At 36.6% G+C, this 56907-nt stretch carries 71 protein-coding genes (2 of these 71 running past the window's edge); 21 read left to right on the plus strand and 50 right to left on the minus strand.

Annotation, left to right across the window (positions count from 1 at the left end):
• The 3 genes in view from ACGH80_RS05420 to ACGH80_RS05430 are tightly spaced (at most 1 nt apart) and all read left to right on the plus strand, a layout consistent with a single transcriptional unit that may run on beyond the window.
• Positions 1–112, plus strand: the 3' portion of a protein-coding gene (locus tag ACGH80_RS05420) for an alpha/beta hydrolase (protein WP_034914274.1). The gene continues 722 nt to the left of window position 1, outside the view; the window shows 112 of its 834 coding nt (coding positions 723–834); its start codon lies off the left edge, out of view; it ends in the stop codon at positions 110–112.
• Positions 112–468 carry an EamA family transporter gene (locus ACGH80_RS05425; protein ID WP_034914277.1) on the plus strand — a complete coding sequence of 119 codons (357 nt, stop codon included), beginning with the start codon at positions 112–114 and terminating at the stop codon, positions 466–468. The genes ACGH80_RS05420 and ACGH80_RS05425 overlap by 1 nt, the downstream gene beginning before the upstream one ends.
• 1 nt (position 469) lies before the next feature.
• Positions 470–871 (plus strand): DMT family transporter, encoded by a 402-nt coding sequence (locus tag ACGH80_RS05430; RefSeq protein ID WP_034914280.1) that lies wholly within the window; start codon positions 470–472, stop codon positions 869–871.
• Between the two features lie 77 nt (positions 872–948).
• Here the strand turns inward: ACGH80_RS05430 and ACGH80_RS05435 are convergent, their stop codons facing one another.
• The 3 genes from ACGH80_RS05435 to ACGH80_RS05445 form a co-directional block, all read right to left on the minus strand.
• Positions 949–1821, minus strand: coding sequence for an arginase family protein (locus ACGH80_RS05435; RefSeq protein WP_411630661.1), 873 nt, complete (start codon positions 1819–1821; stop codon positions 949–951).
• Positions 1818–2867: a GNAT family N-acetyltransferase gene (locus ACGH80_RS05440; RefSeq protein WP_174799346.1), complete on the minus strand. Its 1050-nt coding sequence runs from the start codon at positions 2865–2867 to the stop codon at positions 1818–1820. Before ACGH80_RS05440 ends, ACGH80_RS05435 begins: the two co-directional genes overlap by 4 nt.
• Before the next feature lie 73 nt (positions 2868–2940).
• Entirely contained in the window at positions 2941–4350 is a 1410-nt protein-coding gene (locus ACGH80_RS05445; protein WP_141671132.1) for an aspartate aminotransferase family protein, read from the minus strand.
• Positions 4351–4530: 180 nt separating this feature from the next.
• Here ACGH80_RS05445 and ACGH80_RS05450 point away from each other — a divergent pair, with 180 nt between their 5' ends.
• The 7 genes from ACGH80_RS05450 (at position 4531) to gyrB (ending at position 13801) form a co-directional block, all read left to right on the plus strand.
• The gene (locus ACGH80_RS05450; protein ID WP_085164497.1) at positions 4531–5280 is read left to right on the plus strand and encodes a MipA/OmpV family protein; all 750 of its coding nucleotides are present in this window, start codon (positions 4531–4533) and stop codon (positions 5278–5280) included.
• A gap of 114 nt (positions 5281–5394) precedes the next feature.
• A complete protein-coding gene (locus tag ACGH80_RS05455; protein ID WP_411630662.1) occupies positions 5395–6303 on the plus strand; it encodes a recombination-associated protein RdgC in 909 nt (302 codons plus the stop codon).
• Between the two features lie 194 nt (positions 6304–6497).
• Positions 6498–7583 carry a porin OmpA gene (gene ompA, locus ACGH80_RS05460; protein WP_174799344.1) on the plus strand — a complete coding sequence of 362 codons (1086 nt, stop codon included), beginning with the start codon at positions 6498–6500 and terminating at the stop codon, positions 7581–7583.
• Between the two features lie 165 nt (positions 7584–7748).
• A complete protein-coding gene (gene dnaA / locus ACGH80_RS05465; RefSeq protein ID WP_034914300.1) occupies positions 7749–9107 on the plus strand; it encodes a chromosomal replication initiator protein DnaA in 1359 nt (452 codons plus the stop codon).
• A 14-nt stretch (positions 9108–9121) separates the two neighbouring features.
• On the plus strand, positions 9122–10225 hold the full coding sequence (gene dnaN / locus ACGH80_RS05470) for a DNA polymerase III subunit beta (RefSeq protein ID WP_085164491.1): 1104 nt from the start codon (positions 9122–9124) through the stop codon (positions 10223–10225).
• Positions 10226–10273: 48 nt separating this feature from the next.
• Positions 10274–11347: a DNA replication/repair protein RecF gene (gene recF, locus ACGH80_RS05475; protein ID WP_297224024.1), complete on the plus strand. Its 1074-nt coding sequence runs from the start codon at positions 10274–10276 to the stop codon at positions 11345–11347.
• Positions 11348–11389: 42 nt separating this feature from the next.
• Positions 11390–13801, plus strand: coding sequence for a DNA topoisomerase (ATP-hydrolyzing) subunit B (gyrB, locus tag ACGH80_RS05480; RefSeq protein ID WP_411630663.1), 2412 nt, complete (start codon positions 11390–11392; stop codon positions 13799–13801).
• A 450-nt stretch (positions 13802–14251) separates the two neighbouring features.
• Here the strand turns inward: gyrB and ACGH80_RS05485 are convergent, their stop codons facing one another.
• The 7 genes from ACGH80_RS05485 to ACGH80_RS05515 all read right to left on the minus strand — a co-directional run bounded on the left by ACGH80_RS05485 (position 14252) and on the right by ACGH80_RS05515 (position 21723).
• Positions 14252–15757 carry a hypothetical protein gene (locus tag ACGH80_RS05485; RefSeq protein WP_174799341.1) on the minus strand — a complete coding sequence of 502 codons (1506 nt, stop codon included), beginning with the start codon at positions 15755–15757 and terminating at the stop codon, positions 14252–14254.
• Positions 15758–16315: 558 nt separating this feature from the next.
• Positions 16316–17230 (minus strand): UTP--glucose-1-phosphate uridylyltransferase GalU, encoded by a 915-nt coding sequence (gene galU, locus ACGH80_RS05490; RefSeq protein ID WP_174799340.1) that lies wholly within the window; start codon positions 17228–17230, stop codon positions 16316–16318.
• A gap of 19 nt (positions 17231–17249) precedes the next feature.
• Positions 17250–17768 (minus strand): DUF2569 domain-containing protein, encoded by a 519-nt coding sequence (locus ACGH80_RS05495; RefSeq protein ID WP_085165995.1) that lies wholly within the window; start codon positions 17766–17768, stop codon positions 17250–17252.
• A gap of 443 nt (positions 17769–18211) precedes the next feature.
• Positions 18212–19204: a hypothetical protein gene (locus tag ACGH80_RS05500; protein WP_174799339.1), complete on the minus strand. Its 993-nt coding sequence runs from the start codon at positions 19202–19204 to the stop codon at positions 18212–18214.
• Between the two features lie 496 nt (positions 19205–19700).
• Positions 19701–19832, minus strand: a complete 132-nt coding sequence (locus tag ACGH80_RS05505) for an entericidin A/B family lipoprotein (RefSeq protein WP_370738315.1) — start codon at positions 19830–19832, stop codon at positions 19701–19703.
• A gap of 35 nt (positions 19833–19867) precedes the next feature.
• Positions 19868–21070 carry an aromatic amino acid transaminase gene (locus tag ACGH80_RS05510; RefSeq protein ID WP_411630664.1) on the minus strand — a complete coding sequence of 401 codons (1203 nt, stop codon included), beginning with the start codon at positions 21068–21070 and terminating at the stop codon, positions 19868–19870.
• Positions 21071–21339: 269 nt separating this feature from the next.
• On the minus strand, positions 21340–21723 hold the full coding sequence (locus ACGH80_RS05515) for a RidA family protein (RefSeq protein ID WP_065575564.1): 384 nt from the start codon (positions 21721–21723) through the stop codon (positions 21340–21342).
• A 185-nt stretch (positions 21724–21908) separates the two neighbouring features.
• Here ACGH80_RS05515 and ffh point away from each other — a divergent pair, with 185 nt between their 5' ends.
• Positions 21909–23276 (plus strand): signal recognition particle protein, encoded by a 1368-nt coding sequence (ffh, locus tag ACGH80_RS05520; protein WP_034915314.1) that lies wholly within the window; start codon positions 21909–21911, stop codon positions 23274–23276.
• Positions 23277–23411: 135 nt separating this feature from the next.
• Here ffh and ACGH80_RS05525 read toward each other — a convergent pair whose 3' ends face one another.
• Together ACGH80_RS05525 and ispB are read right to left on the minus strand one after the other, a co-directional pair.
• Positions 23412–24284 (minus strand): EamA family transporter, encoded by an 873-nt coding sequence (locus ACGH80_RS05525; RefSeq protein WP_085165999.1) that lies wholly within the window; start codon positions 24282–24284, stop codon positions 23412–23414.
• 110 nt (positions 24285–24394) lie between these two features.
• A complete protein-coding gene (ispB, locus tag ACGH80_RS05530) occupies positions 24395–25381 on the minus strand; it encodes an octaprenyl diphosphate synthase (protein ID WP_174799337.1) in 987 nt (328 codons plus the stop codon).
• Between the two features lie 156 nt (positions 25382–25537).
• Here ispB and ACGH80_RS05535 point away from each other — a divergent pair, with 156 nt between their 5' ends.
• The gene (locus ACGH80_RS05535) at positions 25538–26365 is read left to right on the plus strand and encodes a TonB family protein (protein ID WP_411630665.1); all 828 of its coding nucleotides are present in this window, start codon (positions 25538–25540) and stop codon (positions 26363–26365) included.
• A 63-nt stretch (positions 26366–26428) separates the two neighbouring features.
• Here ACGH80_RS05535 and pepP read toward each other — a convergent pair whose 3' ends face one another.
• Both pepP and ACGH80_RS05545 read right to left on the minus strand, forming a co-directional pair.
• Entirely contained in the window at positions 26429–27748 is a 1320-nt protein-coding gene (gene pepP, locus ACGH80_RS05540; protein ID WP_411630667.1) for a Xaa-Pro aminopeptidase, read from the minus strand.
• 33 nt (positions 27749–27781) lie between these two features.
• Entirely contained in the window at positions 27782–28333 is a 552-nt protein-coding gene (locus ACGH80_RS05545; protein ID WP_174799334.1) for a UPF0149 family protein, read from the minus strand.
• Between the two features lie 144 nt (positions 28334–28477).
• Here ACGH80_RS05545 and ACGH80_RS05550 point away from each other — a divergent pair, with 144 nt between their 5' ends.
• The 4 genes from ACGH80_RS05550 to crr all read left to right on the plus strand — a co-directional run bounded on the left by ACGH80_RS05550 (position 28478) and on the right by crr (position 31495).
• On the plus strand, positions 28478–28810 hold the full coding sequence (locus tag ACGH80_RS05550; RefSeq protein ID WP_296300516.1) for a hypothetical protein: 333 nt from the start codon (positions 28478–28480) through the stop codon (positions 28808–28810).
• A 134-nt stretch (positions 28811–28944) separates the two neighbouring features.
• Positions 28945–29202 (plus strand): phosphocarrier protein Hpr, encoded by a 258-nt coding sequence (gene ptsH, locus ACGH80_RS05555; RefSeq protein WP_034911114.1) that lies wholly within the window; start codon positions 28945–28947, stop codon positions 29200–29202.
• Positions 29203–29254: 52 nt separating this feature from the next.
• Complete coding sequence (gene ptsI, locus ACGH80_RS05560; protein ID WP_296300515.1) at positions 29255–30982, plus strand: phosphoenolpyruvate-protein phosphotransferase PtsI; 1728 nt, start codon at positions 29255–29257, stop codon at positions 30980–30982.
• Positions 30983–30991: 9 nt separating this feature from the next.
• A complete protein-coding gene (gene crr / locus ACGH80_RS05565; protein WP_034911117.1) occupies positions 30992–31495 on the plus strand; it encodes a PTS glucose transporter subunit IIA in 504 nt (167 codons plus the stop codon).
• A gap of 78 nt (positions 31496–31573) precedes the next feature.
• On the opposite strand, the gene pgi is transcribed toward crr, so the two are convergent.
• Complete coding sequence (gene pgi / locus ACGH80_RS05570) at positions 31574–33223, minus strand: glucose-6-phosphate isomerase (protein WP_411630668.1); 1650 nt, start codon at positions 33221–33223, stop codon at positions 31574–31576.
• Between the two features lie 310 nt (positions 33224–33533).
• Between pgi and fmt the strand changes: the two genes are divergently transcribed.
• The gene (fmt, locus tag ACGH80_RS05575; RefSeq protein ID WP_174799331.1) at positions 33534–34496 is read left to right on the plus strand and encodes a methionyl-tRNA formyltransferase; all 963 of its coding nucleotides are present in this window, start codon (positions 33534–33536) and stop codon (positions 34494–34496) included.
• Positions 34497–34539: 43 nt separating this feature from the next.
• Here fmt and tehB read toward each other — a convergent pair whose 3' ends face one another.
• On the minus strand, positions 34540–35400 hold the full coding sequence (gene tehB, locus ACGH80_RS05580; RefSeq protein WP_174799330.1) for an SAM-dependent methyltransferase TehB: 861 nt from the start codon (positions 35398–35400) through the stop codon (positions 34540–34542).
• Positions 35401–35590: 190 nt separating this feature from the next.
• On the opposite strand from tehB, the gene fabI reads away from it, so the two are divergent.
• The 4 genes from fabI to ACGH80_RS05600 all read left to right on the plus strand — a co-directional run bounded on the left by fabI (position 35591) and on the right by ACGH80_RS05600 (position 38228).
• A complete protein-coding gene (gene fabI / locus ACGH80_RS05585) occupies positions 35591–36379 on the plus strand; it encodes an enoyl-ACP reductase FabI (RefSeq protein ID WP_034911124.1) in 789 nt (262 codons plus the stop codon).
• A 167-nt stretch (positions 36380–36546) separates the two neighbouring features.
• Positions 36547–37122 (plus strand): peptidylprolyl isomerase, encoded by a 576-nt coding sequence (gene slyD, locus ACGH80_RS05590; protein WP_411630669.1) that lies wholly within the window; start codon positions 36547–36549, stop codon positions 37120–37122.
• 176 nt (positions 37123–37298) lie between these two features.
• Positions 37299–37970, plus strand: coding sequence for a RadC family protein (radC, locus tag ACGH80_RS05595; RefSeq protein ID WP_065589719.1), 672 nt, complete (start codon positions 37299–37301; stop codon positions 37968–37970).
• A 54-nt stretch (positions 37971–38024) separates the two neighbouring features.
• The gene (locus tag ACGH80_RS05600; protein WP_034911129.1) at positions 38025–38228 is read left to right on the plus strand and encodes a SlyX family protein; all 204 of its coding nucleotides are present in this window, start codon (positions 38025–38027) and stop codon (positions 38226–38228) included.
• Positions 38229–38402: 174 nt separating this feature from the next.
• Here the strand turns inward: ACGH80_RS05600 and rplQ are convergent, their stop codons facing one another.
• The 34 genes from rplQ to ACGH80_RS05770 form a co-directional block, all read right to left on the minus strand.
• The gene (rplQ, locus tag ACGH80_RS05605; RefSeq protein WP_065589720.1) at positions 38403–38789 is read right to left on the minus strand and encodes a 50S ribosomal protein L17; all 387 of its coding nucleotides are present in this window, start codon (positions 38787–38789) and stop codon (positions 38403–38405) included.
• Positions 38790–38818: 29 nt separating this feature from the next.
• The gene (locus tag ACGH80_RS05610; RefSeq protein WP_034911133.1) at positions 38819–39808 is read right to left on the minus strand and encodes a DNA-directed RNA polymerase subunit alpha; all 990 of its coding nucleotides are present in this window, start codon (positions 39806–39808) and stop codon (positions 38819–38821) included.
• 25 nt (positions 39809–39833) lie between these two features.
• Positions 39834–40454, minus strand: a complete 621-nt coding sequence (gene rpsD, locus ACGH80_RS05615; protein ID WP_034911134.1) for a 30S ribosomal protein S4 — start codon at positions 40452–40454, stop codon at positions 39834–39836.
• 41 nt (positions 40455–40495) lie between these two features.
• Entirely contained in the window at positions 40496–40885 is a 390-nt protein-coding gene (gene rpsK / locus ACGH80_RS05620) for a 30S ribosomal protein S11 (protein WP_025314405.1), read from the minus strand.
• Positions 40886–40900: 15 nt separating this feature from the next.
• Positions 40901–41257, minus strand: coding sequence for a 30S ribosomal protein S13 (gene rpsM / locus ACGH80_RS05625; RefSeq protein WP_025314404.1), 357 nt, complete (start codon positions 41255–41257; stop codon positions 40901–40903).
• Positions 41258–41426: 169 nt separating this feature from the next.
• The gene (gene rpmJ, locus ACGH80_RS05630) at positions 41427–41540 is read right to left on the minus strand and encodes a 50S ribosomal protein L36 (RefSeq protein ID WP_025314403.1); all 114 of its coding nucleotides are present in this window, start codon (positions 41538–41540) and stop codon (positions 41427–41429) included.
• 26 nt (positions 41541–41566) lie between these two features.
• Positions 41567–42907 carry a preprotein translocase subunit SecY gene (secY, locus tag ACGH80_RS05635; protein ID WP_174799329.1) on the minus strand — a complete coding sequence of 447 codons (1341 nt, stop codon included), beginning with the start codon at positions 42905–42907 and terminating at the stop codon, positions 41567–41569.
• Positions 42908–42915: 8 nt separating this feature from the next.
• A complete protein-coding gene (rplO, locus tag ACGH80_RS05640) occupies positions 42916–43350 on the minus strand; it encodes a 50S ribosomal protein L15 (protein WP_174799328.1) in 435 nt (144 codons plus the stop codon).
• A gap of 5 nt (positions 43351–43355) precedes the next feature.
• Positions 43356–43535, minus strand: coding sequence for a 50S ribosomal protein L30 (gene rpmD, locus ACGH80_RS05645; RefSeq protein ID WP_025314400.1), 180 nt, complete (start codon positions 43533–43535; stop codon positions 43356–43358).
• A 6-nt stretch (positions 43536–43541) separates the two neighbouring features.
• Positions 43542–44042 carry a 30S ribosomal protein S5 gene (rpsE, locus tag ACGH80_RS05650; RefSeq protein WP_034911141.1) on the minus strand — a complete coding sequence of 167 codons (501 nt, stop codon included), beginning with the start codon at positions 44040–44042 and terminating at the stop codon, positions 43542–43544.
• A 14-nt stretch (positions 44043–44056) separates the two neighbouring features.
• Positions 44057–44410: a 50S ribosomal protein L18 gene (rplR, locus tag ACGH80_RS05655; RefSeq protein WP_025314398.1), complete on the minus strand. Its 354-nt coding sequence runs from the start codon at positions 44408–44410 to the stop codon at positions 44057–44059.
• Between the two features lie 9 nt (positions 44411–44419).
• Positions 44420–44953, minus strand: coding sequence for a 50S ribosomal protein L6 (gene rplF, locus ACGH80_RS05660; RefSeq protein ID WP_034911144.1), 534 nt, complete (start codon positions 44951–44953; stop codon positions 44420–44422).
• Positions 44954–44964: 11 nt separating this feature from the next.
• A complete protein-coding gene (gene rpsH, locus ACGH80_RS05665) occupies positions 44965–45357 on the minus strand; it encodes a 30S ribosomal protein S8 (protein WP_034911147.1) in 393 nt (130 codons plus the stop codon).
• 17 nt (positions 45358–45374) lie between these two features.
• Positions 45375–45680 carry a 30S ribosomal protein S14 gene (gene rpsN, locus ACGH80_RS05670; RefSeq protein ID WP_025314395.1) on the minus strand — a complete coding sequence of 102 codons (306 nt, stop codon included), beginning with the start codon at positions 45678–45680 and terminating at the stop codon, positions 45375–45377.
• A gap of 11 nt (positions 45681–45691) precedes the next feature.
• A complete protein-coding gene (gene rplE, locus ACGH80_RS05675) occupies positions 45692–46231 on the minus strand; it encodes a 50S ribosomal protein L5 (protein WP_025314394.1) in 540 nt (179 codons plus the stop codon).
• Positions 46232–46248: 17 nt separating this feature from the next.
• Positions 46249–46563 (minus strand): 50S ribosomal protein L24, encoded by a 315-nt coding sequence (gene rplX, locus ACGH80_RS05680; protein ID WP_065561017.1) that lies wholly within the window; start codon positions 46561–46563, stop codon positions 46249–46251.
• 10 nt (positions 46564–46573) lie between these two features.
• Positions 46574–46945: a 50S ribosomal protein L14 gene (gene rplN / locus ACGH80_RS05685; protein ID WP_025314392.1), complete on the minus strand. Its 372-nt coding sequence runs from the start codon at positions 46943–46945 to the stop codon at positions 46574–46576.
• A gap of 196 nt (positions 46946–47141) precedes the next feature.
• On the minus strand, positions 47142–47402 hold the full coding sequence (rpsQ, locus tag ACGH80_RS05690) for a 30S ribosomal protein S17 (protein ID WP_034911151.1): 261 nt from the start codon (positions 47400–47402) through the stop codon (positions 47142–47144).
• A gap of 1 nt (position 47403) precedes the next feature.
• On the minus strand, positions 47404–47595 hold the full coding sequence (rpmC, locus tag ACGH80_RS05695; protein WP_034902373.1) for a 50S ribosomal protein L29: 192 nt from the start codon (positions 47593–47595) through the stop codon (positions 47404–47406).
• Positions 47596–48006: a 50S ribosomal protein L16 gene (gene rplP / locus ACGH80_RS05700; RefSeq protein ID WP_034911153.1), complete on the minus strand. Its 411-nt coding sequence runs from the start codon at positions 48004–48006 to the stop codon at positions 47596–47598.
• 12 nt (positions 48007–48018) lie between these two features.
• Positions 48019–48756, minus strand: coding sequence for a 30S ribosomal protein S3 (gene rpsC / locus ACGH80_RS05705; protein ID WP_065561018.1), 738 nt, complete (start codon positions 48754–48756; stop codon positions 48019–48021).
• A gap of 14 nt (positions 48757–48770) precedes the next feature.
• Positions 48771–49103 carry a 50S ribosomal protein L22 gene (gene rplV / locus ACGH80_RS05710; RefSeq protein ID WP_034947997.1) on the minus strand — a complete coding sequence of 111 codons (333 nt, stop codon included), beginning with the start codon at positions 49101–49103 and terminating at the stop codon, positions 48771–48773.
• Between the two features lie 13 nt (positions 49104–49116).
• Complete coding sequence (gene rpsS / locus ACGH80_RS05715; protein ID WP_024496505.1) at positions 49117–49395, minus strand: 30S ribosomal protein S19; 279 nt, start codon at positions 49393–49395, stop codon at positions 49117–49119.
• A 19-nt stretch (positions 49396–49414) separates the two neighbouring features.
• Complete coding sequence (rplB, locus tag ACGH80_RS05720) at positions 49415–50239, minus strand: 50S ribosomal protein L2 (protein WP_034911158.1); 825 nt, start codon at positions 50237–50239, stop codon at positions 49415–49417.
• A gap of 18 nt (positions 50240–50257) precedes the next feature.
• Complete coding sequence (gene rplW, locus ACGH80_RS05725; RefSeq protein WP_034885052.1) at positions 50258–50560, minus strand: 50S ribosomal protein L23; 303 nt, start codon at positions 50558–50560, stop codon at positions 50258–50260.
• Positions 50557–51159, minus strand: a complete 603-nt coding sequence (gene rplD, locus ACGH80_RS05730; protein ID WP_034911160.1) for a 50S ribosomal protein L4 — start codon at positions 51157–51159, stop codon at positions 50557–50559. The genes rplW and rplD overlap by 4 nt, the downstream gene beginning before the upstream one ends.
• 16 nt (positions 51160–51175) lie before the next feature.
• A complete protein-coding gene (gene rplC / locus ACGH80_RS05735; protein ID WP_034911162.1) occupies positions 51176–51802 on the minus strand; it encodes a 50S ribosomal protein L3 in 627 nt (208 codons plus the stop codon).
• 31 nt (positions 51803–51833) lie between these two features.
• Positions 51834–52145 (minus strand): 30S ribosomal protein S10, encoded by a 312-nt coding sequence (gene rpsJ, locus ACGH80_RS05740; RefSeq protein WP_006120582.1) that lies wholly within the window; start codon positions 52143–52145, stop codon positions 51834–51836.
• A gap of 367 nt (positions 52146–52512) precedes the next feature.
• A complete protein-coding gene (gene fdx, locus ACGH80_RS05745) occupies positions 52513–52851 on the minus strand; it encodes an ISC system 2Fe-2S type ferredoxin (RefSeq protein WP_411630670.1) in 339 nt (112 codons plus the stop codon).
• A 14-nt stretch (positions 52852–52865) separates the two neighbouring features.
• Entirely contained in the window at positions 52866–54725 is a 1860-nt protein-coding gene (hscA, locus tag ACGH80_RS05750) for a Fe-S protein assembly chaperone HscA (protein ID WP_411630671.1), read from the minus strand.
• Between the two features lie 36 nt (positions 54726–54761).
• Positions 54762–55280: a Fe-S protein assembly co-chaperone HscB gene (gene hscB, locus ACGH80_RS05755; RefSeq protein ID WP_296300510.1), complete on the minus strand. Its 519-nt coding sequence runs from the start codon at positions 55278–55280 to the stop codon at positions 54762–54764.
• Positions 55281–55295: 15 nt separating this feature from the next.
• Positions 55296–55619 carry an iron-sulfur cluster assembly protein IscA gene (gene iscA / locus ACGH80_RS05760; RefSeq protein ID WP_065561024.1) on the minus strand — a complete coding sequence of 108 codons (324 nt, stop codon included), beginning with the start codon at positions 55617–55619 and terminating at the stop codon, positions 55296–55298.
• Positions 55619–56005 (minus strand): Fe-S cluster assembly scaffold IscU, encoded by a 387-nt coding sequence (iscU, locus tag ACGH80_RS05765; RefSeq protein WP_034911174.1) that lies wholly within the window; start codon positions 56003–56005, stop codon positions 55619–55621. The genes iscA and iscU overlap by 1 nt, the downstream gene beginning before the upstream one ends.
• Positions 56006–56020: 15 nt before the next feature.
• Positions 56021–56907, minus strand: partial view of an IscS subfamily cysteine desulfurase gene (locus tag ACGH80_RS05770; RefSeq protein ID WP_065626326.1) — the 3' portion only. Its footprint extends 328 nt past the window's final position; 887 of the gene's 1215 nt are visible here — the last part of the coding sequence; the start codon falls outside the window, past its right edge; the stop codon is at positions 56021–56023.

Genomic DNA, 56907 nt, shown 5'->3' on the forward strand with positions numbered 1-56907 from the left:
AGTGGTCTTAAATGATAGTTATCATTTAATTACTATTGACAGCCAACGCCGTGAAGTAATCAAAGAGTGTGCATCGTTCTTTGATAATATCGCAGAAGGAATAAAAGCATAATGTCACCATTAGTTATTATACTTTGGATTAGTAATATCTGTTTTGATACGCTAGGACAAGTCGCTTTTAAATTTGCAGCCATCGCGCCAAATAATCGCGATGGTTGGTACTACTGGCTAGATTTATCGAAAAATAAGTGGATTTGGGTTGGTGTTATATCTTATATTGCTGAATTTTTATTATGGTTAGCCTTTTTAACCTTAGTCCCTCTTTCTCAAGGCGTATTACTTGCTTCATTTAATATCATTACGATTATGTTAGTTGGTCGAATTATTTTTAAAGAATTACTAACTATTTATCGCTTAATTGGGATGCTATTAATTACAGCTGGTGTCATTTTTGTAGGAATGTCTTAATATGGCTAGATTTTATTTAATTGGATTTTCTGTATTGCTCTTTTTTGACACAATTGCGCAATGTAGTTTTAAATTAACGGCTATCGAAGCTCAACCATTAGAAATGAGTATTCAATGGTTAATCCGAGTATTTACCAATCCTTGGATTTATATTTCAATAGTAGGATATATTCTTACTTTCTTCACTTGGATGACATTATTAAAAAAAGCACCTGTAGGTCCTGCTTTTGCTGCATCACACTTTGAAATTGTGACAGTTATGATTGTTTCAATCTGGTTATTTCACGAACCGATTACATTATTCAAGTTAATAGGTGCAATATTAATTGTTTCAGGTATTCTCTTTTTAGCCCTAGCTGAAAATAAATTATCTAAACAAAATTTACACAATCATCAACATTAAATTCTGATCACAATAATGGGAAGGTAGGTAAGGCTTTATACCTAAAATACCTGCTTTCCTAAAACTTTTTTGCCAGTTTATACTGCTAATGCCTTTAATAAGGTTAAATTAAGTTGATGTTGTTCTCGTTGCCAATTGATAAGCTTATCTGGCGATATGGTAGGTTGTTTATCGAGCGAACTGAGTAAACGTTTGAACCAATTTGATGGCTGCCATATAGATAGCTCTCCCGTAATATCACTACCAATAATTCTAGGTTTTATTGATGATATAGTATCAAGAATATGATATGTTTGTAGCTTACCTTGATCCCAATTGGTATGAATTACATCTTCGCTCAATGCATCTTTATCAATCGATAAGTAAACGGGTTGTGCACTGTGATACTGTTCTGATAAAAAGCTCGCAATAAGATCATCTGGTGTTGCAAAATGTCGAAAAGCGTGTCCTAAACCAATTTTTTTTGCCCATGCAACATTGACCTCCAAGCTCCAATAAGTCAACTTTTTATGAAAAAGCGCTGACCATCTATTTTCCCAAAAATGAGAAAGCCCAATATCATGAGACGTAATACCAAGTACATGTACATGACTAACAAAAGGCAAACTTGCCACATAACTAACCCATGAGCCACAATGAATACCAAACAAATATCGCATATTGTCTGGATGATTATCAAAAATCACGACTTGAATTGGATTTTCGGCAGAATATTGTTTAGCTAGATTTTCAATCAGTAATAATGAAATATGGTGATAATCACCGCTACCCATTAATACCGTACCATGGTTTTCAGGTAAAGATTGCTGTAACACATTTTTAAATTGGTGAAATTTTTTCTTAGTACAACCAAAACGAATCGCATCTTGCCATTGGGTAAAATCAATCGTTTTAGCATGATAAATTTCACCAACACTTCTATCAAAATTGAGAATAATAGGACATGTCATGTTACTTTCTCCTTGTCACTTTCAAAATGACCAATGAATCTACGCAATACGGTTCTTAATAATGGGTTGCGAATATAGACAAGATGTTTAGTAAAGGTGAATTTTGCACCTAACGAAGCTTTTACTTCGGGATCAGTCCAACCTGCAATATAGTGACTAAAACCTTGCTGTAAAGCATATTCAAGATTAACAAACCAACTTACAAAATAGAGATTAAGTTCCCTTGCCTGCGGATAAACCATACCGATATATTTATCAACTAGCATATTATTAACAACAAAACAAATATTGAACCCCACCAACCTATCATTATAGTGATAAGTCACTATATGTGCATTTTGGGTTTTACATTGTAATAGTTGGGTGAAAAATGGTTTGGCCAATAAGTCAAAATGTATTTCACTTTGCTGATAAACATTAAGATACAATTGATAATACTCATCTAGAACAGTATCATTAAAAAAACAATCATCACCACTATGCAAAACATTAATATTTAATTTTTCACGTGATCTTAATTTTCTTCTAAAATTTTTACGTCGGCTATAAGAAAACTGTAAAAAAACCTCGTCCATATTTGCAAAATCAATCGGAACCCAAGCTAATGCCTGCCCTTCAACTTCGATAAAACCATTTTCTTTTAATGACGAAATAAAATCCATTGAATAATGGTTGTCTTTTTCGTTTAGTAAAGGAGACGCAACAGGAATATCTTTAACAATAAAAAAAGGATACTGCTTAGCATAAGCTGCTTTGAGGTGTTCAGCCAATTGATTCGCATCAACGTTATCAGTTAATAATGCATATTCCGAAACAGTAGCACCAACAAAACAAGTATGAGGTTGTAAATAACGCCGCCATTTATTATAAAAAGGAAGTTTCTGAACTTTATGCCTGAAATCATCATCTGCAGTAGTAAGAAGATCAAACTTAGCAGAAAAAATAGGCACACCATCTTCGCTCAGCCATGCTGAAAAATCTTGCGGAGGATGGGCTAAAAAATTGTCTATTAATTCATTAGGTTCTAACTGATTAAGGTATTTCATAAGGTAAATCTATGATTAGCTGTAACACATAATCCCGCCAATAGACATTGACGGGATTATGAAGATCAAACAATTAAAGTTCTTTTTTCGCTCGGGTAATTAACTGATCTAGAAGTTCAATACCTTGATCAATTTCCTGACGTGAAATGTGTAATGATGGTGCAAAAGTAATCACATTTTTATAGTAACCACCAATATCAAGCACTAATCCCATTTTGGTACCTTTCCAATCAAGATCACCTGACATACCAATATCAACCATTTTGTCAACTAAGGCTTTATTAGCCGTAAAGCCATCTTCTGTACAAATTTCTGCGCGAAGTGCCAAGCCTAAACCATCAACTTCACCAATTTCTTTATGTTTCTTCTCAAGTGTTTTTAAACCCTCAAGGAAATAAGCACCACTATCCATTACCATTTTTTCGTAATCTGTTTCAGAAGTCATTTTTAATACTTCAAGACCAACAGCTGTACCTAATGGATTTGATGCAAAAGTTGAGTGGGTTGAGCCAACTGGGAATACTTGAGGATTGATTAATTCTTCACGCGCCCATAAACCACCTAGTGGATTAAGACCATTAGTTAATGCTTTAGCAAAAACAACAACATCAGGTTTAACATCAAAGTGTTCAATTGACCAAAGTTTACCTGTACGATAAAAGCCCATTTGGATTTCATCAACCACCAATAAAATACCATACTGATCTAAAACTTTTTTAAGTCCTTTAAAGTAATTACGAGGAGGAACAATATAACCACCTGTTGCCTGTAAAGGTTCAGCATAGAACGCTGCATATTCAGCTTGCCCAACTTTTGGATCCCAAACACCGTGGTATTCAGTTTCAAATAAACGCGCAAATTCTGCGACTAGATGTTCACCATACTCCTCCGCTGTCATGCCTTTTGGACGACGGAAAGGATATGGGAATGGAACAAACATAGCACGATCACCAAAATGACCATAGCGACGACGATAACGATAACTTGATGTAATTGATGAAGCACCTAGAGTTCGGCCATGGTATCCACCTTGGAAAGCGAACATTAATGATTTACCACCAGTAGCATTACGAACAACTTTTAAAGAGTCTTCAATACACTGTGAACCACCTACATTGAAATGTACCCGCCCTTCATAACCAAATCGCTTTTCCATACCTTGAGCAATAGTTTTAGCTAATTCAATTTTAGTTGGGTGTAAATATTGGCTAGCACATTGTGGTAAGGTATCAATTTGCTTTTTAAGAACATTATTTAAACGCTCATTGGCATAACCGAAGTTACATGCAGAATACCACATTTGCAGATCAAGGAAAGCTTTGCCTTCTTTGTCATACATATAACTACCTTCACAACCATCAAAAATTTTTGGTGGTTCTACATAATGCACTGTATCACCGAAAGAACAATATTTTGCCTCATCTGCTAACAAAGTAGCATCATCAGGACGGCTATTAATCATTTCTAAAGTTGGTTTACTCATAAGTTGTCTCACTAATTGATATTCAAACATGATAAAATGTGGCATTATTATTCAGGAAATTTGTTTGTTACAATGTACAATTAATGTATAGATTGTGTGACGACAAAACTAACCATCAATAAGATATAAAATTAGTATAAATAACGACAGGTGATCACCTTTTATATATGGGTATGAAAAATGAAAAAAACATTTTGTACACTATCTATTTTATCAATAATAACTTTAGGAGTTACCCAAATTGCATTAGCTGACACTACCTCTATCGGGGTTGGTGTGGGTCGGACTAATTCACCGTATAAAAGTTATAGTGCTAATTATTACCCTATTCCTCATATTGATTATGATAATGGTCTGTTTTTTATCGATGACTTGTCAGCTGGTATTTATGCTTATAATCAGGACAATCAAAGCGTGTCTATTGGCGCACGTTATTTATCTAACGAATTTAAGCCACATGATTCAGATAACCACCAATTAAGACTACTTGATAGCCGCCATTCAACATTACTTGCAGAAATCGAGTATTCTATTGATACCAATTGGGGAAGTTTTTCCAGTAGTGTAGGAACTGATGTATTAAATGAAAGTAATAGTATTTTAGTAAATGCTGATTATACCATTCCTTACATGCAAGGCAATTTGATTGTTGCGCCCACCATCGGTATAAATTGGGCTAATAATAAGCACAATGATTATTATTATGGTGTTTCACATAAAGAAACCTCTCGTTCAGGATTACGATACTTTAATGCTGATGCGTCATTGACACCTTATGCTGAATTAGCTGCACAATATTCATTAACCCCAAATATTGCGACATTTGGTGGTGTTCATATTGACAAATTAACTGGTGATGTGGCAGATAGCCCAATGGTGGACAATAGCACGGTAACCTCGATTTATATGGGCGTATCTTATAGCTTCTGATAAATATACATTTATACTCAATAACCAAATAATGACAGCTTATTATTCTCTATAAGCTGTTACTTATTTAAACAATGATAACCCTTTATCACAAAATGCAGGAAATAGAAAAGTATGCTTTGGTTTAAAAATGCCATAATTTACCAACTTAATAGCGACACGTTACTTAATAAAGATCCAATAGAAAAAGCGCTAAAGTCTCACCCTTTTACTCCATGTGGTAATTTAGACACCACAAAAATGGGTTGGGTTTCGCCTTATCATGATAATAACCAAGATGATTTTATAGTTGATATGCAAGGGCATTTATTATTACGGTTCAAAAAAGAAACAAAAATATTACCAGCACCCGTAATAAAACAAGCTTTATTAGAAAAAATCGATAAACAAGAACAAGCACTAAGCAGAAAACTAACTAAAAACGAAAAGGCGACTTTAAAAGATGAAGTTATGATAGATCTAATGCCAAGGGCTTTTAGTAAATATAATCATTATTGGTTATGGTTAGATACGCATAATAAACGCATTATTGTTGACTGTAGTAGCTTTAAACAATCAGAAGATATCTTAGCGATTTTACGTAAAGAGCTTGGCTCACTCGCTTTAACCCCTTTATCGATTGATAAACCACTTGAACAGGTTATGACCTCATGGGCTAAGGAAAACCTAAAATTCCCACCATTTTTATTAGGCGATCAAGCCGAACTAAAAGATCCTCTTGAAGGAAATGGAATTATTAGCTGTAAAAATCAAGAAATCACCAGTGATGAAATGCGTGTCCATTTCGATTCAGGGAAATGGATCACTAAAATTAAAATTATTGATGAAAGAGGCGTTAGCTTTATTGTTAATAGTGACTTAACATTTAAACGAATTAAGTTTGATTCTGCTATTTTGGATGAAAACGAAGATATCGGTTCAGATGAATTTAATAAGCGATTAGAAGCTGACTTTTTTATTATGGCTAATGCATTAGCAAATACTATTAATGACTTTTACATAACAATTAACAAAATTATTTGATAAAATTATCTAAATTTTTTTTATTGTAACTGCAATAACTATAGATTTGCCTATTATCTATGCTATACTTGACAACAGATTATGGGTAACATAATTATATAAAAATAAGTATTGTTCTTTTTAATTTAAATGAATTTTAAACAATAAAAGAAACTAAACATCGTCTATAACAACATATAAGTTGAGGCAATAAAATGAAAAAAACTACTCTAGCTCTAGCAATCGCAGTTGCAAGTTTAACAGCTACTGCAGCTAACGCAGCATACGAAGACAACACTTTTTATACAGGTGCTAAATTAGGTTGGTCAGAGCTTTATCGATTAGATGCACATAAAGTTCGTGGCTTTGATAAAGATGAAGTTGGTATTAAAACTTCAAATCGTAGCAATGTTGCTGGTGGCGCTTTCCTTGGCTTCCAAGCAAACCCATATTTAGCATTTGAGTTAGGTTATGATTGGTTAGGTTCTGCTAAATATAAAAGAACTTGGACTGATGATAAGACTAAAGCGGGTAATAGTAAACTTTCTGCACAAGGCGTTTCATTAACCGGTAAATTAAGCTACCCTATCATTGGCGATCTAGATATTTATGGTCGTGCTGGAGGCATGGTTACTATTGCTAAATGGAAGAATGATATTAAAGAAAGATACGGACGTGGTGGCACAAAAACTGACCTATCTCCAGTTTATGCATTAGGTCTTGACTATCGTTTAGACGAAGACTTCTCTACTCGTTTAGAATACCAATATGTTCAACATATTCATACTAAAAGCAAAGCAACTCCAGACGCAGGTACTGTAAGCTTGGGTATTACTTATCGTTTAGGTTCACCAGCTACTCCAGCACCAGTTGAATTAAAAACTGAAGTAAACCGCTATGTATTAAATGAAGATGTGCTATTTGCTTATGCGAAAGCTGACTTAAAAGAAGAAGGTCGCCAAGCATTAGACAACTTACTAACAAATCTTGTTAAACTTAACCCAACTGAAAGCGCTATCGTAGTAATTGGTCATACTGACCGTATCGGTTCAGTTAGTTATAACCAAAAACTATCAGAACAACGTGCTAACTCAGTAATGAAATATTTAATTGCTAAAGGTGTTCCTTCTAACCTAATTAGTGCTCGTGGTGTGGGTAAATCTCAACCAGTTACTGGTACAAAATGTAATGCTCTTCGTGGTGCTAGCTTAAAAGCTTGTTTAGCTCCAGATCGTCGTGTTGAAATTGAAGTTAAAGCACTTAACGAGAAAGAAGTTCAAGTAACTAATGAAACAAATTAATTTTTTGTTATTTAGATACTTCATTAAGACCCGGTTATAAGCCGGGTTTTTCTTATTTTTATTGTTAACAACTAAATTAAATATTACCTTAGATCTACAAATTATCCACAAAAAAGATTATAATACTTCACGATATTGTTAGTAAGCAAAGTTAAAGGAGTTGCCGTGCCTACCGCTATTTGGCAAGATTGCCTTTCTCAATTACAAGAAGAAATCCCCACAACAGAATTCAACTTATGGATTCGCCCGTTGCAAGCGGAAATGGTTGATAATAAACTCTATATCTATGCGCCCAATAGATTTGTCCTAGATTGGGTAAGAAATAAATATTTAACTACTATTTCTCAACTATTAAATAAACTAATTAATGACGATTCTCTAAAATTATTTCTTGAAGTTGGTTCAACCGTATCCGCAGATAAAAAAGAACAAAATAACCAAAAGAAAGCAGAGGTTGTTCCTGCATGGAAAACAACAAAAGAAACCAATAATAATCATGTGTATCATTCAGGTATTAACCATAAGCACACTTTTAATAGTTTTGTTGAGGGTAAATCAAACCAACTTGCTGTTGCGGCTGCAAAACAAGTAGCTGAAAATCCAGGAAAAGCTTATAATCCACTATTCTTATATGGTTCCACCGGTTTAGGTAAAACGCATTTATTACATGCAGTTGGCAATCAAATAATGGCAAAAAAAGCCAACGCCAAAGTTGTTTACATGCATTCCGAGCGCTTTGTGCAAGACATGGTCAAAGCACTACAAAATAACGCTATCGAAGAATTTAAAAATTACTACCGTTCTGTTGATGCTTTACTTATCGATGACATTCAGTTTTTTGCAAATAAAGAGCGATCTCAAGAAGAATTTTTCCATACCTTTAACTCTTTATTAGAAGGTAATCAGCAAATTATTTTAACGTCAGATCGCTATCCTAAAGAAATTAATGGCGTTGAAGACCGACTAAAATCACGTTTTGGTTGGGGACTAACCATTGCAATTGAGCCACCAGAACTAGAAACACGGGTTGCAATTTTAATGAAAAAAGCCGAGGAAAATCATATTAAATTACCTGAAGAAGTCGCTTTTTTTATTGCTAAACGATTACGCTCTAATGTTCGTGAATTAGAAGGTGCTCTTAATCGGGTTATCGCTAATGCTAATTTTACTGGTAAGGCCATTACCATTGATTTTGTTAAAGATGCCTTAAAAGATTTACTCGCTTTACAAGAAAAACTTGTCACCATTGAAAATATACAAAAGACAGTTGCCGAATATTATAAAATTAAAGTATCAGATTTACTTTCTAAACGTCGTTCTCGTTCTGTGGCAAGACCACGGCAAGTAGCAATGGCGCTTGCCAAAGAGCTCACCAATAAAAGCCTACCTGAAATCGGTGACGGCTTTGGTGGAAGAGATCACACGACTGTATTACATGCATGTAGAAAGATCGCAGAGTTAAAAGAAGAAAGTAATAACATTAAAGAAGATTACTCCAATTTAATTCGAACATTATCAACTTAAAAAGAATCAATACTATGAAATTTATTATAGATCGTGAAAAACTAATAAAGCCATTACAACTTGTAAGTGCACCATTAAGTAGTCGCCCTACACTACCAATTTTGGGGAATTTATTATTACAAGTGAGTGATAACACGCTATCGATGACAGGAACTGATCTTGAAATAGAGATGATATCTCATCTACCATTAGTTGAACCGAGTGAACCAGGTGCAACAACCGTGCCAGCAAGAAAGTTTCTTGATATCTGTCGAAACTTACCTAATGATGCCAAAATTTCGATAAGCGTTGACGATAACCGATTGATGATTCAATCAGGACGTAGTAAATTTTCATTATCAACACTACCAGCTACCGATTTTCCAAATTTAGAAAATTGGCAAAGTGATGTTGAACTTTCAGTTCCACAAAAAACCATTAAACGCCTTATTGATGCGGTACAATTTTCAATGGCGAATCAAGACGTAAGATATTACCTAAATGGCATGTTATTTGAAATTGAAGATGGTTTACTAAAATCAGTTGCAACAGATGGACATCGATTAGCTTTATGCTCACAACCTATTGAACAAGATACTAAAACTAATCATTCTGTCATTTTACCAAGAAAAGGGGTACTAGAGCTTGCAAAACTGGTTAGTGATAACGAAGAATTAATCAATATGCAAATTGGTAATAATAACTTACGGGTTAATCTTGGTGATTTCACTTTCACATCAAAACTCATTGATGGAAGATTCCCTGACTACAAACGAGTATTGCCACGCAACCCAGATAAACCACTTGAAGTATCTTGCGAAGAACTCAGAAACGCCCTATCAAGAGTTGCGATCTTATCTAATGAAAAATTCCGTGGTATTCGACTTTATGTCCATAACAATCAAATAAAGATTACAGCAAACAACCCAGAACAAGAAGAAGCAGAAGAAGTTATTGACGTAAAATATGAATCCGCAGAGCTTGAAATTGGCTTCAATGTAACCTATCTACTTGATATATTAAATACATTGAAATGTGATAGCGTACAACTATTATTAACCGATGCAACATCAAGTGTACAAATAGAAGATATCAATAATCAAACAGCAACTTATGTTGTTATGCCAATGCGCTTATAATCCAATCTTACTTAATATTCCGGCTTCGTCCGGAATAATTTAAAGCATATGACTCTTTCAAAAATCAAAGTTCATCATTTTCGTAATATTAGTTATGCACAGCTAACTTTATCGCCACATTTCAACTTCATTGTTGGCGATAACGGGAGTGGAAAAACGAGCTTACTTGAAGCTATTTATATGCTTGGTCATGGTCGTGCATTTAGACACACTCAATCTAATCGAATTATTCAACACGAACAGCCAGAACTAGTATTATTCAGCGAACTAAACACAGCCAATCAACAAAATCACTCAATTGGGCTTGCTAAATCGCGTAATAATGATAATAAAATCAGAATAGATGGAGATGAAGGTTATCGATTAACCGATTTAGCCAAATTATTACCCATTCAACTAATCACACCTGAAGGATTTGATTTATTGACTGGTGGACCTAAATATCGCCGAGCATTTATTGATTGGGGATGTTTTCATCATCACCCTGAATTTGTTCATTTATGGAATAATTTAAAGCGTTTATTTAAACAACGCAATGCATTATTAAAGCAATCCCATAGTTATAATCAATTATTACCTTGGGACAAAGAACTTGCACCCATCGCTGAAAAAATTAGCCACATTAGAGAAAACTACTCACAACATATTTTTCCTGAAATTATACAAACTTGCCATGATTTTTTACCCGAATACCAACTTAATTGCCAATATTACCAAGGTTGGGAGCATGGTACTGATTATGCTGAAATATTACGCAAACAGTATGAACGAGACAAACTCCTTAACTACACATCAGCCGGACCACATAAAGCAGATATTCGATTACGTGTTGATAACATTCCAGTTGAAGATCTGTTATCACGTGGTCAATTAAAATTATTAATGTGCGCATTACGTTTATCTCAAGGTGAATATTACTCTAAGCAAAATACCCAAGCTTGTATCTACCTACTTGATGATTTTGCATCTGAATTAGATAACAATAAACGCGAATTGTTAGCCAAACGTTTAAAACAAGCTAATTCACAAGTATTCATAACTGCAGTTAACCAATCGCAAATTACCCATATGATCGATGAAAATGATAAGATTTTTCACATAAAATCTGGTATAATTTCGTAAATATACAGAACGATATAAACAATCAAAAAAGTCGAGAAATCCATGTCCAATTCTTATGATTCTTCTAGCATTAAAGTACTCAAAGGGCTTGATGCTGTCCGTAAACGTCCAGGTATGTATATTGGTGATACTGATGATGGTACAGGACTTCACCATATGGTTTTTGAAGTTGTTGATAATGCCATAGATGAAGCATTAGCTGGATATTGTCACCATATTGAAGTAACAATCCACCCTGATAATTCTGTTTCTGTACGTGACGATGGTCGCGGTATTCCAACAGGTATTCATGAAGAAGAAGGTATTTCAGCAGCAGAAGTTATCATGACCGTATTGCATGCTGGCGGTAAATTTGATGATAATTCTTACAAAGTATCTGGTGGTTTGCATGGTGTAGGTGTTTCAGTTGTTAACGCCTTATCAGATAAATTAGAATTAGTTATTTATCGTGATGGAAAAATCCACCAACAAGTTTATAACTTAGGTGTACCGCAAGAGCCACTAAAAGTAATTGGCGAAACATCTGAATCTGGCACCTATGTACGCTTCTGGCCAAGCCCAGAAACATTTACCAATATTGAGTTTGTCTACGAAATATTAGCAAAACGACTACGAGAATTATCATTCTTAAACTCAGGCGTATCAATAAGATTACTTGATGAGCGCACAGGCAAAAATGAACATTACCACTACGAAGGTGGCATTCAAGCGTTTGTTGAATACTTAAACAAAAATAAAAATCCTATTCATCCTAAAATATTTTACTTCAGCACAGAAAAAGACGGTATTGGTGTTGAAGTAGCACTACAATGGAACGATGGTTACCAAGAAAACATCTATTGCTTTACTAACAACATTCCACAACGAGATGGCGGTACTCACTTGGCGGGTTTCCGTGGAGCAATGACGCGCACATTAAACAACTATATGGAAGCTGAAGGATACAGCAAAAAAGCCAAAATCAGCGCCACGGGTGATGATGCTCGTGAGGGTTTAATTGCGGTAGTATCAGTTAAAGTACCTGACCCAAAATTCTCATCACAAACCAAAGACAAATTGGTATCATCAGAAGTAAAATCCGCCGTTGAATCCGTAATGGGCGAAAAGTTAACAGAATATCTACTTGAAAACCCAAGTGATGCCAAAATTGTTGTCGGAAAAATCATCGATGCTGCAAGAGCACGAGAAGCCGCCCGTAAAGCGCGCGAAATGACACGTCGAAAAGGCGCCTTAGACTTAGGCGGATTACCAGGTAAACTTGCTGATTGCCAAGAAAAAGACCCAGCTTTATCTGAATTATACTTAGTGGAAGGGGACTCTGCGGGGGGGTCAGCAAAACAGGGACGCAACCGCAAAAATCAAGCAATCTTACCGCTTAAAGGTAAAATTTTAAATGTTGAAAAAGCCCGTTTTGACAAAATGCTCTCATCTCAAGAAGTCGGAACACTAATTACCGCATTAGGTTGTGGAATTGGCCGTGATGAATATAACCCAGACAAAATGCGTTACCACAGCATTATTATCATGACCGATGCCGACGTTGATGGCTCGCATATTCGAACATTATTATTAACATTCTTCTACCGACAAATGCCAGAAATCATTGAGCGAGGTTATGTTTATATTGCACAGCCACCTTTATACAAAGTCAAAAAAGGCAAGCAAGAACAATATATCAAAGATGATGAGGCAATGACGCAATTTCAAATTGCCTTAGCGCTTGAAGATGCATCGTTACATGTCAATGACCATGCTCCTGCACTTGCAGGCGAAGCATTAGAAAAACTAATTGCTGAATATCAAAAAGTCGAAAAACTTATTACAAAAATGGAACGTCGCTATCCAAAAGCGTTGCTATCGGAATTAGTTTATCATAATGTATTAAACGAAAGTATTTTACAAAACCAACAACAAGCCGAAAATTGGGCAAAAACCCTTGTTGAAAAACTATCAAATAAAGAACAACATGGTAGCAGCTACCTTTATTCAGCTGAATATAATGAAAAAGCACAACTATATGTGCCAATCATTAAAGTAAAAACTCATGGTGTAGATACTCATTATCCATTAGATCAAGTATTCATCCATAGTAATGAATACCGTAATATCTGCCACCTTGGTGCACAATTAAAAGATCTACTTGAAGACAGCGCCTTTATTCAACGTGGAGAACGCAAACAACCCGTAGAATCTTTTGATGAAGCTGTTGATTGGTTAATTAAAGAATCACGTCGTGGATTAACTATTCAGCGTTATAAAGGACTAGGTGAAATGAACCCAGAACAGTTATGGGAAACCACAATGGATCCAACCAGTCGTCGCATGTTGCAAGTCACCATAAAAGATGCAATTGAAGCGGATCAATTATTTACCACATTAATGGGGGATGAAGTTGAACCACGCCGACTATTTATTGAAGAAAATGCCCTTAAAGCGGCGAATTTAGATTTTTAAATATTGTCGTGATAAAAAGTAAAAAAATCAGACATAATGTCTGATTTTTTTTGTGCAAAGGAATTAGGCGTTGTTTTTTACTCTAAAATTGCTCAGGTAGACCATTGATTTTATTAAATTTTTTATTTTTAAATGAAATCAAACAATTATAGGCTAGCTATTTTTTTATTACGTTGAATTTGGCTTTTTAAGGAAAGCGTTTTTGTTATTTGATAATAGCTATTAATAACAACTTGTTAATAACAACCAGTTAATAGCAAAAGCGCAAGCTTTTAAGGCGTATCGGTCGAGGTGCTATTTTGGTTTTCTGCCATTAAAGCTCAAGGCTCACAAACTTTGCCTGCTCAGCGCCCCAACACTTGCGCTGGGGCTTTATTCTTTTTTATATTTTCCTCTCTGGCACCATAACCACCTTCCGCGCCCTAAGGATTAAGAACTAAACGCTAAAAACTAAGGTGTGGTGCAAACAGCACCGAAGGCGTAGGAAGAAGCGCCAGTGCCGCCGACGGAGCCGCCGGACGAGGGAACAAAGAAGCCATTGCTACCGATCGTGTCGCTTGTCCAACAGGTGTTATTGAAGAAGCCCGCACCAATATAGTTGCGCAAGTAGCCCCACTCCGTGAAAAAACCTGCTCCTATATGACGCATGTAACCATTACCACTAGACGACGGCGTGGCACCTACTGCACCAGTACAAGGAGCGTAACTATTCATGCCCCAACCAGAACAAACCGCATTGGTTAAATCCCTTACCCGTGACAAACGATAACCCAAACTATTACACCATGTGCTTTGATTAGAAAGGCTATCTCCTCGAATTCCCCGATCAACGAACCACTGCCTCAACACAAATCCATAACGAACCTCATTACCTTGACTATCCCTACCAACCAACTCAAATGTCTGTGGCAAAGAAGGACGTCTAAGTGGACTTGGATTATCTGAATTCATCTGAGTACTATCAGCTTTAGGACCATTCAATGTTACCCGCGTGTTTGAGTAAACCCAATTCACCGTTGCTGTTATATCACCACTACCACCATATGTGGTAACAGACCAACTCAACTGACTTGCATCTATCCCAACTATATCCAAATCAAAATACAATCTATCTGCACCTGTTGTTGGAAAATTTAAACCGTAAGATGATGGATTTGTTGACTGAACTAAAAAACCCTTTGCTGGATTCCACATGCTAGGTGGACCTGCATAATCGCCTGTACCGTTATTTAGATTTGGCCTGACCGCACAAATAACGGGCTGTGACGGTAAAGTGATATAATACTCCGCTGTTCCTCCACTAAAAGTACTACTTCTTGGCTCACCATACTGCGTAGCTAAATTCCCTCCAGTACTACTTAAAGTTACCTTATAAGGTGCATTACATATATCTAATGCATCACTACGATTAATGGTATTGCCATCTTTATCCGTTATTGATAACGATATACTTCCTGATGCAGTAATTTCACTTGCTCCCTGTCCATCTCCATCATCGTCTCTCCATTTACCTTGTGTCACTAAATCATTTATATTTATTGAGTCGCTTGATGGCGGGACTATCATTTCAATATCAGCCAAGGTATCCCCTACATTAGATAACTCGATTGGCGAGGTTGGTGATGAAGGATTATCTTGCGGTGCGAATGTTCGACCATCCGATAACTTAATACCTAATAAATCCTCTGTTTTAGTCACTTTAGTAACACCGCCATCAAAGGTTAAATAAGGTGCAGTACCCTGAATGTAATTAAAAGTAGTAGCCGATAATGCCTGCGATTCTAAGGAGTACGGCAATAACAACAACGGCGCTAATGCCAATGGGATTTTTAAAGATAGTTTTGTGGATAATTTCGATGATATAAATGAGTTTCGTGCAAAAACTCGTCGAATAGGATTATTTGATAAATTTAAGACATAAGTTTGCCGGTGCTTGTACCTAGAATGATAATGCATTATGGTTTACCTATTAATTAATTATTTATTTTATTTAGATTTTTATAATTATTTGCTTATTTAATAAGCTTGTTTTCCTATAACGGCGAAAGTATAACCATTTATAAAATAGTTGGCTAGTTTTTTAGCGGAATTTTTTGTAAAGAAATGTAAATATAAAAACGATTTGTCTTTATAGATAGGTGAATTTTCTAATTAAAATAAGCTGTTAGTTTTATAATTTTTTGTATTTTGCGGAATGATTAATATTGCTGATAACATCTAAAACACAAACACGCCCAACAACCTAGTTTAGCGTACTAGCTTTACTTCGTTATCGGCATATTTTGATGCTGTGATAAGGCTGGCTGATTAACATTGTAGTGCTATAAGCGTGTTTCTTGCTCTAAAATTGTTCAGGTAAACTATTGATTTTATTTAAATTTTTATTTTTAAATAAACCTAACGGTTATTGCAGGCTTAGAGGGGGCAGTGTATTGGTTTCGGATGTTGTCACTGATGTTAATTATTTCCACAAAAGGTCAAAACATTCGAAACCTAGCTAACCTAAATCAAAAATTAAAGCGTTTTTAACCAAGCTTTAACATCGCTACCTAAGCTTTTATGTCGCATTGCGTATTGTACAAATGTTTGTACATAGCCAAGTTTATTACCGCAGTCATGACTACGACCTTTTATGCAATAGGCATCAACACGATCTTCTTTAAGTAACATGGCAATTGCGTCGGTCAATTGAATTTCGCCGCCAGCACCTAATGGAGTTTTGGCAAGTAGAGGCCAGATTTTTTCAGATAGAACATAACGTCCAACAACGGATTGGTTTGATGGTGCTTCTTCAACTGATGGTTTTTCAACTACGCTGTACATTTGTGCAACATTACCCGCAGATAGCTCTTGACCACGACAATCAACAATACCGTAAGAAGAAACTAATTCTTTTGGCACGGGCTCTACCATGATTTGGCTATGTTTGGTTTCATGGTAATTTTTGATCATTGCAGCTAAATTATCGTTGGTAAGGTCACTTTCGTATTCATCGATAATCACATCAGGTAAAACAACAGCAAATGGTTCATCACCAACTAAAGGATAAGCACATAATACCGCATGACCAAGCCCTTTTGCCAAACCTTGGCGGACGCTAGTTATGGTAACATTTTTAGGTAAAATGCCTTGTACTTCTTGCAATAATTGACGTTTAACACGCGCCTCTAACATGGCTTCTAATTCAAAACTGGTATCGAAATGGTTTTCAATTGAGTTTTTTGATGAGTGCGTAACAAATATAATTTCAGTTATGCCTGCGGCAATACACTCTTTAACTACATATTGAATAAGTGGCTTGTCAACAACGGGGAGCATCTCTTTTGGAATAGCTTTAGTTGCTGGTAACATACGAGTACCCAAACCGGCAACAGGGATAACCGCTTTTGTTACTTTTCCATTTACTGAATTGTCTAAATTTGATGTCATTTTATTTCCTTAAAACAAATTAACTAATTATGTCGCTATGAGTAACTTCACTATGGCGACCATTAACAAATGTATTTTTGACTCGAACTGACTTTAACACATAAGCAATCCAAATACTGGTATAAATGATTGCTATCACAATATCTTTTATAAAAGAAAACTCAAATTTAACTTCAAATGGTAACACGATAAAAAGATACCAACATCTTTGAATTAGCTTAAAAACAATAAAACTGCTACTAAATATAATAAAAAAGTTAGGAAATTTATAACTTTTAGTAAAATATAAAAATATAATATAAGCGTTTAAAAGCAATAATAAACAATTTAGACCCATGTCACCTAAAATAAACAGACCCAAATGAATTGTGTGCATTTTCGAGTAGGGATCCAATAATTGTGTCCATACGTCGATAAAATCAATCGCATTTAGTCTAGAAAAGGTAACATATCCAATAAAAATAAAACAAAAAAATAATTCAATACCAACTAAAATTAGCCAACCGCCTAATCCTTTAAGTTCTTTTTCCTTGATCATTTTTGTACCTGTTTAATAATCGATAAATCGTTAGATTCAATTAGCAAAGGATTATCTCTGTCTTTAGCTAAAGAATCAATAGCGATATAAACGATTTGGCAATTTTGTAACACGGCTTGTCTTATACTACAAATTTATCCCCTGTTAAATTTGTGTATTTACCTATTTTTTGAACGACTCTAATTAATAAAAACAAGGTAAATATAAAATAGACAAACAAAAACTAAGAAAATGGCAACAGGACTGGATAAAAGCATAAAAATGTAGAAAGACTTAGGAAAACAAGCATTCTATCTGAGTATTTTTAGCCAATTCAGCGCTTACTCAAAAGATTTTTTATTTCAAAAAAGCGCTTTTGCTATCTAATCACAAAAGCGCAGCTTTATTGGTTTAACACTCATCTTATGATAGGGTAGCTTTCTATTAGGATTAATGGCTAAAAACTAAGGTGTAACACAAATCACATATAGAGAAGCAGGATAATCATAGCCGCCTATATCACCAAAGCGTGGCCACACAATGAGCTGGTACCTGTGGCCATCACTTTCGTCACTCGTCCAGTGAAACCCTTCTCTAAATCCTGCGCCATAAACTGAGAGTACCCCCCACTCTGCAATAAACCCCGCGCCTATTCGACGCTGATAATAATTACCATTTGAGGACGGCGTAGCGCCAACAGCGCCTTTACACCAAGGTCCTGAGTTAAAATTGAAACAAACTGCGTTAGTGACATCTTTTACTTTAATAAGTCGATAACCTAAACTACTACACCAACTTACTTGATTAGGAAGAGTTTCGAGTTTATTAGGCCCTCCACTGACAAACCATTTCTGCAAAACAAATCCATATTTTACAACTTCACTACCTGAACTATCCCTACCCACTAGCTCAAATGTCTGTGGTAAATTTGGCACAGTAATTTTACCTGGATCTGTTGACTGTTTCTGACTATTATTTGCCATTGGCCCGGTTAACTTAACACGTGCTACAACTTTTCCTTTATCGGCAGGAGTAGTCATCCACCACTCATCAGCAACAACACTCGTCACTGTTGCTGTTATTCCCTCATGTGTGACAGGTTCCCATATCAATTCCCCTTCATATCCGTCTATCAATAAATCAAAATATAACCCATCAGCACCCGTTGTCGGAAAATTTTGACTGTATAACATCGGGTTAATTTGAACTAAGAATCCCTTATATGGATTCCATATTTCAGCTGGACCTGCCAGATAGTCGCTATCGTGAAAATCGTCAAGAACCCCACCGCCAAATCGTAGACTCGGCCTTGCGTAATTGATAACTGGCGACGGAATAATTATTGCATCACTACGATTACCCGATCGTTCAATTTTACTTATTGATGCCTGTAAATTCCATGAAGACGACAATAATAATGCTAATACTAGCACGGCTTTTTGAGATAATTTCGGCAATAATGCCGATAATAATTTAAGTGATAACTTCGAGAATATAAACGAGGAAAGCGTAAAAAATTGCCTAAGGGCGTTATTTGATAAATTTAAGAGATAGGTTTGCCAGTGTTGGTGTTTGGTGTTTGGTGTTTAAAATTATACAACATAATATTCCGCCTGTCAATTAATCATTTGTTTTATTTGGTTTTTTATTAGTTCACTAAGTGAACTGAATTGGTTTTGATTATAACTATAAAAAAAATACTTGGCTAGTTTTTGCGTTTTTTTAGGATTGCTAATAACCTTCTGATTTATCAAAAGGATTATTTCAAGTATATGCTAGGTGATGTATTTAATAAAAATTCGATAGGTTTGAATATTGGCAATTTTCCATAATTAAAGGTGCAATTCGTAAATTTAACGAACCGCACCCAACAAGTAAAAATATAAAATACAAAATATTTTACTCTAAAAATAGTTAAAAAATGGATATTTTGCTAGACATAGATAACCTTAGTTACATTTTATCACTCACTTTTTCGGCTGTATGTGAAATGGCTTTTCCACCTGATTCGACATCTTGACCAACACCTTTTACGGTGTTACATCCAACAACTAAAGTCGCCATTGCTATACCTAATATTAACATTAACATTTTATGGAACATAAAAATACACTCCTTTATTAACATGATTGTTTTAGTGCAGCAAATGCTTCTGCCACACGTTCGATATTATGGTGATTTAAACCCGCTACACACATTCTTCCGCTACCCACCAAATAAATAGCAAAATTATCTTTTAATTGTGTAACTTGCTCTTTACTAAAACCGGTATAACTAAACATGCCCTGCTGTTTTACTAAATAATCAAAATGACAATCAGGTGCCGCTTTTTTTAATAATTCAACTAGAGTTGATCGCATGGTTACGATGCGCGTTCTCATGGAGTCGACTTCTTTTAACCATTGCGCTTTAAGTTCTGAATTATTTAAAACATAACTCACTAACTGCACGCCATATGCCGCTGGGGTTGAATAATTTTGGCGAACCGTTGCTTGTAACTGTCCTAACACACGGTTAGCGATCTGGCTGTTATCACATAAAACGGATAATCCTCCCACTCGTTCACCATAAAGTGAAAATGTTTTCGAAAATGAGTTACTAACAAATCCACACAATCCTGCATCTGCCATTTTTCGAATCGCATAAACGTCTTGTTCAATACCATTGCCAAAGCCTTGATAAGCAATATCCATAAATGGAATGAGATCTCGTGCTTGTAAAACTGCTATTACTTTATCCCACTGTGCTTGCGTTAGATCAGCGCCAGTTGGGTTATGGCAACAAGGGTGTAGTAAGACTATGCTTTTAGCTGGTAGTTGATTTAATGTTTCAAGCATTGCTTCAAATTTTACGCCACATGTTTGTTCATCAAAGTAAGGATATTGGTTTACTTTAAAACCTGCACCATTAAAAATGGCGATGTGATTTTCCCAAGTTGGATCGCTGACCCATACTTGTGAATTTGGGAAATAGCGAAATAAAAAATCAGCACCTATTTTAAGAGCCCCCGATCCGCCTAAGGTTTGTATCGTTGCGATACGTTTATCTTTAGAGGCCGAATGATCTTCACCAAATAATAAAGATTGGATCGCTTGGCAATAAGCTGGTAGGCCACTCATGGGTAAATACAATTGAGCATCTTGGTTGTGATGATAGATATAATCACGCGCCGTTTTAATACATTGTAATTGAGGCACTATGCTATTTTCATCATAATAATAACCAATACTTAAATTTATTTTGTTGTCTCGACTATCATTAATAAATTCAGTTACTAGTGATAAGATGGGGTCCCCTGGGTACGGCTCTACTTTTTCAAACATTTTTACAATCCAATTGGTACAAATAATAATAATAAATAATTGTAGATTATTGCACCAACTCTATTGGCGATCAATCATTAAATAATAGTTTAATAGCAAATAATTAAGTTGATTTTTGGTTGGAAAATTGCCGTTTTTTAATAAGATGAATAAAGAACAAAATAACCCAAAAAGTCATGTTTTTATATTAATTTTATACTGAAACACATAGTTACCTGAAACTTTTTGACAAAAATTAGCACCCATTGGTGCTAATCTGATAAGCAAATTTATTTAGCGGCAATAACTTCGATTTCGACTTTGGCATCTTTGGGAATTCGAGCTACTTGTACGCAAGAACGTGCAGGGAAAGATGCATTATTTTCAATAAAAAAGGCTTCGTATACTGCATTTACCGTAGCAAAGTCATTGATATCGGATAAGAAAATAGTCGTTTTAACGATATTACTTACTTGATAGCCAGCCGCAGTGATGATCGCTTTAACATTCGCTAAACTCTGTTTGGCTTGCTCTTTAACACAAGTTGGCATTTCACCAGTTGTTGGATCTAATGGAATTTGTCCTGAGGCAAATAACATATTACCTAAATCTACTGCTTGAACATAAGGCCCAATAGCTGCTGGCGCTTTATCAGTACTAATTACTTTTGCCATGTCCGATTTTCTCCTTTTTAGTCTAAACTATTCTGTTTTGTAATTATTAATAATCGTCTTTTTCTCTTTCCTCATTTCAACAGGAACACAATTTTGTGTCAAGTCAGTGCAAAATTATGATCGTGGGACTTATTGAAATTTTCTGATATGATAATGGCAATTTTTCATTTATTACGAGAGTTAATATGTTCGAGAATTTAACCGACCGTTTATCACAGACATTCCGCAATATTAGTGGTCGAGGACGATTATCTGAAGATAATATCAAAGATGCATTGCGCGATGTTCGTATGGCACTACTTGAGGCCGATGTTGCACTACCCGTAGTTCGTGAATTTATTAATCAAGTTAAAGAAAAGGCTGTTGGATTAGATGTCAATAAGAGCTTAACCCCAGGTCAAGAATTTATCAAAATAGTTCAGGCAGAATTAACAACTGCTATGGGTGAGGTTAATAGTTCGCTCAATTTGGCAACTCAACCACCCGCAGTGATTTTAATGGCAGGTTTGCAAGGGGCAGGTAAAACAACGAGCGTTGCTAAGCTAGCTAAATTTTTAAAAGAAAAACATAAAAAGAAAGTGTTGGTTGTTTCTGCCGATGTTTATCGCCCTGCTGCGATTAAACAGCTAGAAACATTAGCTAAAGCTATTGATGTTGAAGTTTTTCCATCTGATATTGCTGAAAAGCCAGTCAATATTGTTAATAAAGCTATTTCGCATGCTAAATTGCAATTTTTTGATGTGTTAATTGTTGATACTGCAGGCCGTTTGCATGTTGATAGCGATATGATGGATGAAATCAAAGCGCTCCATCATGCTGTCAATCCAATTGAAACGCTATTTGTGGTCGATGCTATGACAGGGCAAGATGCCGCTAATACCGCTAAAGCGTTTAATGATGCATTACCGCTTACTGGTGTAATTTTAACAAAAGTTGACGGGGATGCTCGTGGTGGTGCAGCGTTATCAATTCGCCACATTACCGGTAAGCCAATTAAATTTTTAGGAATGGGTGAAAAGACAGACGCTTTAGAGCCATTTTATCCTGATCGCATTGCTTCACGTATTTTAGGGATGGGCGATGTGCTATCTTTAATTGAAGAATTACAAAGCAACGTCGATCGCGAAAAAGCAGAAAAAATTGCCAAGAAGCTAAAAAAAGGTGATAAATTTGATTTTAACGATTTCCAAGATCAGTTAAAACAGATGCGTAATATGGGCGGAATGGGGGCTTTGTTAGCTAAATTACCTGGTGTTGGTCAACTTCCTGATCATATTAAAGCACAGATGGATGATAAAATTACCATCAAAATGGAGGCAATCATTGGTTCAATGACATTAAAAGAGCGTGCTAATCCTGAAATCATTAAAGGTTCTCGTAAACGCCGTATTGCCAACGGTTCGGGAACTCAGGTTCAAGATGTCAACAAGCTGTTAAAACAGTTTGAAGATATGCAAAAGATGATGAAAAAGATGAAAGGTGGCGGCATGATGAAGATGATGCGCCAAATGAAAGGATTAATGGGCGGTGGTATGGGATTACCTCCTCGTTAAGTCATTAATACTAAATTTTCAATTAAATGAGTTATATCTGAGTACTTAGTAACTGTTAACTATAGCTTGCCGTACAACCACTATCGCACTTATAAACCACTATCCAATAAATAGTGCGATAGTGGTTTTAATTGTTTAATTGTTTGGTTTACTCGATTTTATTTTTACTGGGCGACTCATAGTTAGCACTGTACCTATTGATGAGGTAATAATAAAAATAATGGCTAACCACTGGTAGTGGGTTAGTTGTTCATGCAAAACAATGAATCCAGAAAGCGCGGCAAAAACAGGCGATAAGCTCATTAATGTACTAAATGTTTGTGCTGGTAATTTTGGTAGTGCAATCATGTCTAATCCATAAGGGATTGCTGATGCCAATAATGAGACCAGAAAAACCATTGGGAGCAATTCCAACGAAAACATGGTACTGCCACTTTGCCAAATTCCAATAGGAAATAAAAAGCACGAAGCAATGACTGATCCAATCGCTACGCTGGCTGAGCCATAAATAGTGCTGGCTTTGCGTCCAAATAAGATGTAACACGCCCAACCACTTCCAGCTAATAGCGCAAATAAAATACCCTTGGGATCTAAATTGCTTGAAGCTTGTTCAATGGGTAAAAGCATAGCCAAGCCAATAATAGCAACACCTAACCAAATAAAATCAAGTACTTTACGCGAGGAGCACATCGCCACCATAATTGGCCCTGTGAGTTCAATGGCAACTGCAATACCTAGCGGAATTCTTGCGATTGCATTGTAAAACGCTAAATTCATACAACCAATTGAAATACCGTATAAAAAAATGTATTTTAATGCTTGTTTTGTCAGTGTTTTACGCCACGGCTTGAATATTAAAATTAGCATAATTGCTGAAAAAAATAATCGCCAAGCTGTCATCCCTTCAGGCCCTAATACAGGAAACAGATATTTGGCTATTGAGGCACTGCCTTGCACTGAAATCATCGAGATAAAAATTAACAAAACAGGCCAAAACCTTTTAAGCATAAATAATTACCTTAAATTAAAGTTATTGTATATGAAACTAATGACAAAAAGTTTCAGGAAACTATGTGTTTGAGTATAAAAAGCATATATTTAATTGATTTATTGGCTAGTTAGTTTTCTCTTTTTACTGACAATAAGGCAAGATCTTGTAACGCTTGTTTATAAGGCGAATCAGGTAAAATTGCGATAACATCAAAGGCTTTTTGCGCTTCTTTTTGAGCTGTTTGTAACGTAAAATCTAGCGAACCACATTCGTCCATGATGTTTAAAATACGATCTAATAATTGTCGACCATTACCTTGCTCTATTGCTTGGCGTATTAATGCCGCATCTTGGGCGTTTTTTGTGTGGTGCATAGCATGTAAAAGCGGTAGAGTGGGCTTGCCTTCGTTAAGATCGTCCCCTAAATTTTTACCTAATTTTTGGTTGCTATCAGCGCTATAATCGAGTAGATCATCAATGATTTGAAAGGCTGTGCCTAAATATTTTCCATATTCTTGTAGGGCGAGTTCTTGCTCCTCACTAGCTCCAGCTAGGACAGCAGCAGAATGCGATGTTGCTTCAAATAGACGTGCCGTTTTTCGATAAATTACATCTAAATATTGTTCTTTTGTGATATCTGGATCGTTACAATTAATCAACTGTTGTACTTCACCTTCAGCTATTACATTGGTTGCAGCCGACATGATCGTCAATACTTTAAACGATTCTGTACGTACCATCATTTGAAAAGAGCGTGTGTAAATATAATCGCCAACTAATACGCTCGCGGCATTGCCAAAAAGTGCATTAGCGGTTGATTTGCCTCGGCGTAAATCGGATTCGTCAACAACATCATCATGCAATAAGGTGGCGGTATGAATGAATTCAATAAAAGCAGCAGTGATAATATGTTTATCGCCTTGGTAGTTGAGTGCTTTGGCTATTAATAATGCGATAACAGGACGTATACGTTTGCCACCACTACTAATGATGTAATTGCCTAATTGATTAATTAAAGCCACATCAGAAGTTAGTTCTGCCTGTATTGCCTCATTTACTTTGACTAAATCATTTTTAACAAGATCGAGTATTTGATTCATTGATGGAGTATTCATCAGCCTAACCACTACAAATAATAGATATTTATTTTCTATTATCTGATAAATATCTTTATGCAACAAGGTATCATCCATCTTATTTTAAAATAATACTACAAATGATAAGCATTTTCATTTAGAATAACTGTCATTAAGTTAAATATGATTATTATTATGAAGATTAACTTTGATATAGATCTCGATGATACTAAGGCCCCTTTGAGTCCAATTAAAAAAAAACCTAAAAATACCTATGTATGTACATCAGTTTCTGTATTGTCGCATCTTATCTTATTTGCTTTGCTCTTTAGTTCTGCCTTGTTTGCTAAAAATGTTGCTGTTGATGAAGGCGATAATGCGATTAAAGCTATTATGGTCGATCTATCGCAATTTGCCGCCCCTGAACAATCATTAGTTGAAAATACCCCTGAAATTCAAGGTGCGGAAAATAGTGAACTGATCGATAACAAACAAATTGAAGAAAAACCAGTTGATCCTGTTGTTGAACCTGAAGTAGTTAAGGAAGAAAATCCTGAATCTATTCTCGAAAAAATATCTAATAAATCAACAGTTGAGCCCCAAAAGGAAGTTGTAGTAAAAAAAGAGAAAAAGCCGAAAAAAAAGCGCAGGCCAGTCCAAAAAGCTTCTCATAAACAAGTTAGGCAAGAAGTGGTTAGTGATAATTTGGCAAATACCTCTGTTGCACCCAAACTTTCAGATAATCGCCAATATTCAGGTAATCCTTCTCCAATTAGACGGAATCAACCTGAGTATCCACGCCGAGCGCTTGATATGCGCTTAGAAGGCTATGTGGTAGCAATGTTTGATGTTAACAGCGATGGGCAAGTTGAAAATATTCGCATTGTTGAAGCAAATCCTAATAATATATTTAATCGTTCGGTAATAAATGCCATGAAAACTTGGAAGTACAAACCAATTCCAGCAAAAGACCTAAAAATTAGAATTATTTTTAATCGTGATAAATCAATTAAGTTGGATTAATAATTAGGTAGATGAAAACAAAAAACCGTAATTTTTATTTTAAAAATTACGGTAACGACACAATTAATGAGTAAATTTATTTTCCATTAATTTTTCAATTTTAGCTGGATCTTTTGGAACATCACCTGTCAGAACTTCATTTCCTGTGTCAGTAATTAAAATGTTATCTTCGATCCGAATACCGATACCTTTATATTGTGCAGGCACATCTGATTCTTGATTAATATAAAGCCCTGGTTCAACGGTCAATACCATTCCTGGCTCTAAAATTCGATCTCGTCCACTACCAACATCATGTACATCAATACCTAACCAATGGCCTAAACCGTGCATGTAATATTGTGTATAAGCTTTATTAGAAATTAAGCTATCAACATCACCTTGCATAATTCCGAGTTTTACTAAACCTTCTACCATCGTTCTTATAACTTGATTATTGACTTCCATAATTGAAGTGCCCGGTTTAAATAATTTAATGGCTTGATATTGTGATGCTAAAACGATGTTATAAATTTCAAGTTGAGCTTGGTTAAATTTGCCATTGATAGGAAAAGTGCGAGTTATATCGCCTGCATAGTACTGATATTCACAACCCGCATCAATTAAAACTAAATCGCCATCTTTTAACTGCTGACTATTATTTTCATAATGTAGTATACATCCATTATTACCACTACCAACAATAGTGTTATAAGATGGTGCTCGTGCGCCATGCCACGCAAATTCATGCAAGATTTCAGCTTCTAGTTGATACTCATACATATTCGGTTTACATCTTTGCATTGCTCGAACGTGAGATTGTGCGCTGATTTTGCAAGCCTTGCGCAATATTTTTATTTCAAAATCTGATTTAAACATGCGCATTTGATGAACTATCGGTCGCCAATCGATCGTGCTGTTTGGTGCATAAAGATTTAATCTACTCCCTTGTCGCAGAGTATTCATTGTGCGATTTACAATGCTATCGGCATATTGATACTGTTGGTCAGCATGATAAACCGCCGTTTTGCCATTTAATAAATCAGGTAATACTTTTTCAATCTCATCAAATATATAAGCTTCATCAACAAAAACCGTCTTTAATGCGGCATCTTGACCTAAACGGTAACCTGTCCAAGTCTCTGCTAGCGTATCTTTTGGGCGATTAAATAATATGTATTTAGTTGTATTATCTTTTTGTTTAACTACTGCAAATACCGCTTCTGGTTCAGAAAAAAGTGTAAAATACCAAAAGTCGCTATTTTGTCGATATGGGTAGTGGGTGTCATTACTCCTCGTCATTTCTGGAGCAGCAAAAAAAAGTGCAACACTATTTGGTATCATTTGAGCTAGTAATTTTTCTCGACGTGCAAAAAGTTCTGTTTCGATATCAGTATTTATCATTGTGATGCCCCTGAAGATATAATGTTATTAATATTAATGGATTGTTGGGGGTGTGTCAGCCTCATTAAATTCGTTAAATTCATCAAAACATAGCATAGAAGTTATGCGAACATACTCTTTTATCTCTTCAAAAGCAAAACCAAGCTCTTGTTGATCTTCATTTTCATCATAGCCTAGTTTAACAATTTGACGTAGGTCATAAATAGCTTCACCAACATCACCTTTGATGTGGTTAATTTTAGGTTGCACAAGTCCAATACCAAGTAAAAAATGATTTACCCAACCAACTAAATCATCCAGTTGTGTATATAAATCTTTGTCGCTAAGTAATAACTGAAAGCTGAAATCTTCTTCAAAAAATTGCTGTTTGATAAGCGCATAAAGTTGGCTAATTTTTTCATCTAATGATGTTGGCATTTTTTGACCATTGTTTAACATATCCTCAACTAATGGACGCCAGCTCTCGTCATTGTTACCTCCAGCTAATATGCCTGAAAGAAAACCATGTAACTCAGCAGCGGTAATGCCTATTTTATTTTGGATTAATTGGCGATTAAATTCGTCGTAATTAATAGTATCTGACATAAACTTCCCCTAATATTATTACATCAAGAAAAATGCACTCTGCACTTTCTTCAATTATTAGTATATAATTTGCATCTAATTATAAATCATAAACAGATTGCTTTGCTTTATAAAGGAATTATTTTGAACATTATAGGATTTATCATGAAATTTTCTCTGCAACTATTATTTTTTGCAGGATTAACATTATCATTAACCTCCTGTAGTTCGTTTTTATCGAATAAAGGCGTAATTGTCCTTGATGTGCAAGATAAAATACATACCTATGTAACCAGTCAAGACTTACCTAAATCTTATAAATTGGGTAATAGTGAGCAGGAATTACAGCGATTCGAGGCTTTCTGTAGAGAGGAGATCCGCGTATCACAACTTGATGGTAGTGAAGAAATCGTTTTTGAGAATATTAAACATGGAATCCATGGACAGGTAGAATTTAAAAAATGTAGTGATAAAGTCACTCGTATCTACCGATACTGATAAAGTATGGCTATCTTAAATATGATAGCTAATACGACGACTTAATATAAAAGATCGATGAAATCTTACTAGCCTTTCAGGCAGTTTTTATTTATATTGGTCGGTGAAACAAAATATTTTGGGAGTAAAATAATATGTATAAACAAGATGTAACTATTACTGCATCTAACGGTCTTCATACCCGCCCTGCTGCACAATTTGTTAAAGAAGCAAAGAACTTTAATGCAGAAATTACTGTCACATCTAATGGTAAAAGTGCGAGTGCTAAAAGTCTGTTTAAGTTACAAACATTAGGTTTATCACAAGGCACAACTATTACCATTTCTGCCGAAGGTGAAGACGAAAAAGAAGCAGTTGCTCATTTAGTAAAATTAATTCCTGAGTTGGAATAATAACTCCCGATTAGCTATGAACGGTTTTAAAATAGAATAAGGATTAAATGTTATGGTATCAGGTACACTTGTTTCCCCCGGTATCGCTTTTGCTAAAGCGCTATTATTAAAAGAAGAGCCTATTGTTATTAGTAATAGGCAAATTCTTGATAACAAGATTGAGGCTGAAATTGAGCGCTTCAAGGAAGCTCGCCAAAAATCAAGTAAACAGCTACATACGATTATGGAACGAGCAAAATCCACATTAGGCGAAGATAAAGCGGCCATTTTTGAAGGGCATATTATGCTTCTTGAAGATGAGGATCTTGAACAAGAAGTTATTTCTCGTATTCAAAGTAAACATTCAACCGCTGATGCCGCTGTTCAATCTGTATTTGAAACTCAAGCTAAAGAATTAGAAAATCTAGATGATGAATATCTAAAAGAACGTGCCGCAGATATTCGTGATATTGGTAAACGTTTACTCAAAAATATTTTAGGTATTGAAATTGTTGACTTGAGTGCTATTAGCCAACCATGTATTTTAGTTGCAACCGATTTAACACCTTCTGAAACAGCTCAGCTAAACTTGGATATGGTGCTAGGTTTTATTACTGACGCTGGTGGACGCACCTCGCATACTTCAATTATGGCTCGCTCTTTAGAGATACCAGCTATCGTCGGAACATCTAATGCAACTCAAGCAATCAAACAAGGCGATTTTGTTATTTTAGATGCTATAAATAATGCTGTTTATATCAATCCAGATCACACAACGCAAGAAAAATTAAAACAAGTTCAAGCTAAATATATTAGTGATAAAGAAGAGCTAGCTAAATTGAAAGATCTACCTGCTGTAACCCTTGATGGTCATCAAGTAGAGATTTGTGGTAACATCGGTACAGTACGCGATATTGCAGGTGCTGAACGTAACGGTTATGAAGGTGTTGGTCTATACCGTACTGAATTCTTATTTATGGATCGCGAAGCTTATCCTGATGAAGAAGAACAGTTTAAAGCATATAAAGAAGTAGCTGAATCAACCAATGGTTTATCGGTAATTGTCCGTACCATGGATATTGGTGGCGATAAGGATGTACCTTATATGCATTTACCAAAAGAAGAAAATCCATTCTTAGGTTGGCGAGCAATTCGAATCTGTTTAGATCGTAAAGAAGTACTTCATGCACAATTACGCGCAATTTTGCGTGCATCAGCATTTGGTAAATTGCGCATTATGTTCCCAATGATTATTTCTGTTGAAGAAATCCGAACATTAAAATCCGAAATCAATGCTCTTAAAGAACAATTGACTGCTGAAGGCAAATCATTTGATAAAAATATTGAAATCGGTGTAATGATTGAAACTCCTGCAGCCGCTGTGATTGCACATCACTTAGCCAAGGAAGTAGACTTTTTTAGTATCGGTACCAATGACTTAACACAATATACGCTTGCCGTTGACCGTGGTAACGAATTAATTTCTCACCTTTATAATCCGTTTTCGCCTTCAGTGTTAACTCTGATTAAAAATGTTATCGATGCTTCTCATAAAGAAGGTAAATGGACAGGTATGTGTGGAGAGCTTGCTGGTGATGAAAGAGCCACAATCTTATTGCTTGGTATGGGACTTGATGAATTTAGTATGAGTGCAGTATCAATTCCTAAAATCAAAAAATTAATTCGCAATACTAACTATGAAGAAGCGAAAAAATTTGCTGATACAGTATTAGAAAAAGCAACTTCTAAAGAAATTATTGATTTAATTGAAAATTACACTGCTGAAAAGCAAATTTGTTAGGAGGCAATAATGGGTCTATTCGATAAAATTAAGCAATTCGTATCCGATGATAATAAAAACAGCATCGAGATTATTGCTCCCTTAAGTGGCGAAATTGTCAAAATCGAAGATGTACCAGATGTGGTTTTTGCTGAAAAAATCGTTGGTGATGGGGTAGCAATTAAACCTTCTGGTAATAAAATTGTCGCTCCATTAAGTGGAAAAATAGGCAAAATTTTCGAAACCAACCACGCTTTTGCTATAGAATCGGATGAAGGCATTGAGCTTTTTGTTCACTTTGGTATTGATACAGTAGAACTAAAAGGTGAAGGCTTCAAACGAGTTGCTGAAGAAGGTCAGCAGGTAAAAGTAGGTGATACCATTATTGAAATTGATTTACCTCTACTTGAAAGCAAAGCTAAATCCGTATTAACTCCGGTAGTTATTTCTAATATGGAAACCATAATAGAATTAAATAAATTATCTGGCTCTGTCGAAGCAGGTAAAACTCCAATAATGCGTGTGAAAAAATAATTTTTTCACTATTATAAAAAACCTTCAGTTTTAGCTGAAGGTTTTTTTTATATTATAACTTATCTTTTTTAATAATACTTAACGCCATTTTTTGTATTGGTTGATTAAGCTATTGGTTGAATCATCGTGAGAACTAACTGGTTTATCATCTGCTAATTCAGGTAAAATACGTCCAGCAAGTTGTTTACCAAGTTCAACACCCCATTGATCAAAACTAAATATATTAAGAATAACTCCTTGAGTAAAGATTTTATGCTCATACATCGCAACTAAGGCACCAAGAGCATAAGGTGTAATTTTTTTCACTAATATTGAATTAGTTGGTTTATTACCTTCAAATACTTTAAATGGTACAACAGACTTCACTTCATCAAGATTTTTCCCTGCAGCTATGAATTCTTGCTCGACCTGCTCTTTTGTTTTACCAAAAGCTAAAGCTTCAGTTTGAGCAAAAAAGTTAGATAATAATTTTGGGTGATGATCTCCAACTGGATTATGGCTTATTGCTGGCGCAATAAAATCACAAGGGATGAGTTTAGTACCCTGGTGAATTAATTGATAAAATGCATGTTGACCATTGGTTCCTGATTCGCCCCAAATAATTGGACCTGTTGTGTAAGGTGTTTTATTACCGTTGCGATCGACACTTTTACCATTTGACTCCATATTTCCTTGTTGGAAATAAGCCGCAAAACGGTGCATGTACTGATCATATGGTAAAATAGCTTCAGTTTCAGCACCACAAAAATTATTGTACCAAATACCAATTAATGCCAGTAACGTTGGAATATTTTTATCAATTGGTGCGTTTTGGAAGTGCTTATCCATCGCATGGCCGCCAGCTAAAAATTGTTTGAAGTTATCAAAACCAATTGATAAAACAATCGATAAGCCAATTGCCGACCAAGATGAATAACGTCCACCAACCCAATCCCAAAATTCAAACATATTAGCTGTATCAATACCAAATTTTTCAACTTCTTTAGCATTAGTTGAAAGAGCAACAAAGTGCAAAGCAACTGCTTTATCATCTTTAGCAGCATCAAGTAACCATGCTCGTGCTGTTTGTGCATTTGTCATAGTTTCTTGAGTGGTAAAGGTTTTGGATGCAACCAAAAATAAAGTGGTTTCAGGATTTAAGTCTTTTAACGCTTCAACGATATGTGTGCCATCTACATTTGATACGAAATGCATGTTCAAGTGGTTTTTGTAAGGTCGTAGTGCTTCAGTAATCATTACTGGCCCTAGATCTGAACCACCAATACCAATATTGACCACATCAGTAATGGCTTTACCAGCGTATCCTTTCCATTCACCATTAATGATTTTTTTACTGAATGATTCCATCTTAGCTAAGACAGTATTAACATCATCCATCACATTCTTACCATCAACATAAATTGGTGTATTTGATACATTACGTAATGCAACATGTAATACAGCTCGATTTTCTGTACGATTAATCTTTTCACCACTATACATGGCTTTAGTAGCACCAATTAGATCGCATTCATCAGCTAGCTTATAAAGCAACTCTAGCGTCTCTTGTGTCACTCTATTTTTAGATAAATCAACCAAAAACTCTTCTTCAAAAGGAATAGTAAGCTTTTCAACACGTTTTGGTTCTTCTTTCAGAATTTGTGCAATGGTTTTATTGTGGTGTTTTTCGTAACTAGCTTGAAGGGATTTCCAAGATTGGGTTGTTGTTGGATCAATTGATTTTAACATAATTTATTCCTTAAATAATATTGCATTATAGCCATAATATAACTATGCCTAACATGATGCAAGATAAGGATCTCATCGATTAAAATAATTCGCTAGAAACCCATAAAGCGTTTTTTCTGAAATCATTTGTAACGTTTAATCGTATTAAATTAGAGGGATAATTACACAACATAACCTAATGTATATAAATATTATCAATATTTATACCAACTAAAGATGTTTATCATATCCATGAGTTTTTTTGATTAAAGATTCTCACTAAAATTTCGGGTATAATTCAGATAAATTTTTGATTATGGACATAACGCTTATGCCACATGCAACTAAACCTTTAAATATTATTTTTGCAGGTACACCCGATTTTGCTGCAACTCATTTAAAAGCTCTTATTAACTCACGCCATAATGTAATTGCTGTTTTTACGCAACCAGATCGCCCTGCAGGTCGTGGTAATAAATTAACAGCAAGCCCTGTTAAACAATTAGCTGTTGAGCATAATATTCCTGTTTATCAACCAGCAACGCTTAAATCCGAAGAAAATCAAAAAATCATTGCTGAATTAAATGCTGACATTATGGTTGTTGTTGCTTATGGACTTATTTTGCCACAAGCTGTACTTGGTATACCTAGATTAGGTTGCTTAAATGTGCATGGTTCGTTATTACCCCGTTGGCGAGGTGCTGCGCCAATTCAACGTGCATGTTGGGCAGGCGATGAAGAAACAGGCATTACCATTATGCAGATGGATGCAGGGCTTGATACGGGTGATATGCTTTATAAGCTTACCTGTCCTATTGAGCAATCCGATACTAGCGCATCACTGTATGAGAAACTCGCAAAACTCGGTCCCCAAGGCTTGCTTGATACATTAGAGTTAATCACTGAAGGAAAAATCCAACCTGAAAAACAAGATGAGGCGCAAGCAACCTATGCCGAAAAGCTGTCAAAACAGGAAGCTAAACTTGATTGGAATTTGCCTGCCGTGCAACTTGAACGTTGCGTTCGGGCTTTTAACCCATGGCCAGTGAGTTATTTTGAGGTTAATGGTGAGCCTGTAAAAGTATGGCAAGCCCATGTGGTAAAAATGGATTCAAAACAGACGGCTGGCACAATTTTGCAAGCCAATAAAAATGGCATTTGTATTGCAACCAGCAACGGCGCATTGAATATGATACTTTTGCAACCTGCTGGGAAAAAACCGATGTCTGCCCAAGATTTGTTAAACTCACGCAAGGCTTGGTTTACGGTCGGCGAAAAATTAAATACACGTTAATCGATTAATGTATAAAATTACAGGATGCTATATCCTGTAATCGTTATCGTTTTTTAGCCAATAAGGTTGCAAACCTTAATTTGATTCTGTTTCCATGTATATCCGTTTTATGCAATTGTCCAACATCTTCATTATATTTTAGTATTTCCCAATCTTGGTAATATTGGCGCAATTCGTTTTCTTTAAAAGTAAATGAAAACCCAACAGAGCAAGGGTAATCAGGCGTAGACATGGCGCTGACAATTAAATTATATCCCCCTGATTTGGTCATTTTTTGCATGTTATTAATAATAGCTGGAATTCTTTCGGGTTGTAAAAACATCATGACAACGGTCGAAAAAATAAAATCATATTCGCCCGGTAAATTTGCTTGATTGATATCGTAAACCATTGCATTAATGTGCTTAAGGTTATCATCATTAATGATTTTTTGTAAGTTTCCAATACTGAGCTCTGATTTATCAATCGCGGTAACATCAAAGCCTTGTAACTGCAAGTAAAGTGAATTACGACCTGAACCACAACCTAAATCCAATGCCTTTCCTGTTTGGATAATCTTTGTTGCGTTAATTACCTCGGAGTGGGTTTTGGTCATTTGGTATTTTTTTTGAGTATAATCCTCAGGCAAACAGTAAAATGCTAACTGGCACTGTAAGTCATCTGATATTTCGGCTATACGGTGCCATTGCTGTGGCAATATAAATGGCGGTTGCTGCTGAGTATCAAAACAATGCTTAGTAATCACTTCGCCTTGTTCGGTTAACATTTCAAAACCAATACTTCCTTTTAAAATTTCTAACTTCGCCCATGTACCAATTTGGGTATTATGCTTTTGACGCAACAACGCAGGTAATGTATCAGCATTCCAAATAGGCAATGTTTTGTAACAAACTAAATTATTCAAATTGGTACCTCCTATAAAAAAACAATAGTTGACTATTATAGTAGGATATTAATATGGTAAACAATCATTTATTTTAGACAATAAAATAAAAACCTATCAACGAAAATAAATTTATAGTGGCGAAGTTGGCTTGATCAACATATAATCGTCATCATCCTAGACTATATAGTGAAAATTAGAGGAATAATTTATGGGATTTTTAACAGGTAAACGTATACTCGTTACGGGTGTTGCAAGTAATCGTTCAATTGCTTACGGTATTGCACAAGCAATGCATCGTGAAGGCGCTGAACTCGCTTTTACTTACCAAAATGATAAATTAAAAACACGCGTTGAAGAGTTTGCCGCTGATTTTGGTTCTAAAATCGTTTTACCTTGCGATGTTGCTCATGATGAAAGCATCTCTGAACTATTTTCTGAACTTGCAAAAACTTGGGATAAATTTGATGGTTTTGTTCATGCTATTGCTTTCGCACCAGGTGATCAATTAGATGGCGATTATGTTAATGCTGTTACCCGTGAAGGTTTTGCTATTGCTCACGATATTAGCTCTTATAGCTTCGTTGCTATGGCTAAGGCATGTCGTTCAATGCTAAATCCAAATTCAGCATTAGTGACACTTTCTTATCTTGGTGCTGAGCGTGCAATCCCTAACTATAATGTAATGGGACTAGCTAAAGCCTCACTAGAAGCAAATGTGCGTTATATGGCAAATGCTATGGGGCCTGAAGGTGTCCGTGTTAATGCAATTTCAGCAGGCCCTATTCGTACACTGGCGGCATCGGGTATTAAAGATTTCAAAAAAATGTTATCTCACTGTGAATCAGTAACACCAATCCGTCGCACTGTGACAACCGAAGATGTGGGTAATTCAGCAGCATTTTTATGTTCAGATTTAGCATCAGGTATTACAGGTGAAGTCATTCACGTTGACGGTGGATTTAGCATCGCTGCGATGAATGAATTAGAACTTAAATAAGCTGCTCTCAGTGTGTGTGAAAAAGGCGCTAAACCATAAATGTTTGCGCCTTTTTTATTTTATTTTTTGGTAAGTTTTGAACAAAAATATAAAATTTAGAATACTTATACTCTTTTTTCCGTTAAAATCTAATGTAATTTGCTCAATAAAAGTTTGTTGGAGAAAAAATGAAAATAGCAAAAAATACAGTGGTTAGTTTAGCATACCAAGTTCGCACTAAAGACGGTGTTTTAGTTGATGAAGCAACTACGACAGCGCCATTAGAATATTTACATGGTGCAGGTAACTTGCTACAAGATCTTGAGAACGCATTAGATGGTCACCAAGTTGGCGACAAATTTGACGTTGAGCTAATTAATGCTTACGGGGATTTTAATGATGCTCTTGTACAAAATGTTCCTCGTGACGTTTTTGTTGGTGTAGATGAACTTGAAGTCGGTATGCGATTTTTTGCTGATACCGAGCATGGTTCTTTACCCGTTGAAATCACCGCTATCGATGGCGATACCATCACTATTGATGGAAACCATATGTTAGCTGGACAAGATTTACAATTTAACGTTGAAGTATTGGCTATTCGTGAAGCTATTGAAGATGAAATTGCTCACGGGCATATTCATGGTGAGCATGGTCATGATCACGGACATGGCGGTTGTGGCTGTGGTGGTCATTCTCATGAAGACGAAGATGATGAAAACACAGGCTGCTGTGGCGGTGGCCATGGTGGCTGCGGTTGTCACTAATTCTTAATTAATTTAAATTAAATTTTAAAAGCGCTATATAGCGCTTTTTATTTACTTCTGTTTTGTGTTTTTGCTTAATAAGTTGTGAAACAACTCCCAATATTTTAAATTATCATTTTGCTTTGCTAATTTTTCCTTTAATAATCTTTATTTTACGATTATTGGGATCTGCAACTATGCCTTCACAACCAATAGCATTAATGCCGCGTGAAAAGCTTTTAAAATTTGGCGTTGAAGCACTCAGTGATACTGAATTACTTGCTCTTTTTTTACGCACTGGCACTCGAGATTTGCCTGTTTTGGAACTGTCACAAAAGCTATTAAATGAGTTTGGTTCTTTTTATAATTTAATTAATGCAAGCCATAGTGATTTTTGCAAGAAGAAAGGATTGGGAACGGCTAAATATACACAATTGAAAGCAGTTGTTGAACTTTCTTATAGATATTTAAAAGTTAAAATGACTACCGATAATTTTTTGACATCGTCATCTTTGACACATCACTATTTAGCTAGTCGATTGGCTAATAAAGATCGTGAAGTTTTTATGGTTATTTTTTTAGATAATCAAAATCGCGTCATAGCATCAGAAGATATGTTTGTCGGTACCTATAATTGTGTTGAAGTCCACCCAAGAGAAGTTGTTAGACGAGCATTACAACATAACGCAGCCGCATTGATTCTAGCTCATAATCATCCTTCAGGTGTGGCAAAACCTAGTCAGGCAGATCGCCATCTTACACAAAAAATAGAAGAAGTTTGTGAATTGGTTGATATTCGAGTCATAGATCATATTGTTATAGGTAAAGGTGAATATTTCTCTTTTGCAGAGCATGGATGGATTTCGTAGCTATTTTTACTTACAATGTAATTTAATCAACTAATCTATATATGAATTTATTTTATGAACCAGCAATTAGAATTACTTGAAACCAAAGTAGCTTTTCAAGAAATCACCATTGAAGAACTTAATCAAATGGTAACTAACCTTCAAGCTGATGTTAGCAAATTAAAAGAACAATTGACGTTATTGTCTCAAAAACTACAGGCAACACAACCTTCAAACATTGCTAATTTATCTGAAGAAACACCACCACCTCACTATTAATTGTATTTATGAGGTAAATAACTGTTGTTAACAATTATTTATTTAATAATTTTGTCTTGATCTCTTTTAGTTTTTAACTAATTTTAACTAAAGTTAGTAATTTGAGTTTTCAAATATAGTAAACATAAATAAAAAACCGGCATATAGCCGGTTTTAATACACAATGATTTATTATTATTCAGCTGATGCTGCTTCTTCTACTGCAGGACGATCAACTAATTCAATATAAGCCATTGGAGCATTATCTCCATCACGGAAACCACATTTTAAAATACGTACATAACCGCCAGGACGGGTAGCAAAACGTGGACCTAAATCTGAAAATAATTTTTTAACTGTATCTTTATCACGGATACGAGCAAAAGCCAGACGGCGATTAGCTACGCTATCGCTTTTGGCTAGCGTAATTAACGGTTCAACAACACGACGCAACTCTTTTGCTTTAGGCAATGTAGTTTTGATGATTTCATGTTCAACAAGTGAACTTGTCATGTTACGAAACATTGCTTGACGATGGCTGCTATTTCGGTTCAGTTGACGACCACTTTTACGATGGCGCATAACTTTATCCTTCTTATATAAATTTTATCTTAGTCTTCAACAATACTTGCTGGTGGCCAATTCTCAAGACGCATGCCTAAAGATAAACCACGAGATGCGAGCACGTCCTTAATTTCAGTAAGTGATTTCTTACCAAGATTAGGGGTTTTAAGTAACTCAACTTCGGTACGTTGTACTAAATCACCAATATAATGAACTGCTTCTGCCTTTAAGCAATTAGCAGACCGAACAGTTAATTCCAAATCATCTACTGGACGTAAAAGGATTGGATCAAATTCCGGTTTATCTTCTTTAACTTCTGGTTGACGTACATCTCGTAAATCAACGAAAGCTTCAAGTTGTTCAGCCAAAATAGTTGATGCACGACGAATAGATTCTTCTGGATCGATAGTACCATTAGTTTCCATATCGATAACAAGTTTATCTAAATCCGTACGTTGTTCCACACGAGCAGCATCAACAGAATATGCAATGCGCTCTACAGGGCTATAACATGCGTCAACTAACAGACGACCGATTGGTCGTTCTTCATCTTCTGACTTAACGCGAGCAGAAGCAGGGACATAACCACGTCCTCGTTGTACACGAATACGCATACTAATTGAAGCATTGGCATCAGTAAGATGACAAATCACTAAATCAGGATTAACAATTTCAACATCACCATCATGAGTGATATCAGATGCTGTTACTGCACCTATGCCCGATTTATTTAAAGTCAGCATAACATCATCTTTCGTATGTACACGTACTGCTAATTTTTTTAAATTAAGCAGAATATCAAGTACATCTTCTTGAACGCCTTCTTTAGTACTGTACTCATGCAGAACACCGTCAATTTCAACTTCGGTTACTGCATATCCCGGCATAGATGATAATAAAATGCGGCGTAGTGCATTACCTAAAGTATGGCCAAAACCACGTTCTAGTGGCTCTAAAGTCACTTTAGCATGTGTTTGGCTGTATTGAACAACATCAACTAGGTGAGGTTTTAAAAACTCTGTTACAGAACCCTGCATTATGTCCTCTCTTAAGTGCTAAACTTTACTTAGAGTAAAGTTCGACGATCAAATGTTCGTTGATATCAGCAGATAAATCTGAACGTTCTGGTAAGCGTTTAAATACACCTTCCATTTTGCTAGCATCAACTTCTAACCATGTTGGTTTTTCACGTTGTTCAGCTAGCTCTAAAGCGGCTTTAATACGTGCTTGTTTTTTTGATTTTTCGCGAACACTAATCACATCTTCAGGTGAAACTTGATAAGATGCAATATTCACAACACGACCATTAACAAGAACAGCTTTATGACTAACTAATTGACGAGCTTCAGCACGAGTTGCACCAAATCCCATGCGATAAACAACGTTATCTAAGCGACGTTCTAAAAGACCAAGTAGGTTTTCACCGGTATTGCCTTTAATTCGAGCTGCGCTTTTGTAGTAATTACGGAATTGACGTTCTAAAATTCCATAAATACGTCTAACTTTTTGCTTTTCACGTAACTGAACACCATAATCTGATAAACGCGGTTTACGCGCACCATGTTGTCCAGGAGCTTGTTCTAATTTACATTTACTATCAATCGCTCGGACACCAGATTTAAGGAATAAATCTGTACCTTCACGACGACTTAATTTGAGTTTTGGTCCCAAATATCTTGCCATTTTATTTCTCCAATAATCCTAAACATTCAATGTTTAAAAAATTAAACACGACGTTTCTTTGGTGGACGACAACCGTTATGAGGAATCGGAGTAACATCAGTAATGTTAGTGATGCGATAACCCGCTGCATTTAATGCACGAATTGTTGACTCACGACCAGGACCAGGTCCTTTTACCATAACTTCCAGATTCTTAATTCCGTAATCTTTGACAGCTTCAGCACAACGTTCTGCGGCCACTTGAGCTGCAAAAGGAGTTGATTTACGAGAGCCACGGAAACCAGAACCACCAGCGGTTGCCCAACCTAACGCATTACCTTGACGATCGGTAATAGTTACGATTGTATTGTTGAATGATGCATGAATATGAGCTATACCATCAGAAACTTGCTTTTTTACACGTTTACGTGTACGAACAGGTGTCTTTGCCATTTAATTATACCTCAATTATTTCTTGATTGGCTTACGCGGTCCCTTACGGGTACGAGCGTTAGTCTTTGTGCGTTGACCGCGAACAGGAAGTCCACGACGGTGACGCATGCCACGATAACAACCAAGGTCTAATAAACGCTTGATACTCATAGTTACTTCTCGGCGTAAATCACCTTCAACAGTGAATTTAGCGACTTGTTCACGTAACTTTTCAATCTGATCTTCAGATAGTTCTCTGATCTTAACATGTTCAGGAATACCAGCTTCAGCACAAATTGTCTTAGCTCGAGTATTTCCAATACCATAAATTGCTTGTAAAGCAATTACAGCATGTTGTTGATCAGGAATGTTAATGCCTGCTATACGGGCCACTATGCACTCCTTTATTGTTAATGTTTAGCAAATTCACCATACTGAAAAGCCCGTTTTCAGGATACTCAAACAGTGAATTTACAAATAAATCTAGGCTGGCTATTCTAGCCAGCTTTACTATACTTTGGCAAGAAAAATATGCAAAAGCTCAACTTTCCAGTTAAATAAATTAACCTTGACGTTGTTTGTGTTTACCTTCAACGCAAATAACACGAACGATGCCATTACGTTTAATGATTTTACAATTTCTGCATAATTTCTTGACTGAAGCACGAACTTTCATTTTTTTCTCCGTAACTTCTGGCTAACTTATCGGCCATAGCCTTTAAGATTCGCTTTCTTTAACACTGACTCATAACGATTTGGCATCATTAAAGTCTGTACTTGTGCCATAAAATCCATGATTACAACAACAACAATTAATAACGATGTCCCACCAAATTGAACTGGAACCTTCATTGCGCTTGTCATAAACATTGGAACCAAACATACAAAAGTAATGTAGATTGCGCCAATTAGCGTTAAACGAGTCATTACCTTGTCAATATACTTAGATGTTTGTTCACCTGGACGGATACCTGGAATAAATGCACCAGATTTTTTTAGCTGATCTGCTGTTTCTCTTGGGTTAAAAACCAATGCTGTATAGAAGAAACAAAAGAAGATAATCGCCGCAGCAAAAAAGATTATGTATAACGGTTGATCATGATTGAAGTATTGACCGATAAGTACAATAAAATATCTCCATCCTTCACCATCTCCTTGGAACCAAGAAGCCATCATTGATGGTAACATAGCAATTGTCGAGGCAAATATCGCTGGAATAACTCCTGCCATATTAATCTTTAATGGTAAGTGTGTACTTTGTGCTGCGTAAACACGACGACCTTGTTGTCGTTGCGCATAGTTAACAACAATTCGTCGCTGACCACGTTCAACAAATACAACAAAATAAGTTACACCAACCACTAATGCAGCAACAACCAATAATAAAATCGGATGCAATGAACCAGAGCGAGCTTGTTCAAGTGTTTCATAAATAGCATGAGGAAGACTTGCCACAATACCAGCAAAGATAATGATAGAAATACCATTACCTACACCTCGTTCGGTGATTTGTTCGCCCAACCACATAAGAAACATAGTGCCAGTAACTAAGCTAACCGATGCGATAAAATAGAAAGAAAATCCTGGATTAATTACAACATGTTCATAACCAGGAATATTTGGTAAACCAGTTGAAATACCAATAGCCTGTACTATTGCTAAAGCAAGTGTGCCATAACGAGTGTACTGACTAATTTTTTTACGACCTGATTCACCTTCTTTCTTCAATTCTGCTAACTTAGGGCTAATTGCCGTTAATAACTGCACGATAATTGATGCGGAAATATAAGGCATTATCCCTAATGCAAAAATTGAAGCACGGCTTAAAGCACCACCAGAGAACATATTGAACATACCAACAATACCGTTTGACGATGCTATTGTTAATAAGTCCGATAACGCTTTTGTATCAATACCAGGAACCGGAATATAAGAACCAAGACGAAAAACAATAAGCGCTAAAAGCACAAACATCAAGCGTCTTTTAAGCTCACCACTACCGCCCCGTGTACTTTGAAAATCTAATCCTGGTTGCTTTGCCATCTTTCTAATTATTCCTCAATTTTTCCGCCAGCAGCTTCAATTGCAGCTTTAGCACCTTTAGTTACTCGAATACCGCGAATAGTTACTGGTTTGGTTACTTCTCCAGATAACATGATTTTTGCATATTCGATATGTGAATTAATCACATTTGCAACTTTTAAGCTATTTAGGTCAACAATATCGCCTTCGACTTTCATCAAATCTGAAAGACGAACTTGAGCTGTAACTTGAGCTTTACGTGAGGTAAAACCAAATTTTGGTAAACGACGATATAAAGGCATTTGACCACCTTCAAAGCCGCGACGAACGCCACCACCTGAACGAGATTTTTGACCTTTAATACCACGAGTACCAGTTTTACCTAATCCTGAACCGATTCCTCGACCCAGACGTTTTGGTGCATGCTTTGAACCTTCAGCAGGAGATAAAGTATTTAAACGCATTACTATTACTCCTCCACTTTAACCATGTAATAAACTTGGTTTACCATACCACGAATTGCAGGAGTATCCTCACGCTCAACAGTATGACCAATACGACGTAATCCTAGACCTACTAATGTCGCTTTATGCTTAGGCAGACGACCTATAGAACTACGAGTTTGTGTAATTTTAATTGTTTTTGCCATGGTTAATTACCCCAAAATTTCTTCGACGGTTTTACCACGTTTAGCAGCAACCATTTCTGGTGATTTCATACTTTCTAAGCCATCAATAGTTGCACGAACCACATTAATTGGGTTAGTAGAACCATATGCTTTAGCTAGAACGTTACGAACTCCAGCAACTTCTAAAACTGCACGCATCGCACCACCGGCGATAATACCAGTACCTTCTGATGCTGGTTGCATATAAACACGAGAGCCTGTGTGAGCACCTTTAACAGGATGCTGTAAAGTATCGTTATTTAAAGCAACATTAATCATATTGCGACGTGCTTTTTCCATTGCTTTTTGGATTGCTGCTGGCACTTCACGTGCTTTACCATATCCAAAACCTACGCGGCCATTACCGTCACCAACAACTGTTAGTGCAGAAAAACTAAAAATACGACCACCTTTTACAGTTTTAGAAACTCGGTTAACTGCGATTAGTTTTTCCTGCAGTTCACCAGCTTGTTTTTCGATGTTTGACATCTTTAACTCCTACCTTAGAACTGTAGGCCAGCTTCGCGAGCAGCATCTGCTAGCGCCTGAACTCGACCATGATATTGGAAACCTGAACGATCAAATGAAACTTCTTTGATATCTTTTGCTAACGCACGTTCAGCAATTGCTTTACCAACTGCTGCTGCAGCGTCTTTGTTTCCTGTGTATTTTAAACTTTCACTGATAGCTTTTTCTAATGTAGAAGCGGCTGCCAGTACTTCTGATCCGTTTGGTGCGATAATCTGCGCATAAATATGACGCGGAGTGCGGTGAACTACCAAGCGAGTTGCAAGTAGTTCATGCATCTTGCGACGCGCTTTAGTTGCACGACGGATACGAGCTGATTTCTTATCCATAGTGTTACCTTACTTTTTCTTAGCTTCTTTAGTACGCACAACTTCATCTGCGTAACGAACACCTTTACCTTTATAAGGTTCAGGACGACGATAAGCACGGATATCAGCAGCTACTTGCCCAATTAACTGTTTATCAGTACTTTTTAATACGATTTCAGTTTGAGATGGACATTCAGCTGTTACACCTGCAGGTAATTGATGTTCAATTGGATGTGAATATCCAAGAGATAAACTAATTGTATTACCTTTCACTTGTGCACGATAACCGACACCAACTAGCTGAAGTTTTTTAGTAAAACCTTCAGTAACACCAATAACCATTGAATTAATCAAAGCACGCGCAGTTCCAGCTTGAGCCCAAGCATCTGCAAAACCATCACGAGGAGCAAATTTAATTTGTCCTTCTTCTTGATTAATCACAACAGCATTATTTATTGTGCGAGATAATTCGCCATTTTTACCTTTAATCGTAATTACCTGACCATTGAGTTTTACCTCTACGCCAGCAGGAACAACGACAGGTGCTTTTGCAACACGAGACATTCTTTTCTCCCTTACGCTACGTAGCAGATAATTTCACCACCAAGACCTGCTTGGCGTGCTGCACGATCAGTCATAACACCTTTAGAAGTAGAAACAACTGCGATACCTAATCCTGCCATAACTTTCGGCAATTCATCTTTACGTTTATAAATACGTAAACCTGGACGGCTAACACGTTTGATACTTTCTACAACAGCTTTACCTTGGAAATATTTTAAAGTAATTTCCAGTTCCGGCTTAGTGTCACCAACAACTTTAAAGTCCCCAATATAACCTTCTTCTTTTAGCACATTGGCAATTGCCACTTTTAGCTTAGAGGAAGGCATGGTGACTGCAACTTTATTCGCAGATTGACCATTACGAATACGGGTCAACATATCTGCTATAGGATCTTGCATGCTCATCTATAACACTCCCCTGATTACCAACTTGCCTTTTTAAGACCAGGAATCTCACCACGCATGGCTGACTCACGAACCTTAATACGGCTTAAACCAAACTTACGAAGGACGCCATGAGGACGACCAGTTTGACGACAACGACGACGTTGACGTGATGGACTAGAATCACGAGGAAGCGTTTGCAATTTAAGCACTGCATTCCAACGATCTTCATCTGATGCATTAAGATCAGAGATAATCGCTTTTAATTCTTGACGCTTTGCAAAATATTTTTCTGCTAGCTTTACGCGTTTCTTATCGCGTTCAATCATTGATTGTTTAGCCATTATGCCCTACCTTACTTACGAAATGGGAAGTTAAAGGCAGATAATAAAGCTCGGCCTTCTTCATCTGATTGTGCAGTAGTGGTGATAGTAATATCTAAACCACGAACACGATCAACTTTGTCATAATCGATTTCAGGGAAAACGATTTGCTCACGAACACCCATGCTATAGTTGCCACGACCATCAAAAGATTTTGCGCTTAAACCGCGAAAATCTCGAGTACGAGGAAGGGCAATATAAACTAGACGCTCAAAAAATTCCCACATACGTTCGCCACGTAAAGTGACTTTACAACCAATAGGATACCCTTGACGGATTTTAAAACCAGCAACTGATTTGCGTGCTTTAGTGACTAGTGGTTTTTGACCACTGATTGCAGCTAAATCTGCAACAGCATTATCTAATAATTTCTTATCAGTAATTGCTTCACCCACACCCATATTCAAGGTGATCTTTTCGATCCGAGGGACTTGCATGACAGATTTGTAGCCAAACTGTTCTTGCAGTTTATTTACTACCTGTGCTTTGTAGTAATCATGCAGTTTCGCCATCGTACACTCCAAATTACTTAATTGATTAATTCATTAGTAGACTTATAAAAACGGACTTTTTTACCGTCTTCAATACGAAAGCCTACGCGATCTGCTTTGCCTGTAGCTGGATTAAAAATTGCCACATTAGAAACATTGATAGCTGCTTCTTTTTCAACAATTCCACCTTCTTGATTTAATGCAGGTACTGGTTTTTGATGTTTTTTCACCAAATTGATACCTTCAACAATCACTTTGCCTGTAGACAAAACACTCTTAACTTTACCGCGTTTACCCTTATCTTTGCCAGTTAACACGATAACTTCATCTTCTCGACGGATTTTCGCTGCCATTACCCGCTCCTTACAGTACTTCTGGTGCTAATGAAATGATCTTCATAAACTTCTCAGAGCGAAGTTCACGAGTGACCGGTCCAAAAATACGCGTACCAATCGGTTGCTCACTGTTATTATTTAAAATAACACAAGCATTGCGATCGAAACGAATGACAGATCCATCAGGGCGACGAACACCTTTTCTAGTGCGCACAACAACAGCTTTAAGTACATCACCTTTTTTAACTTTACCACGCGGAATTGCTTCTTTAATGGTAACTTTGATGATATCGCCTACTGCTGCATAACGACGGTGCGATCCACCGAGAACCTTGATACACATTACGCTACGTGCGCCAGAGTTATCGGCAACATCTAGCCTAGTCTGTTCTTGGATCATTTTAATGCTCCGTATAAATTAATTATTGTCTAATCTACCTTCATCCACCTCAACTACCATGGATAAGAATAGACAACCAAAAACCCACTTACGTGAGGATGCATAGTATAACACCACTCAAATAAAATGGATAGCATAAAATAAACGGCCGTTCAGCCGTTTATTATATTATGTACAGTTTTCAATCAAAAAAAGATTAAATAACTGCTTTTTCAACGATTCGAACAAGAGTCCAAGATTTGGTTTTTGATAATGGACGACACTCTTTAATCTCTACAGTATCACCAATACCACACTCGTTGTTTTCATCATGTACATGCAATTTAGTCGTACGTTTAATGAACTTACCATATAACGGATGCTTCACTTTACGTTCAATAGCTACAGTAATAGATTTATCCATTTTGTCGCTAATAACACGACCTTGCTGAGTACGAATTTTTACTTCAGTAGTCATATTACGCACCCGCCTTTTCAGTTAATAATGTTTTAACACGTGCAATATTACGACGCACTTGTTTTAACATATGAGTCTGTGTTAACTGACCTCCAGCTAATTGCATACGTAAGTTAAATTGCTCACGTAATAAATTAAGAAGTTCAGTATTTAACTCTTCAACGCTTTTTTCGCGTAGCTCTTTTGCTTTCATTTACATCACCGTCTTAATCACAAAGGTGGTTTTAATTGGCAGTTTTGCAGCTGCCAACGCAAATGCTTCACGAGCAACTTCTTCCGGTACACCGTCCATTTCATAAAGGACTTTACCTGGTTGAATCTGAGCAACCCAGTATTCAACGTTACCCTTACCTTTACCCATACGCACTGCAAGTGGTTTTTCGGTAATTGGTTTATCAGGGAAAACTCGAATCCAGATTTTACCTTGACGCTTAACTGCACGAGTCATTGCACGACGTGCTGCTTCGATCTGGCGCGCAGTCAAACGACCACGACCTACAGCCTTAAGACCGAATGTACCGAAACTAACGTCAGTACTTACAGCAAGACCACGATTGCGGCCCTTGTGCACTTTACGGAATTTTGTACGCTTTGGTTGTAACATCAGCGACGCTCCTTATTGTTTTCGGCCTTTTCGCTGCTTTTTCGGTTGAGCAGCAGGTTGTTTTTCTGCTTGTTCAACGGCAGCCATACCACCAAGGATCTCACCTTTGAAGATCCACACTTTAACACCAATAATACCATAGGTAGTTAATGCTTCAGATAAACCATAGTCAATATCAGCTCGTAATGTATGTAAAGGTACACGACCTTCACGATACCATTCGCTACGAGCAATTTCAGCACCGCCTAAACGACCACTTACTTCGACTTTGATACCTTTAGCACCCGCCTTCATTGCATTTTGAACCGCACGTTTCATAGCACGACGGAACATAACACGGCGTTCTAACTGAGAAGTAATGCTATCAGCAACTAATTTAGCATCAAGTTCTGGTTTACGAACTTCAGCAATATTAATTTGTACTGCAACATCACGTTTTTCTCTTTTGTCTTTATATTTATTGACAATAGAAGCTACGGCATTACGTAATTTTTCAACGTCCTCGCCTTTTTTACCAATCACGATACCCGGACGAGCAGTGTGAATAGTAATACGAACGTTAGTTTCTGCTGAACGGTCGATCACAATCTTAGAGATTGACGCTTGAGATAATTCTTTATTTAAGAATTCACGCACTCTAAAATCACTTTCTAAATTATCAGCGAATGTCTTTGTACCCGAATACCATGTAGATGTCCAAGGCTTGACAATGCCTAATCGGATACCATTTGGATTTACTTTTTGACCCATTGCTATTCTCCAGCCTAGCGATCTGAAACGATCACGGTGATGTGACTCGTACGCTTCAAAATTCGATCTGCACGACCTTTCGCACGAGGCATAATACGCTTCATGGTTGGGCCTTCATCTACGAAAATCTTCGCAACTTTTAGATCATCAATATCAGCACCATCGTTATGCTCTGCGTTAGCAATAGCAGACTCTAATACTTTTTTAACAAGTACAGCCGCTTTTTTATTGGTGTACGTTAAAATATCTAGTGCCTGAGACACATTCTTACCGCGAACAAGATCTGCAACTAAGCGAACCTTTTGTGCAGAAGAACGAGCGTGGCGGTACTTTGCAATTGTTTCCATCTCTTTCTCCTACTTATTTCTTCTTAGCTTTCTTATCAGCCGCATGGCCGCGATAAGTACGAGTCGGCGCGAATTCACCCAATTTATGACCAACCATTTCGTCGGAAACATAAACTGGAACGTGCTGACGACCATTATGGACAGCGATGGTCAAACCGATCATGTTAGGAAAGATCGTTGAACGACGGGACCAAGTACGAATTGGTTTCTTGTCCCCGCTTTCCACCGCTTTCTCTACCTTCTTCAGCAAGTGTAGGTCAATAAAAGGACCCTTCTTGAGAGAACGTGGCATAGCTAATCCTCTATATTAATTATTTCTTATTGCGACGGCGAACAATATACTTATCAGTACGTTTGTTGCTACGCGTTTTCAATCCTTTGGCTTTTTGACCCCATGGAGACACAGGATGTTTACCAAAGTTACGACCTTCACCACCACCATGTGGATGGTCTACCGGGTTCATTGCTGTACCACGAACAGTAGGACGAACACCACGCCAACGCGTTGCACCCGCTTTACCTAATACACGAAGCATATGCTCTGAATTACCAACTTCACCAATAGTGGCACGACAATCAGATAATACTTTACGCATTTCACCTGAACGTAGACGTAATGTTACATAAGCACCATCACGCGCAACGATTTGAACATAACTACCAGCAGAGCGAGCAATTTGTCCGCCTTTACCTGGTTTCATTTCAATATTATGCACAGTAGAACCGACTGGGATATTGCGCATTGGTAAACAGTTACCTGTTTTAATTGCTGCATCAACACCAGATTGGATCTGATCACCTGCTTTTAAGCCTTTAGGCGCTAAAATATAACGGCGTTCACCGTCTTTATATAAAACCAATGCAATATTTGCACTACGGTTTGGATCATATTCCAAACGTTCAACAACTGCTGGAATACCATCTTTATTACGCTTAAAGTCAACAATACGATAATGTTGTTTATGACCACCACCAATGTGACGGGTAGTGATACGACCATTATTATTGCGACCACCAGTTTTGCTTTTTGAATCAAGCAACGGTGCATAAGGTTTACCTTTATGCAACTCTGGGTTAACCACTTTAACAACGTGGCGACGACCCGGAGATGTAGGTTTACACTTAACAACTGCCATTGTTCTTACTCCTCCGAATTACTCAGCGACGCCAGCAAGGTCTAAATTTTGACCTTCTGCTAAAGTAACGTAAGCTTTTTTCCAGTCGCTACGGCGACCGATTTGTTGACCACGACGTTTAACTTTACCTTTAACAACAAGTGTATTAACGTCATCTACTTTAACTTCAAATAGTTGTTCAACTGCGGCTTTAATCTCTCTCTTAGTAGCATCTTTAGCAACTTTCAATACTAATGTATTTGTTTTTTCCATTGAAATAGATGCTTTTTCAGAAACATGTGGTGCTCGCAGGACTTTAAGCAGACGCTCTTCACGAATCATGCTAACATCTCCTCTACTTGTTTAACGGCATCAACTGTGATAACCACTTTGTCAAATGCAATCAAACTAACTGGATCAATACCTGCCACATCACGCACATCAACTTTATGTAAGTTACGTGCTGCTAAGAAAAGATTTTCATCAACTTCAGAAGCGATAATAAGAACATCATTAAGATTCATATCGTTTAATTTCTGAGTTAATAATTTAGTCTTAGGTGCTTCAACAGTAAATGTTTCAACCACAACTAAACGTTCTTGACGCACTAATTCAGAGAAAATACTCTTTAATGCACCACGATACATTTTACGGTTAACTTTTTGGCTATGATCTTGTGGTTTTGCTGCAAATGTTACACCACCACTGCGCCAGATTGGGCTCTTAATTGAACCTGAACGAGCACGACCGGTACCTTTTTGACGCCATGGTTTTTTACCTGAACCAGCGATTTCTGCACGAGTTTTTTGTGCGCGAGAACCTTGACGAGCAGCAGATGCATAAGCAACAACTACTTGATGAACTAACGCTTCATTAAACTCACGTCCGAAGGTAGTTTCGGAAACAGAAAGCGCTTTCGCGTCTTTTACTACTAATTCCATCTCTATCTCCTCGACGTTAAGCCTTGATTGCCGGTTTAACAATTACGTCACTATTGATTGCGCCAGGAACTGCACCTTTAATTAATAAAAGATTACGTTCAGCATCAACACGTACAATATCTAAGTTTTGAACAGTTACACGTTCATTACCTAGGTGACCTGCCATTTTACGACCTTTAAACACTTTACCCGGAGTTTGGTTTTGACCAATAGAACCATGACCACGGTGTGCCAAAGAGTTACCATGAGTAGCATCTTGAGTACGGAAATTCCAACGTTTAGTAACGCCAGCAAAACCTTTACCTTTAGATGTTCCAGTAACATCAACTTTCTTAACGTCAGCGAAGATATCAACGTTAATACTTTGACCTACAGAAAATTCGCCTTCTTCAAAACGGAATTCCCATAGACCACGACCAGCTTCAACGCCAGCCTTAGCGAAATGACCTGCTTCAGGTTTGTTTACGCGGCTTGCTTTTTTGCTGCCAGTAGTAACCTGAATAGCTTGATAACCATCATTCTCAAGTGTTTTAACTTGAGTAATGCGGTTGCTTTGAACTTCAACTACGGTGACAGGAATAGAAACACCATCTTCAGTGAAGATACGCGTCATTCCTACTTTACGACCGATTAAACCAATCATTATTTCGACCTCTCAATCATTCAGCTTAGGATTAACCTAAACTGATCTGCACATCAACACCGGCAGCAAGGTCTAGACGCATTAAAGCATCAACTGTTTTTTCAGTTGGCTCAACAATATCAACTAGACGCTTATGAGTGCGAATCTCGTACTGATCACGCGCATCTTTATTTACGTGTGGAGAAATCAATACAGTGAAACGCTCTTTGCGTGTCGGTAATGGAATAGGACCACGAACTTGCGCACCTGTGCGCTTCGCAGTTTCTACAATTTCAGCAGTTGATTGATCAATCAAACGATGATCAAACGCTTTTAACCGGATACGGATTCTTTGGTTCGACATGAGACCAGAGCTCCATTATTTAAAAGTTATAACAAAAGACTACTCCTCTTTCCCTGTTTCGATTGACAGGAGAGTGTAATCCGTTCTTTTTCGTAACCCCCAAATCGGGAGTATTGTTGATATAATTAGCTATTTTTTATATAACAATTATATCTTTTTCTCATTTGCTTACATAAAGGCAATAAACAAAGTGAGCCGATTATACTCTGTTAGTTAACTAACGGCAAGGAATAAATACAGATATTTGGGTTTAAAGATGGGAAGCTTTTTCTGGTTATTAATTTACAATTACCAAATTTCAATCAAATAACCAGATTTAATGTTATTTTTATATTAACCCATAATGGATAATCATTATGATAACTTCCTAATGATCTTCTTTGGCATGATTAAGGCTATATCTTGGGATTTCGACCTCTAAATCTTCATTCGTGACACGAGCTTGACAGCTTAAACGACTATGCAGTTCAACTCCCCAGGCTTTATCTAACATATCATCTTCTTGCTCATCGCTTACTTCAAGCGAATCAAATCCCTTACGCACAATACAGTGGCATGTTGAACAAGCACATGACATTTCACAAGCATGCTCGATTTCAATATCATTGCGCAATGCCACTTCTAAAATGGATTCGCCTTCTTGGGCATCAACAGTTTTTCCATCTGGACAAAGCTCCGTATTCGGTAAAAAAGTAATTTTTGGCATAATAATCTCGTTAGTTAAATATCATCAACGTTATGGCCAGTTAACGCATGTCGAATTGACCTATCCATTCGCTTAGCTGCAAAATTTTGTGTTACTTTATCAACAATTTTAATTTGTTTTTCAATTGCATAACTGTCATTTGACTCACTTACAGCTTGTAATTGATGCTTAGCAATTAAAATATGGTTTAGTTCACTTTCATCTAATAAGTCAGCATCTTTATCTAAAGCACTTTGCAAGCTTTCAAGCACTCTAGCTGCCTCAACTTTTTGTTCAGCAAGTATTCGAATCTGTTTATCTTGCTGTGCGTAACTGATTGAATCTTGAATCATATCGGCAATTTCATTATCAGTCAGTCCATATGAAGGTTTTACTTGGATAGCAGCTTCAATACCCGTTGATTTTTCCATTGCTGTTACACTTAATAAACCATCAGCATCAACTTGGAAAGTCACCCTAATGTGCGCACCACCAGCAGGCATTGCTGGAATACCTTGCAGAGTAAAACGAGCCAAAGATCGACAATCAGCAACACTTTCACGTTCTCCTTGTAAAACATGAACCATCATCGCGGTTTGACCATCTTTAAAAGTTGTAAACTCTTGAGCTCTTGCACACGGAATTGTACTATTACGTGGAATAATTTTTTCGACCAATTCACCCATGATCTCAATGCCTAACGACAATGGGATCACATCAAGCAATAACATATCTGAATCGGGTTTATTGCCAACCAAAATATCGGCCTGAATAGCTGCACCAATAGCAACTACTTTATCAGGATCGATAGATATCAAGGGATTAGTTTTAAAATAATTCCCTACTAATTCTCGCACTAATGGCACACGAGTAGAGCCGCCAACCATAACAACTTCAACTACTTCATCCACATTAATCTCGGCATCTTTCAATGCACGGCGACAAACAGCTAAAGTGCGTTTAACCAATGGCTCAATTAATTGTTGAAATTGCTGGCGAGTAATAGTCAAAGATTGATTATCCAGAGAAAATACAGCTAAATCTTGCTCACTTAATAAAATCTTTATTTCGGTAGCTTGGCTACTGATTTTTTGATTAATATAAGGATCTATATTATTAGTTAATCCTAATTTCTCTTTTATATAGTCAGCAAGTAGCCGATCAAAATCATCACCACCAAGAGCTGAGTCACCACTAGTTGCTAGAACCTCAAAAACACCTTTATTTAAGCGTAAAATAGAAATATCAAAAGTACCGCCACCTAAATCATAAACAGCGATTATACCTTCCTTCCCTGAATCTAAACCGTACGCAATCGCAGCGGCTGTAGGTTCATTAAGTAGGCGCAATACATGCAAGCCAGCTAATTTGGCAGCATCTTTTGTTGCTTGCCGCTGTGCATCATCAAAATAAGCTGGCACAGTAATAACCACACCATCAATTTCACCTTGTAAGCTCTCTTTTGCTCGCTCAGCTAACGCTGTCAAAATTTCTGATGAAACTTGTATTGGATTTACTTTTTCATTAGGCAAATTTAATAAAGGAACACCATTTTCAGTTTGTGAAAAAGTATAAGGAAATTGTGATAAATCTATATCAGATAAACTTCGCCCCATTAATCGCTTAATAGAGCTAACTGTATTTTGCGGATCATTCACAGCATTATCTTTGGCATTTTTTCCAATCGTGATAACAAAGTTATCATCATGATCGATGCCATAATGCACAACGGATGGCAATAGCGGATTACCTTCTAAATCAGGCAATACCTCTGCTTGTCCACTTCGTACCGTTGCTACTAATGAATTAGTTGTACCAAGATCAATTCCTACAGCAAGGCGGCGATGATGTGGTAGTGGAGTTTGTCCTGGTTCGCTGATCTGTAATAATACCATTTAATCTATCTCTATCGATATGTTACTTATCTTAAATTATAAATCAAATTGCTTTTCTTGTAACTTTTCGATTTGTTCAATCAATCTGGCAAGATAGCGAATTTTGTAGATCTGATTAAGTGCTTTTGACCAATCTTGATTAGTAATAAATTGTAATAATTCGTTATAGACTATCTTTTGACGAGCAACAATCTCAGCATAAAAATCATCTAATAATTCAAAATTATCTTTACTTTCGATATCATCAAGTCTTTCACGTAAAACAAATTGCTCCATTAAAAAATCAGTATCATGAATAATACTTTGTTCAGTTGCTACGTCAAAACCTTGTAGAGATAAAAAATACTCAGCGGCTTTAATTGGATTTTTTAACGTATGATAACCATCATTAATTATTGCTGACTTTTGAACAATTGCTACTTTATCAATATCGTTTACAACAGCAAAATTATCTGGATGATATTGCTTTTGCAATTGCTGATAATGAGTTGCTAGTTGAGCGACATCCACCGGCAATTGAGCTGGCAAACTAAATAGCTCGAAGTAATTAACCATAATTATTGTGTCCGATTAAACATTAAAGCTTTCGCCACAGCCACATTCGTGCTTCGTATTAGGATTATTAAACTTGAAACCTTCATTTAATCCTTCTTTAACAAAATCAAGTTCAGTACCATCAATATAAACTAAGCTTTTTTTATCCACGATAACTTTGACATGTTTATCTTCAAAGACACTATCATCATCATTAATCACATCGGCAAACTCTAAAACATAAGCCATACCAGAACAACCAGATGTTTTAACACCTAATCGTAACCCAACACCCTTTCCGCGATTAGCCAAAAAGGCTTGAACACGATCAGCTGCGCTATTAGTCAATGTGATTGCCATTAACGTTGTCCTTTTTTGGTTTTGTAGTCATCAATAGCAGCTTTAATTGCATCTTCCGCTAAAATTGAACAGTGAATTTTAACCGGAGGTAAAGCAAGTTCTTTAGCAATATCCGTATTTTTGATAGCTTCTGCTTCGTCTAATGATTTACCTTTTATCCATTCTGTAACCAATGAACTTGATGCAATTGCACTACCACAACCATAAGTTTTAAACTTAGCATCTTCAATAATACCGTTGTCATTCACTTTGATTTGTAGACGCATCACATCACCACACGCCGGTGCGCCAACCATACCACTACCAACATTAGGATCATTTTGATCAAACGAACCAACATTACGTGGGTTTTCGTAATGATCAACAACTTTTTCACTATATGCCATAATTTACTCCCAATTTTAATGTGCTGACCATTTAATCTTTGTTAAATCAACGCCATCTTTAAACATTTCCCAAAGAGGCGATAAATCCCTTAATTTCCCAATAGATTCTCTAATTAATTTAATGACATAATCAATTTCTTCTTCTGTGGTAAAACGACCAATAGAAAATCGAATTGAACTATGAGCCAGCTCATCATTAAGCCCTAATGCCCGTAATACATAAGACGGCTCTAAACTCGCAGATGTGCATGCAGAACCAGATGAAACAGCTAAATCTTTTAAAGCCATCATCAACGATTCACCTTCAATGTAAGCAAAACTCACATTTAAGATATTTGGCACACTGTGCTCCAAAGAACCATTTAAATAAACCTCTTCAATGTCTTTTAAACCATCCCATAAACGATTTTTTAAAGCCAATAAACGAGGCATTTCAGTAACCATCTCTTGTTTAGCTATATGATATGCTTCACCCATGCCCACAATTTGATGCACAGGTAAAGTACCAGAGCGCATACCTCGTTCATGACCACCGCCATGCATTTGAGCTTCAATACGAACACGCGGTTTACGCCTTACATAAAGCCCACCAATACCTTTTGGTCCATAAATTTTATGACCAGAAAATGACATTAAATCAACTTTTAAGTTAGCTACATCAATTGGTAATTTACCAACAGACTGGGTTGCATCAACATGAAAAACAATGCCTCTTTCACGGCACATCTCACCAATTTTTTCGATGTCTTGTATTACACCCGTTTCATTGTTGACATGCATAATTGATACAACGGTTGTATCACTACGCATAGCCGTTGCAAGTTTATCAAGATCAAGGATCCCATCGGATTCTGGCGTTAAATAAGTTACTTCATAACCTTCTCGCTCAAGTTGGCGACAAG

It is taken from the genome of Gilliamella sp. BG1, assembly GCF_046635625.1.
Classification (GTDB): domain Bacteria; phylum Pseudomonadota; class Gammaproteobacteria; order Enterobacterales; family Orbaceae; genus Gilliamella; species Gilliamella bombi.

Coding starts and splice junctions, on each gene's coding strand:
- ACGH80_RS05425 (WP_034914277.1), top strand. CDS start 112: ATGTCACCATTAGTTATTATACTTTGGATTAGTAATATCTGTTTTGAT.
- ACGH80_RS05430 (WP_034914280.1), top strand. CDS start 470: ATGGCTAGATTTTATTTAATTGGATTTTCTGTATTGCTCTTTTTTGAC.
- ACGH80_RS05435 (WP_411630661.1), bottom strand. CDS start 1,821: ATGACATGTCCTATTATTCTCAATTTTGATAGAAGTGTTGGTGAAATT.
- ACGH80_RS05440 (WP_174799346.1), bottom strand. CDS start 2,867: ATGAAATACCTTAATCAGTTAGAACCTAATGAATTAATAGACAATTTT.
- ACGH80_RS05445 (WP_141671132.1), bottom strand. CDS start 4,350: ATGAGTAAACCAACTTTAGAAATGATTAATAGCCGTCCTGATGATGCT.
- ACGH80_RS05450 (WP_085164497.1), top strand. CDS start 4,531: ATGAAAAAAACATTTTGTACACTATCTATTTTATCAATAATAACTTTA.
- ACGH80_RS05455 (WP_411630662.1), top strand. CDS start 5,395: ATGCTTTGGTTTAAAAATGCCATAATTTACCAACTTAATAGCGACACG.
- ompA (WP_174799344.1), top strand. CDS start 6,498: ATGAAAAAAACTACTCTAGCTCTAGCAATCGCAGTTGCAAGTTTAACA.
- dnaN (WP_085164491.1), top strand. CDS start 9,122: ATGAAATTTATTATAGATCGTGAAAAACTAATAAAGCCATTACAACTT.
- recF (WP_297224024.1), top strand. CDS start 10,274: ATGACTCTTTCAAAAATCAAAGTTCATCATTTTCGTAATATTAGTTAT.
- gyrB (WP_411630663.1), top strand. CDS start 11,390: ATGTCCAATTCTTATGATTCTTCTAGCATTAAAGTACTCAAAGGGCTT.
- ACGH80_RS05485 (WP_174799341.1), bottom strand. CDS start 15,757: ATGCATTATCATTCTAGGTACAAGCACCGGCAAACTTATGTCTTAAAT.
- galU (WP_174799340.1), bottom strand. CDS start 17,230: ATGACATCAAATTTAGACAATTCAGTAAATGGAAAAGTAACAAAAGCG.
- ACGH80_RS05495 (WP_085165995.1), bottom strand. CDS start 17,768: ATGATCAAGGAAAAAGAACTTAAAGGATTAGGCGGTTGGCTAATTTTA.
- ACGH80_RS05505 (WP_370738315.1), bottom strand. CDS start 19,832: ATGTTAATATTAGGTATAGCAATGGCGACTTTAGTTGTTGGATGTAAC.
- ACGH80_RS05510 (WP_411630664.1), bottom strand. CDS start 21,070: ATGTTTGAAAAAGTAGAGCCGTACCCAGGGGACCCCATCTTATCACTA.
- ACGH80_RS05515 (WP_065575564.1), bottom strand. CDS start 21,723: ATGGCAAAAGTAATTAGTACTGATAAAGCGCCAGCAGCTATTGGGCCT.
- ffh (WP_034915314.1), top strand. CDS start 21,909: ATGTTCGAGAATTTAACCGACCGTTTATCACAGACATTCCGCAATATT.
- ACGH80_RS05525 (WP_085165999.1), bottom strand. CDS start 24,284: ATGCTTAAAAGGTTTTGGCCTGTTTTGTTAATTTTTATCTCGATGATT.
- ispB (WP_174799337.1), bottom strand. CDS start 25,381: ATGAATACTCCATCAATGAATCAAATACTCGATCTTGTTAAAAATGAT.
- ACGH80_RS05535 (WP_411630665.1), top strand. CDS start 25,538: ATGAAGATTAACTTTGATATAGATCTCGATGATACTAAGGCCCCTTTG.
- pepP (WP_411630667.1), bottom strand. CDS start 27,748: ATGATAAATACTGATATCGAAACAGAACTTTTTGCACGTCGAGAAAAA.
- ACGH80_RS05545 (WP_174799334.1), bottom strand. CDS start 28,333: ATGTCAGATACTATTAATTACGACGAATTTAATCGCCAATTAATCCAA.
- ACGH80_RS05550 (WP_296300516.1), top strand. CDS start 28,478: ATGAAATTTTCTCTGCAACTATTATTTTTTGCAGGATTAACATTATCA.
- ptsH (WP_034911114.1), top strand. CDS start 28,945: ATGTATAAACAAGATGTAACTATTACTGCATCTAACGGTCTTCATACC.
- ptsI (WP_296300515.1), top strand. CDS start 29,255: ATGGTATCAGGTACACTTGTTTCCCCCGGTATCGCTTTTGCTAAAGCG.
- crr (WP_034911117.1), top strand. CDS start 30,992: ATGGGTCTATTCGATAAAATTAAGCAATTCGTATCCGATGATAATAAA.
- pgi (WP_411630668.1), bottom strand. CDS start 33,223: ATGTTAAAATCAATTGATCCAACAACAACCCAATCTTGGAAATCCCTT.
- fmt (WP_174799331.1), top strand. CDS start 33,534: ATGCCACATGCAACTAAACCTTTAAATATTATTTTTGCAGGTACACCC.
- fabI (WP_034911124.1), top strand. CDS start 35,591: ATGGGATTTTTAACAGGTAAACGTATACTCGTTACGGGTGTTGCAAGT.
- slyD (WP_411630669.1), top strand. CDS start 36,547: ATGAAAATAGCAAAAAATACAGTGGTTAGTTTAGCATACCAAGTTCGC.
- radC (WP_065589719.1), top strand. CDS start 37,299: ATGCCTTCACAACCAATAGCATTAATGCCGCGTGAAAAGCTTTTAAAA.
- ACGH80_RS05600 (WP_034911129.1), top strand. CDS start 38,025: ATGAACCAGCAATTAGAATTACTTGAAACCAAAGTAGCTTTTCAAGAA.
- rplQ (WP_065589720.1), bottom strand. CDS start 38,789: ATGCGCCATCGTAAAAGTGGTCGTCAACTGAACCGAAATAGCAGCCAT.
- ACGH80_RS05610 (WP_034911133.1), bottom strand. CDS start 39,808: ATGCAGGGTTCTGTAACAGAGTTTTTAAAACCTCACCTAGTTGATGTT.
- rpsD (WP_034911134.1), bottom strand. CDS start 40,454: ATGGCAAGATATTTGGGACCAAAACTCAAATTAAGTCGTCGTGAAGGT.
- rpsK (WP_025314405.1), bottom strand. CDS start 40,885: ATGGCAAAGACACCTGTTCGTACACGTAAACGTGTAAAAAAGCAAGTT.
- rpmJ (WP_025314403.1), bottom strand. CDS start 41,540: ATGAAAGTTCGTGCTTCAGTCAAGAAATTATGCAGAAATTGTAAAATC.
- secY (WP_174799329.1), bottom strand. CDS start 42,907: ATGGCAAAGCAACCAGGATTAGATTTTCAAAGTACACGGGGCGGTAGT.
- rplO (WP_174799328.1), bottom strand. CDS start 43,350: ATGCGTTTAAATACTTTATCTCCTGCTGAAGGTTCAAAGCATGCACCA.
- rpmD (WP_025314400.1), bottom strand. CDS start 43,535: ATGGCAAAAACAATTAAAATTACACAAACTCGTAGTTCTATAGGTCGT.
- rpsE (WP_034911141.1), bottom strand. CDS start 44,042: ATGTCAAACATCGAAAAACAAGCTGGTGAACTGCAGGAAAAACTAATC.
- rplR (WP_025314398.1), bottom strand. CDS start 44,410: ATGGATAAGAAATCAGCTCGTATCCGTCGTGCAACTAAAGCGCGTCGC.
- rplF (WP_034911144.1), bottom strand. CDS start 44,953: ATGTCTCGTGTTGCAAAAGCACCTGTCGTTGTTCCTGCTGGCGTAGAG.
- rpsH (WP_034911147.1), bottom strand. CDS start 45,357: ATGAGCATGCAAGATCCTATAGCAGATATGTTGACCCGTATTCGTAAT.
- rpsN (WP_025314395.1), bottom strand. CDS start 45,680: ATGGCTAAACAATCAATGATTGAACGCGATAAGAAACGCGTAAAGCTA.
- rplE (WP_025314394.1), bottom strand. CDS start 46,231: ATGGCGAAACTGCATGATTACTACAAAGCACAGGTAGTAAATAAACTG.
- rplX (WP_065561017.1), bottom strand. CDS start 46,563: ATGGCAGCGAAAATCCGTCGAGAAGATGAAGTTATCGTGTTAACTGGC.
- rplN (WP_025314392.1), bottom strand. CDS start 46,945: ATGATCCAAGAACAGACTAGGCTAGATGTTGCCGATAACTCTGGCGCA.
- rpsQ (WP_034911151.1), bottom strand. CDS start 47,402: ATGACTACTGAAGTAAAAATTCGTACTCAGCAAGGTCGTGTTATTAGC.
- rpmC (WP_034902373.1), bottom strand. CDS start 47,595: ATGAAAGCAAAAGAGCTACGCGAAAAAAGCGTTGAAGAGTTAAATACT.
- rplP (WP_034911153.1), bottom strand. CDS start 48,006: ATGTTACAACCAAAGCGTACAAAATTCCGTAAAGTGCACAAGGGCCGC.
- rpsC (WP_065561018.1), bottom strand. CDS start 48,756: ATGGGTCAAAAAGTAAATCCAAATGGTATCCGATTAGGCATTGTCAAG.
- rplV (WP_034947997.1), bottom strand. CDS start 49,103: ATGGAAACAATTGCAAAGTACCGCCACGCTCGTTCTTCTGCACAAAAG.
- rpsS (WP_024496505.1), bottom strand. CDS start 49,395: ATGCCACGTTCTCTCAAGAAGGGTCCTTTTATTGACCTACACTTGCTG.
- rplB (WP_034911158.1), bottom strand. CDS start 50,239: ATGGCAGTTGTTAAGTGTAAACCTACATCTCCGGGTCGTCGCCACGTT.
- rplW (WP_034885052.1), bottom strand. CDS start 50,560: ATGATTCGTGAAGAGCGTCTGCTTAAAGTCCTGCGAGCACCACATGTT.
- rplD (WP_034911160.1), bottom strand. CDS start 51,159: ATGGAATTAGTAGTAAAAGACGCGAAAGCGCTTTCTGTTTCCGAAACT.
- rplC (WP_034911162.1), bottom strand. CDS start 51,802: ATGATTGGTTTAATCGGTCGTAAAGTAGGAATGACGCGTATCTTCACT.
- rpsJ (WP_006120582.1), bottom strand. CDS start 52,145: ATGTCGAACCAAAGAATCCGTATCCGGTTAAAAGCGTTTGATCATCGT.
- fdx (WP_411630670.1), bottom strand. CDS start 52,851: ATGCCAAAAATTACTTTTTTACCGAATACGGAGCTTTGTCCAGATGGA.
- hscA (WP_411630671.1), bottom strand. CDS start 54,725: ATGGTATTATTACAGATCAGCGAACCAGGACAAACTCCACTACCACAT.
- hscB (WP_296300510.1), bottom strand. CDS start 55,280: ATGGTTAATTACTTCGAGCTATTTAGTTTGCCAGCTCAATTGCCGGTG.
- iscA (WP_065561024.1), bottom strand. CDS start 55,619: ATGGCAATCACATTGACTAATAGCGCAGCTGATCGTGTTCAAGCCTTT.
- iscU (WP_034911174.1), bottom strand. CDS start 56,005: ATGGCATATAGTGAAAAAGTTGTTGATCATTACGAAAACCCACGTAAT.